The following is a 55,807-nucleotide window of genomic DNA, read 5'->3' as shown; positions in this document are numbered from 1 at the left end:
GGTCGATCATGGGGCGCGGACGGGGCTTGGGGCGGTGGGTGGAGCGCGAACAGGCCCCCGGAAACGGCTGCCTTCTGGTGTCGGTGCCGTCACGGGTCGGTTCGCCGCGGGTGCGCCACGGTTACAGGGGGACGTTAGCCTGTGTGGTTGACCTCGGCCGCTCCGCGGCGAGATAGCGGGTCGACGGACATCGGATGGATCCCATGCAGTACCGCACGCTCGGCCGCTCCGGCCTCAAGGTCTCGCCGATCTGCCTCGGCACGATGATGTTCGGCGGCCCCACCGACGAGGCCACCGCCGGCCGCATCGTCGCCAGCGCCCGGGAGGCGGGGATCAACTTCATCGACACCGCCAACGTCTATACGGACGGGCGCTCGGAGGAGATCACCGGCCGGGCCATCAAGGCGGAGCGCAACGCCTGGATCCTGGCCACGAAGGTCGCCAACCCGACCGGGCAGGGGGTCAACGACCGCGGTCTGTCGCGCGTCCACGTGATGAAGGCCGCCGAGGACAGCCTGCGCCGGCTCGGCACCGAGTTCATCGACATCTACTACCTCCACAAGGAGGACCACGACACGCCGCTCTCCGAGACCGTGCGGGCCATGGCCGACCTCGTGCGGGCGGGCAAGATCCGCCATTTCGGCGTCTCGAACACCCGCTCCTGGCGGGTCGCCGAGATCTGCCGGCTGTGCGACGAATTCGGCATCGACCGGCCGGTGGTGAGCCAGCCCTACTACAATGCGTTCAACCGGATGCCCGAGACCGAGCACCTGCCGGCCTGCGCCCATTTCGGACTCGGCGTCGTGCCCTATTCGCCCCTCGCCCGGGGCGTGCTCACCGGCAAGTACGATCCCGACGCCCCGCCCCCGGCCGAATCGCGCGCCGGGCGGCAGGACACGCGGATGATGCAGACCGAGTGGCGGCCCGAATCCCTGCGCATCGCCCGCACGCTCAAGGAGCACGCCGAGGCGCGCGGCATCACGGCCGGCCAGTTCGCCACCGCCTGGGTGCTGAACAACCGCCTCGTCACCGGCGTGATCGCCGGGCCGCGCACGGAGGCGCAGTGGCAGGAATATCTCGGCGCCCTCGACTACGCCTTCACGTCGGAGGACGAGGCGCTGGTGGACGGGTTCGTGGCGGCTGGGCATCCGACGACGCCGGGCTACAACGATCCGGCCTATCCGCTGGAGGGGCGGGTGCCGCGCAGCGGCTGATCTCGGCCGCATGTTGCACCCGGCCATCCGTTGTGGCGCCGATGCGCCGTGCTACATGTCAGCTGGCAAGAGGACGGGCGACAATGGCCGCTCAGACGAACGAAAAGGTCAGACCTGCGTCCAAGACCAAGTCGGTCCGGGCGCAGGTCGATCCAGGCGTAAAGCTTGAAGCCGAGGCTGTTCTCGGTGCGGTCGGCCTCTCATTATCGGACGCCTTCCGCTTGATGCTGCAACGGGTCGTTGCCGAGGGCCGGTTGCCCTTCGATCCGCTCGTCCCGAACGACGAGACCGTCGCGGCTCTGCGGGCAGACCTCGCCGGCGATGTGATCCAAGTCGGCGATCCGTCGAACCTCCTCGCCGTCCTTGATGCCGAGTGATGACGACAGGCCGGCGGCATCGGCCCCATCCGCGCCGGCAGCTGACCAGGCGACGCGACGCGATGTCGTCATCACGGGCCAATTCAAGAGGGACATGAAACGCGAGCGGAAGGGGCGCTATCGCGCTACGGTCCAGGCGGATCTGCTGAAGGCCGTCACTCTGCTCGCCGCCGATCGTCCCCTTCCTGCCCACATGGTCGACCATCCGCTCGGCGGCGATTGGAAGAACCATCGCGACTGCCACATCAAACCCGATCTGGTTCTGATCTATCGGAAATCCGACCCGCCGCTGGCAAGACCGCAGATGGAGCCAAGTCGACCGAAACTGCACTTGGTCCGCATCGGTTCGCATAGCGAACTCGGCCTTTGAGGCGCGCCGCGGTTCCAACGACGCATGGAGATGGTTCGCGCCTGCCGTATACCGGCTCGCTTGCGAAACGGCAGTTCTGCGAAGGCTTCCGTACGCCGCGATGCTCGTGAGCCGTCACGCCGCGCGTTGATCGACCTTGCGCTCGCGGCCGACCGCGGCTATCTATCGCTCAACAGTTCTGATGGCAGTCGAGAGGCTGCGGTTCGGGAGTGGGCCCCACCGGGTCCGCTCTTTTTTTTCGCCGCACGCCGTGGGCGAGCCACGCAGAACGCCGCGAAGGTTGCGCACCACCACACATGCCGTCCGAAATCGAAGCGGATCTGTCCGAGAAGCGCCTCGTCCGCGAGAGCGGCGTCGCCGCGCGCGTCGCGCAGGTGATCGAGGGGCCGCTCCAGGGCCTCGGCGTCCGGCTGGTCCGGGTGAAGGTGTCCAACATCAACGGCTGCACCGTGCAGATCATGGCCGAGCGGCCGGACGGCAGCTTCACCATCGCCGATTGCGAGGCCGTGAGCCGCACGATCTCGCCGCTCCTCGATGTCGACGATCCGGTCGGCGGCGCCTACAACCTCGAAGTGTCCTCGCCGGGAATCGACCGGCCGCTGGTGCGGGTCTCGGACTTCGCCCGCTGGGAGGGCTACGAGGCCAAGGTCGAACTGAGCCCGCCGCTCGACGGGCGCAAGCGCTTCCGCGGCATCCTCGGCGCGCCGGATCTCGACCGGCAGATCGTCCCGATCGACCTGCCCGACGTGAAGGAAGGGCTGCCGAGCCGGATCGACCTGCCGCTCAAGGACCTCGCCGAGGCTCATCTCGTCCTGACCGACGATCTGATCCGCGAGTCGCTCCGCCGCGGCGGCCCGTCCGCCGGGGACGAGGCGGAGGAGGCCGAGGACGAGGACGACGCGCCGGCCGAGGAGCCGGCTGCGCCCGCGCGCAGTGCCTTCCGCCCGCAGGGGCCGAAGAAGGCGAGCCCCGCGGCCAAACCCAAGAAACCGGCGCGGACCGGTCCCCGGAAGCCGGTGGTGAGCAAAGCCTCCCGGCTCAAGGACCGCGACTCGCTGCACTGACACCCGCGCGTCGGGCGCTCCGCGACCGGCGCGAAGACTTTGACGGAAGAGAAGGACCGAAACCGATGGCCGTCGTCAGCGCCAACAGGCTCGAACTCCTCCAGATCGCCGACGCGGTCGCCCGCGAGAAGGTGATCGACCGCTCCATCGTGATCGACGCGATGGAGGAGGCGATCGCCAAGGCGGCGCGCTCCCGCTACGGCGCCGAGACGGATGTCCATGCCGAGATCGACAACAAGACCGGGGCGCTGCGCCTGTCGCGCCACCTGCTCGTGGTCGACGAGGTCGAGAACGACGCCCGCGAGATCACCCTCGATCAGGCCCGCCGCTACAACCCGGGCGCGCTCGTCGGCGACGTGATCTCCGACACCCTGCCGCCCTTCGATTTCGGGCGCGTCGCCGCCCAGTCGGCCAAGCAGGTCATCGTCCAGAAGGTGCGCGACGCCGAGCGCGCCCGCCAGTTCGACGAGTACAAGGACCGCATCGGCGAGATCCTCAACGGCATCGTGAAGCGGGTCGAGTACGGCAACGTGATCGTGGATCTCGGGCGCGGCGAGGGCATCGTGCGCCGGGACGAGATGATCCCGCGCGAGACCTTCCGCCCGGGCGACCGCATCCGCTCCTACCTGTTCGACGTGCGCTCGGAGGTCCGCGGGCCGCAGATCTTCCTGTCGCGCTCGCATCCCCAGTTCATGGCCAAGCTGTTCGGCCAGGAGGTGCCCGAGATCTACGACGGCATCGTCGAGGTGAAGGCGGTGGCCCGCGATCCGGGCTCCCGCGCCAAGATCGCGGTGATCTCCCGCGACGGCAGCATCGATCCGGTCGGTGCGTGCGTGGGCATGCGCGGATCCCGGGTTCAGGCCGTCGTGGGTGAGCTGCAAGGCGAAAAAATCGACATCATCCCGTGGTCGGAGGACGAGGCGACCTTCATCGTCAACGCCCTCCAGCCCGCCGAGGTGGTGAAGGTGGTGCTCGACGAGGAGGCCGACCGCATCGAGGTGGTGGTACCGGACGACCAGCTGTCGCTGGCGATCGGCCGCCGCGGCCAGAACGTGCGCCTCGCGTCCCAGCTCACCGGCTGGGACATCGACATCCTCACCGAGGCCGAGGAATCGGAGCGCCGCCAGAAGGAGTTCGCCGAGCGGACCCAGGTGTTCATGGAGGCGCTCGACGTCGACGAGACCGTCGGCCAGCTGCTGGCCGCGGAAGGCTTCCGCAACGTCGAGGAGATCGCCTACGTCGATCTCAATGAGCTGTCCGGCATCCAGGGGCTCGACGAGGAGACCGGCGCCGAGATCCAGGCCCGCGCCCAGGATCACCTCGCCCGGATCGAGCAGGCGCACGATGCCCGCCGCACGGAACTCGGCGTCGCCGACGAGCTGCGCGAGATCGAGGGCGTCACCACGCCGATGATGGTCGCCCTCGGCGAGAACGACGTGAAGACGATCGAGGATCTGGCGGGCTGCGCCACCGACGACCTCGTCGGCTACACGGAGGGCCGCGGCCCCGAGGCCGTGCGCCACGCCGGCTACCTCGACGGATTCGACCTGTCCCGCGCCGAGGCCGAGGCCCTGATCATGGCCGCCCGCCTCAAGGCCGGCTGGATCGAGGCCCTGCCGGAGCCGGAGGCCGAGGAGGGTGCCGAGCAGGCTGATGGCGAGGAGACCGCACACGCCCAGGCCGAGGCCTGAGCGGAAAGCCGGCGGCGGAGGCGCGGTGAGCGAGGTCGAGGCGATCCTGCCCGAGGGCGGACCGGAAGCCGGGGGGCTCGATGCCGGCCCCGGCCGCCGCGCGCCCGAGCGGACCTGCATCGTCACCCGTGTCGCCCAGGCGCCGGACGGGATGATCCGGTTCGTGCGCGGGCCGGACGGCCGCGTCGTGCCGGATCTGCGCGCCCGGCTGCCGGGCCGCGGCGCCTGGGTCAGCGCCCGGCGGGACGCGGTCGCCACCGCGGTCCGCAAGAACCTGTTCGCGCGGGCGTTCAAGGGACCGGCCCCGGCCGACCCGGACCTGCCGGACCGGATCGCCGCGGGGCTGCGCGAGGATCTGCGGCAGGCGATCGCGCTCGCCAACAAGGCGGGCTGCCTCGTAGCTGGTTTCTCGAAGGTCGAGGCGGCGATCGGTGGCCAGCCCGGCGCCGTCGCGGTGATCCACGCCGCGGAGGCCAGCCCGGACGGGCGGCGCAAGATCGCGGCGGCCTTGTACCGGCGTCACGGTGAGGCCATGTCGAGGATACCGATCATCGACGACCTGTCCGAAGACGAATTGGACATGGCCTTGGGTCGGGATCATGTGATACACGCTGCGCTCGTCGCAGGAGCCGGAGCCGCCGGCTGCCTGTCGCGTTGGCGTCGGCTACGCTCCTTCGAGGGCGCCGCCGCGGCGACCGGGGAGCCCGATCCAGCCCGAATCGGCGGGATCGACGAAGCCTCACGTTGACGACGCAGGACTATTTTGACCGGCGCCACCGGGCGTCGGTTCACGGGACGATGGAAACCCTCAGGGTTCAGGCTGAATGAGCGATACGAACAACCCGGGCGACAAGACTCTGAATCGGACTTCCCCGAAGCCGCTGTCCCTCAAGCGGCCGATCGAGGCGGGGACCGTGCGTCAGAGCTTCTCCCATGGCCGCTCCAAGCAGGTCGTGGTCGAGACGGTGAAGCGCCGCGTCATCGGCGCGGCGCCGGCCGCCCCTGCCCGTGAGCCCGCCCCCGCACCCCGCCCGGCGGCCCCCGCGCCGACGGCGCCGGCTCCGCGTCCGGCCCAGCGCGCCGCCTCGGGCGTCGTCCTGCGCACCTTGAGCGAGCAGGAGAGCGCCGCCCGCGCGGCAGCGCTCGCCGACGCGCAGCGCCGCGAGGCCGAGGCCCGCCGCAAGGCCGAGATGGAAGCCGAGGCGCGCCGTCGCGAGGCCGAGGAGCAGAGCCGCCGCGAGCGCGAGGCCGCCGAAGCGCGCCGCCGCGAGGAGGAGGAGCGCAAGGCCGCCGCCGCGGAAGCCGCCCGCGCCGCCGAGGAAGCCGACAAGCAGGCCGCCAAGCAGGCGGCTGCGGAGGCCTCGAAGGCCGCCGCTGAGCCCGCCGCGGAGGCTCCGGCCGCCGCTGCGCCGGCCCCCGTGGCCCCGGCGCCCGCCCAGCCTGCACCGACCGCCGCGGCCGCGCCCGCAGCGACCTCCGCGCCGGCCCGCCCGGCCGCCGCTGCTGCACCGGCCCGTCCGGCGCGCCAGCCGGAGGCGGGCCGCCCCGCCGCTTCCCGTCCGGCGGGGGCCCCGGCCCCGGCCGCCGCACCGCGTCCGCCGCTGACGCCGCGCCCGTCCACGGGCGAGCCGCGCAAGACCATCACGGCCGATTCGCGCAAGCCCCGCGATCTCAACTTCATGGCCCGCCCCGCCCCGGCCCCCGATCCGGAGAAGAGCGCGACGCCCGCGACCGCCGCCCGTCCCGCGGGCGCCGGTGCCGCAGCGCGCCCTGCCGGCCGCGCCGCCCAGACCAACGAGGACGAGTCCGAGACCAAGCGGGTGATCCGCCGTCCCGGCATGCCGCTCAAGATCATCGCGCCGCCCAAGACCCCGAAGTCTCCGGGCGGCGACCGCAACCGCGGCCGTCTGACCATCGCGACCGCCACGTCGGGCGAGGAGGAGCGCACGCGCTCGGTCGCCTCGTTCCGCCGCCGCCAGCAACGCATGAGCGGTCGCGGCCATGTGGAGCAGAAGGAGAAGCTGTCCCGCGAGGTGACGATCCCCGAGACGATCACCATCCAGGAACTCGCCAACCGCATGTCGGAGCGGGCCGTGGACGTGATCCGCATGCTGATGAAGCAGGGCCAGATCCACAAGATCACCGACGTGATCGACTCGGACACCGCCCAGCTCATCGCCGAGGAACTGGGCCACACGGTGCGGCGCGTCGCCGAGTCCGATGTCGAGGAGGGCCTGTCCTCCGACGAGCCGGATCTGGAGGAGGATCTCGATCCCCGTCCGCCGGTGGTCACCATCATGGGCCACGTCGATCACGGCAAGACCTCGCTGCTCGACGCGATCCGCAAGGCCAACGTGGTCGAGGGCGAAGCCGGCGGCATCACCCAGCACATCGGCGCCTATCAGGTCGCATCGCCGTCCGGCGACATGATCACCTTCATCGACACGCCCGGCCACGCGGCGTTCACGTCGATGCGCGCCCGCGGCGCCAAGGTCACCGACATCGTGGTGGTCGTGGTCGCGGCCGATGACGGCGTGATGCCCCAGACCATCGAGGCGATCCAGCACGCCAAGGCGGCGGGCGTCCCGATGATCATCGCGGTCAACAAGATCGACAAGCCGGACGCGAAGCCGGAGCGGGTCCGCACGGAGCTGCTGCAGCACGACATTCAGGTCGAGTCGATGGGCGGCGAGACCCTGGAATTCGAGGTCTCGGCGAAGACCGGCGACGGCCTGCCGGAGCTCCTGGAGGGCATCCAGATCCAGGCCGAGATCATGAACCTGCGCGCCAACGAGAAGCGCGACGGCGAGGGCACTGTGATCGAGGCTCAGCTCGACCGCGGCCGCGGCCCCGTGGCCACGGTTCTGGTCCAGCGCGGCACCCTGTTCACCGGCGACATCGTCGTGGCGGGCGCCGAGTGGGGCCGCGTGCGCGCCCTGATCGACGACCTCGGCGAGAACGTGCAGTACGCGGGTCCTTCGGTCCCCGTGGAGGTGCTGGGCTTCAACGGCACGCCGGATGCCGGCGACCGCGTGACCGTGGTGCCGAACGAGGCCCGCGCCCGCGAGGTCACCGAGTACCGCGCCCGCCAGAAGCGCGAGCGCCTGGCTGCGCGGACCGGCGGCGCGAACCGCTCGCTCGTCGACATGATGCGCGACCTCAAGGAAGGCGCCGGTCGCAAGGAACTGCCGGTCGTCATCAAGGGCGACGTTCAGGGCTCGGTCGAGGCGATCTCGGGCGCCTTGGAGAAGCTCGGCAACGACGAGGTCGCGGCCCGCATCCTCCTGTCGGGTGTCGGCGGCATCACCGAGTCGGACATCACCCTGGCGCAGGCCTCGAAGGCCGTGGTCATCGGCTTCAACGTCCGCGCCCTCAAGGAGGCCCGCGAGGCCGCCGAGCGGTCCGGCATCGAGATCCGCTACTACAACATCATCTACGACCTCGTGGACGACATCAAAGCCACGCTGTCGGGGATGCTGCCGCCGACCTTGCGCGAGGAGCGCCTGGGCGAGGCTGTGATCCAGGAGGTCTTCGAGGTCTCCAAGGTCGGCAAGGTCGCGGGTTGCCGCGTCACCGACGGCATCGTCGAGCGCGGGGCCCATGTCCGGCTCATCCGCGACAGCGTGGTGATCCACGAGGGCAAGCTGAAGACGCTCAAGCGGTTCAAGGACGACGCGAAGGAAGTCACCTCCGGCCAGGAGTGCGGCATGGCCTTCGAGAACTTCGAGAACATGCGCGCGGGCGACGTGATCGAGTGCTACCGGGTCGAGGAGATCCGCCGCACCCTCTGAGGCTCCGGACCCGTCCGGACAGGCGGTCGCGGCACCTGCCGCGGCCGTCTTTTCTTTTTCGACGTTTCTTTTTCTTGGACGTGAGCCGGCCGCCTCCGGGCGCCGGTCCGAGACCGAATGGCCCAGAAACCGACCACCACCGGCCCCTCGCAGCGCCAGCAGCGCGTGGCCGAACTCATCCGCCACGCCCTCGCGGAGGTGCTCCAGCGCGGCGACATCCAGGATCCGGTGCTCGGCACGCATGTCGTGACCGTGCCGGAGGTGCGGATGTCGCCCGATCTGAAGCTCGCCACCGCCTACGTGATGCCGCTCGGCGGCCTGGACGAAGCGCCGGTGATCGCCGCCCTGGAGCGCCACCGGAAGGTGCTGCGCCAGGAGGTGGCCCGGCGGGTCAACCTGAAATTCGCGCCCGAGCTGCGCTTCCGCCGCGACGAGACCTTCGACGAGGCGGCGCGCATCGACCGGCTGCTGCGAGACGAGCGCGTGCAGCGCGACCTCGGCCCGGAGCAGGACGGCGACGAACCGGAGACCGGGCCGGGGCATTGATCCCGGACACGAACGAGAAAGGGACGGGGCCACGCCCCCGGGGGACGCGAGGACATGACGGTTTCCATCGAAGACCATCCGCAGGGCGAGCGCCCGGCCATCATCACGGCCGGCGAGCGCCAAGCCCCGGAGGTCCGCCGCCCGCAGCGCGGCCCGCGCCCCGACCGGCCCAAGCGCCGGGACGTGTCCGGCTGGGTGATCCTCGACAAGCATGTCGGCATGACCTCGACCCACGCGGTCGCGGTGGTGAAGCGCGCCTTCAACGCCAAGAAGGCCGGCCATGCCGGCACCCTCGACCCGCTGGCCTCCGGCATCCTGCCGATCGCGCTGGGCGAGGCGACCAAGACGGTCCCCTTCGTGATGGACGGCCGCAAGGCCTATCGGTTCACGGTGCAGTGGGGCGTCGAGACCGACACGGACGATGCCGAGGGCCGCGCCGTCGCCACCAGCGAGGCCCGGCCGGACCGGGCGGCGGTCGAAGCCGCGCTGCCGGCCTTCGTCGGGGCGATCGAGCAGGTGCCGCCACGCTACTCGGCCATCAAGATCCAGGGCGAGCGCGCCTACGACCTCGCCCGGGAGGGGGAGACCGTGGAGCTGGTCGCCCGGCCGGTGCAGATCGACCGGCTCGCCGTGATGGAGCATGACGGCGAACGCACCGTCATCGAAGCCGAATGCGGCAAGGGCACTTACGTGCGCGCACTCGCCCGGGATCTCGGCCGGATGCTCGGCTGCTACGGCCACGTGGCGGCCCTGCGCCGGACCCGCGTCGGGCCGTTCTCGGAGGCGGAGGCCTGCCCGGTCAGCGCCCTGACCGACGGCACCCCCGAGGCCGCGCTCGCCTATCTGCGCCCGGTGGAGACGGCGCTCGACGCGATCCCGGAGGTGGCGGTGTCCCGCGACCTCGGCCTGCGCCTGATGCGCGGTCAACCCGTGATCCTGCGCGGCCGGGACGCCCCGGTGGAGGGCAAGGCCTTTGCGACCTGCGCGGGCATCCTGGTCGCCGTGGGTGACGTGGAGCGCGGCGAGCTGGTGCCGCACCGGGTGTTCCACCTCGGCGGAACGGCGCCGGGCCGCGGGGCATAGGGCGCTCGGATCGCCCTTGAGAGACACGCCCTCTCCCGCACGGGCGACCGGATTCGCACATCGTCTGCCGCACCGAGGATGGCCGCGGAGATCCCCTCTCCCCGCGCGCGGGGAGAGGGGAACCCGCGCTTCGTTCTGATATGTGTGGACATCGTAGCCCACGGGGGGGGGAGGGAGAGCCGCGGAACCGCCTCTTCTCGTCCGTTCATCCGTGCCGCCCGCATCCCCCTCCCGCCCGCATCCCCCTCCCGCCCGCCTGAGGCGCGCGCGCGCAGATGGAACGAACCTCGGCCGTAGAACTTTGGCCCCGGCGGATGATCGGGGGGACGATGCGCGAACTGGCCTGCGATGTGGCAGTGATCGGCGCCGGGACGGCGGGCCTTGCCGCGTATCGCGCCGCCACCGAAGCGGGCGCCCGCGCCGTCCTGATCGAGCGCGGCCCCGGCGGCACGACCTGTGCGCGGGTCGGCTGCATGCCCTCCAAGCTGCTGATCGCGGCCGCGGCCGCCGCCCATGCGGCGCGCAACACCGACCTGTTCGGGGTTCGCGTATCCGGGGTCGCGGTGGACGGACCCGCCGTGCTGACGCGCCTCCGGGCCGAGCGCGACCGCTTCGTCGGCAGCGTCCTAGAGGGCCTGGACGATCTGCCCGCGGAGGCCCGCGTCGATGGGAGCGCCCGGTTCATCGACGGCCGGACGCTCGCGGTCGGGGACGATGTGCGGATCCGGTTCCGGGCCGCGGTCATCGCCACGGGATCGAGCCCGATTGTGCCGAAACCGCTCCGCGGTCTCGGCGACCGTCTCCTCACCACCGATACCCTGTTCGAGATCGCCGATCTGCCGGACTCGCTGGCCATCCTGGGGGCCGGTGCGGTCGGGATCGAGATCGCCCAGGCGATGGCCCGGCTCGGCGTCGCCGTCACCGTGCTCGACGCCGGCGCCACCATCGCGGGTCTGAGCGAGCCGAACCTCACCCGCCAAGCCGCCGGGATCTTCGGCGCGGAACTCGATCTTCATCTCGGCGCCACGCTGGAGCGCGCGGAGCCGGAGGGCGACCGGGTGCGCCTCGACTGGACCGATTGCCATGGGCGGGGACAGGTGACGCGGGCCGCGCGGGTGCTGGCCGCCGCCGGTCGCGCGCCGAACCTGGCCGATCTCGATCTCGCCGGGGCCGGCCTGCGCCTCGACGAGGACGGTATCCCGGAGTTCGACCACGGCACCCTGATCTGCGGGGGGGCGCCGATCCTGATCGCGGGCGATGCCGATGCCTGGCGGCCGGTGCTCCATGAGGCGCGCCGCCAGGGCAAGATCGCGGGTGCCAACGCCGCCCTCCTGGCGGATGGGCAGCCGGTCCGGGCGGTGACGCCCTGGACGAGCCTCGCCATGGTGTTCACTCATCCGCAGGCGGCCGCGATCGGTGCGCCCTACACGCCGGACGCTGACGATCGCGTGATCGGTGCGATGGATTTCTCCGACCAGGGCCGCGCCCGCGTTGAAGGCAACAACCAGGGCGGCATCCGGATCTGGGCCGATCGGGACGGGCGGCTGCTCGGCGGCGAGATGCTCGGCCCCGCCGTGGAGCACCTCGCCCACCTCCTCACCTACGCGGTCGCCGATGGGCTCACGGCCCGGGATGTCCGCGCGCGGCCGATTTACCACCCTACAGTTGAAGAGTCGCTCACGACCGCATTGGCTGGTATTACAGGAACGGAAAACACGTGATGATCTTGTCGCGATCACGAGCATTGCGCTTCGCTCATCTCACCGCCATACCCGTTCGATGAGCTGGTTGGGTTCCTGATGCCGCCGAGTCCGGCCCACGACAGCAATATCGACCTTGATTCGCTTGCGCCCGACGCGATCGACCGCCTGGATCAGGGGGTGATCGGCCTGGACGCGGCGGGCGCGGTCGTGGCCTTCAGCGAGGGTGCGAGCGCGATCTCGGGCTTCGCGCGCGAGGCCGTGCTCGGACGCGACTATTTCCGCGAGGTGATGCCCGGCGCCAACGTCCCAGGTTTCCGCGGGCGCTTCCTCGCCGGTGCCCGCCGGGGCGCCCTGGACGAGCGCTTCGACTACGTGTTCGGCCGGGTGCCGCAGCCGCTGCGGGCCCGGATCCACATGCGCCACGGGACGATGGCGGGCGGCCCGAAGGTGACGTGGCTGACGATCGATCCCATCGAGAGCCTCGGCGCCGGCCTGTCGCGGGAGGCCGTCCTGGCGGCGATCGGGCGCCGCGTCCGGGCCGAACCGGTCGATGCCAGCCTCTGCGAGCGCGAACCGATCCATATCCCGGGCTCGATCCAGCCCAACGCCGTGATGCTGGCGGCCGATGTCGGCACCCTGATGGTTCTCGCCTACTCGGCCAACGTCGAGGAGATCGTCGATCCGGTCGAGCCGCCGCTGGCGGGGCGTCCGCTGGCCGAGGTCCTGCCCGCGGCCTTCGTCGAGACCGTCCGGCGCTGGCTGGCGGACGCGACGCTGAGCGACGGCCGCTCGGTCCGCGCCCGGCTCGCCCTGCCGGGCCGCGACGCGACCTACTATGCGGTCGCCCATGCCCATGCCGGGCGCCTGATCGTCGAGTTGGAACTGGAGCCCGATTCGGCCACCGATTTCGCCACCGCCAGCCAGGTCGACACGGAACTCGCCGTCGGGCGCATGCGGGAGGCCGAGACCCTGGCGGATGCCGCCCGGATCGCGGCCCTGGAGATCCGGGCGCTCACTGGTTTCGAGGCCGTCCTGGTCTACCGCTTCGACGCGGACTGGAACGGCGAGGCGGTGGCCGAGGACAAGACCCGCGACTGGTCGCGCAGCCTGCTCGGCCTGCGCTTCCCCGCCTCCGACATCCCCGCCCAGGCGCGCGCGCTCTACACCAAGGCCAAGAGCCGCTTCGTGATCGACCGCGACAGCGTGCCGGTCGGGCTGGTGGCAGCCTCCGGGGCAGGCAACGGCCCGATCGACCTGACCTTCGCTCAGCACCGGACCCTGTCGCCGATCCACCTGGAGTATCAGCGCAACCTCGGCGTGAACGGCTCCATGTCGATCTCCATCATGGTCGAGGACCGGCTCTGGGGTCTGATGATCGGGCACCACCGCCGCCCCCACTACGTCACGCCGGAGACCCGCTCGGCTGCCACAATCCTCGCCGACGCCTTCGCGATGCGGGTTCAGGAGATCGAGTCCCGCCGGCTCTGGGCCGAGCGGCAGGCGCATCTCGACGTCGAGGGCCGCCTCGTGCGCGGGCTGACCCGCTCCGACGATTTCGTGGCCGCCCTGACCGGCGGCGGGACCACGCTGCTCGACCTGTTCAGCGCCACGGGCGCCGGGATCGTCTCGGGCGAGCGGGTCACGCTGATCGGCCGCACGCCCCCGGCGGATCTGGTGACGGCGATCGCGGACTGGCTGCGGATGCAGGTGCCGACGGGCGAATTCAGCTACAGCAGCAGCAGCTTCACCACCGACTATCCGGACGCCGCGCCACACCGGGAGATCGCCAGCGGGCTGCTCGCCGCCTTCGTCGACCAGTCGCGCGAGAACCTGCTCCTCTGGTTCCGCCCCGAGGTGCCCAGCACGGTCACGTGGGGCGGCGATCCGCGCAAGCCCGTGCTCGCCGGCAGCGGCCCGGTGGCGGTGCTGCCGCGGCGCTCGTTCGAGCGCTGGGTCGAGGAGCGCACCGGCTTCGCGACCCCCTGGGCCGCGTGGCAGGTCCATCTCGCCGGCTCCCTCGCTGAGGCCGTGGAGGGCGTCGTCCTGCGCCAGCGCCGCAAGATCGACGAACTCACCGGCCTCCTCGCCGAGAAGGAGCGGCTGCTGGAGCAGAAGGATCTGCTCACCCGGGAGATCGATCACCGGGTCAAGAACTCGCTGCAGATCGTCTCGGCCTTCCTGCAGATGCAGCGCCGTCAGATTTCCGACGGCGACGCCCGGCAGGCCTTCGCCGACACCTCGGCGCGGGTGATGAGCGTCGCGCGGGTGCACGACAGCCTGTATCAGGCCGAGCGCGTGGACGAGGTCGATCTCGGCCAGACCCTCGAGAGCCTCTGCAACGACCTTGCGGAATTGGCCGGCGCGGGGCACGCGGTCGATCTCACCGCCGAGCCCGGCCTGATGGTGCCCTACCGCAAGGCGGTGGCGCTCTCGCTGATCGCCACGGAACTCGTGACCAACGCGTTCAAGTACGCCGCCAAGCCCGCCGGGGGCGGCCGCGTCGAGGTCAGCGTCTCGGCCTCCGGCCCGGGTGAGGTGCAACTCCGGGTCTGCGACGACGGCGCCGGCCTGCCCGCCGACTGGGCCGACGCCAAGGCCCGCGGCAAGGGTTCGGGGCTCGGCATGAAGCTGATCCGGGCGATGCTCGACCAGATCAACGCCCGGCTCGACGTCGCCAACACGCCCGGCGCCTGTTTCACGATCACCGCGTGAGCCCCGCCGACCCGATCCGGCGCGCTGGCCTTCACGCGCGCCTGCGGGCGGCCACCGACCCGGCCCACCGGGCGCTGGAGGCCGGACTCGACTGGCAGGCGCGCGTGGCGACGCGCGCGGGCTATCGCGACCTGCTGGCGCGGCTCCACGGCTTCCACGCCGCCTGGGAGCCTGCGATCGGCGCGCAGCTTTCCGACGAGCCGTTCCTGGCGCCCCGGCGGCGCCTCGCGCTGCTGGCCGCCGACCTCGATCATCTCGGCCTCGCCCCGGCGGCGGTCGCGGCGCTGCCGCGGCCCGAGGCCCTCGCGCTCGACGGTCCCGCGGCGGCGACCGGGGCGCTCTACGTGCTGGAGGGCTCGACCCTGGGCGGCCAGCTGATCGGCCGCCACATCGCGGGCCTGCACGGTCTCGAAGAGACGGGGCTCGCCTATTATCGCGCCCACGGCCCGCGGACCGGGGCGATGTGGGCCGCCTTCCGGACACGGCTGGAGGATTTCGCCGACGATCCCCAGGCCGAGACCGCCCTGACCGGGGCCGCGGTGGCGACCTTCGCGGCGATGCGGGCTTGGTTGTGCGCGGCGCGCGGCCTGCCGGCCACGGGCTGAGACTGTCTCCGTTGATGACTTCGGCACCGCCGTCTTTGCGTGCGGAGCGAAGCAATCCGGTCGGCGCGACGATGCCCGATGTCGCGCTGCCCTGGGTCACTTCGCTGCGCTCGCGATGACGGCGAGGAATGCATCGATCGAGACGGTCAAACGGACATCGTCTGATCCCGTCTGATCATCCGCCCACCAGCACGTCCCGCTCCGCCTTCAGGTGGACGATCAGCCGTTCGGCGAGGCGGCTCGTCGGCCGACCGGCCGGGCGCAGCAGGAAGGTCTCGATCGGCGCCTCGGGCCGGAACGGCCGCAGCGCGATCGGCAGGCCGGTCAGCTCCCGCGCCGGCACCGGATCGACGATCGCGATGCCGAGACCCTGCGCGACGAGCCCGCAGCGCGCGGCCGTGTACTCGGCCATCAGGGCGAAGCGCGGTGTGATCCCCGCCGCCGCGAAGGCCGCTTCCACGGCGGGCTGCACGGAACCGGCACCGGCCGAGATCAGCGGCAGCCCGTCCAAATCGTGGGCGGTGACGGACCGTTTTCGCGCGAGGGCGTGCCGCCGCGGCAGCACGCAGACGGCCGCCATCGTCAGGAACGGCTCGGCCTGCACGGCCGCATAGCCCGATCGCGGCCGCGCGAGGCCGAGGTCGCACTGGCCCGACGCCGCCCAGGACCAGATCGTGTCCGGGCTCGGCACATGGACCGAGACCCGCAGGCCGGGGCATTCCGCGTCGAGCCGCCGGAGAGCCCGGGGCAGCAGCCGCGAGGCCAGGGCGGGTTGGCAGGCGATCCGCAGCGCACCGGTGCCGCGCTCCCGGATCCGCCGCGCGGCGTGGTGCAGGTGGTCCAGGCCCGCGAAGGTCTGCGCGACCTCGTGGGCGAAGGCCTCGCCCTCCTGGGTCGGGATCGCGCTGCCATGGCCGCGGACGAAGAGCGGGAAGCCGAGATCCGTTTCGAGCTGTGCGATGGCCCGGCTGACATGGGGCTGGCCGATCTCCAGGGCCTGCGCGGCGCGCGTCATGCCGCCGTGCCGGATCACGGCGCGGAACAGGTCGAGATGGGCCGGATTGATCATGCCGATCCTGCATGGACGCGTGGCGATCGGGCATTTGACGGCATGGGCCTGAGCGGCTGTCAATGCCGGCCCGGTTCATCCCCCAGAAGGTCCGTCCATGCTCGTCTTCGCGTTCTCCGCCGTGCTCGCCATCCTCGCGGGCGCCGGCCTCGTCGTGCAGCAGATCCTGAACGCGAACCTGCGCGCCGGGCTCGCCTCGGCGTCCTGGGCCGGGTTCTCCAGCTACTTCGTCGGTCTCGCCTGCATGACGCTCCTGGCCGCCGCCCTGCGCGATCCCGTGCCCGCCGCGAGCGTGGCTGGGCGCATCCCCTGGTGGACCTGGAGCGGCGGGCTGTTCGGCGCGATCTTCATCGGGCTCGCCATCCTGCTCGTTCCGAAGCTCGGCGCCGCGACTTTTTTCGCCCTCCTCGTGACGGGCCAAATGCTCGCCTCGGTGCTGTTCGATCAGATCGGTTTGCTCGGCCTCGCCCAGCGGTCGATCGACCTGCCGCGCCTCGTCGGGGTCGCGCTGCTGGTTGGCGGCGTGGTGCTGATCCGGCGGTAGGAGACGTTGTCGTCCCCCCAATTCACAGCGCGCGCCCTTTCCCGGACAGGTGGAGCGCCAGCGGAACCTGATCCGGGACCCCATGCGCTCGGGCGTGGGGCGCGCCCAGTCCTGCGCGGGCCGCTCCTACGGCGTCTCGGCCAGCAGCCCGTCCACGAAGGCCGCGAGCCCCGTGCGGCGGGCGCGCTTCAGGCGCTCGGCGGCCAGGATCCCCTGCAGGGCCTGGAAGGCGTCCTGCAGATCCCCGTTGATGATGACGTAATCATACTCGACCCAGCGCTGGATCTCGGTCCGGGCATTGGTGAGGCGCTTCTCGATCGTCTCGGCGGAATCCTCGGCCCGACGCTCCAGGCGCTGGCGCAGCTCCGCCAGGCTGGGCGGCAGGATGAAGACCGTCACCACGTCCTGGGCCAGCTTGGAGCGAACCTGCCGCGTGCCCTGGTAGTCGATATCGAAGATCATGTCCCGGCCGGCGCCCAGCACCTTCTCCACCGGGCGGCGCGGCGTCCCATAGTAATTGCCGTGGACCTCGGCCCATTCGAGCAGGTCGTCCCGGGCGCGCAGGTCCTCGAAGGCCTCGCGGTCGATGAAATGGTAGTGCCGCCCATCGATCTCGGAGGGGCGACGCGCCCGGGTTGTGACCGAGATCGACAGGTCGAGCGCCCAGGCGGGGTCCTGCGCCACCGCCCGCGTCAGCGTGGTCTTGCCCGCCCCCGAGGGCGAGGACAGGATCAGGATCAGCCCGCGCCGGGCGATGGTGTCCGAGACGGTCCCGGCCGGTTCGGTCATCGGCGTGGCTCCGCGGCGTTGCGCATCCGTATCCTCACGTCACTCGATGTTCTGAACCTGCTCGCGGAACTGCTCGACCACGGCCTTCAGGTCGAGGCCAATCCGCGACAGGCTGATGTCGTTGGCCTTGGCCGACAGGGTGTTGGCCTCGCGGCCGAATTCCTGGGCCAGGAAGTCGAGGCGCCGGCCGACCGCGCCGCCCGCCGCCAGGAGCTCGCGCGCGCTGGCCACGTGCGCCCGGAGCCGGTCGAGCTCCTCGCGCACGTCCGCCTTTCCGGCGAGCAGCATCGCCTCCTGATGGAGCCGGTCCGGATCGAGCCCGCTGCCGCCGAGCGCCGCGACGGCGGCTTCCAGCCGGGCGCGCACCGCCGCGGGCCGCCGGGCCGGGTTGTCCTCCGCGGCCTGGGTCAGCGCCGCGATCCGCTCGACCTGCCCGGTGACGACCTGCGCCAACTGGCGTCCCTCGGCGCGGCGGGCCTCGACCAGATCCGCCACCAGCCGGGCCGCACCCTCGGTGAGATCCCGGGTGAGGGAATCGGTGTCGGCGGCCTCGTCCTCGACCTCGATGACGCCGCGCAGGCCGAGCAGCCCGTCCATCGTGGCGGGCGCCACGCCCTCGGGGACCGGGACCCGCGCCACCGCCTGGGCGAGGCTCGCCAGCAGCGCCTCGTTGATCCGCACCCGCGCGGCCGCCTCCGGCTTGGTCAGGGTGAGGGTCAGTTGGCACTGGCCGCGGGTGAGGGCCTTCTGGAGGGCGGCGCGGGCGGCCTCACCGGCTCCGTCCTGGCCGGCCGGCACCCGGACGCGCACCTCGAGCCCGCGTCCGTTGACGCTGCGGACCTCCCAGGCCCAATGCACCGGCCCGGTGGTGCCCGCCGCCCGGGCGAAGCCGGTCATGCTCGCGATCTGGGCCATGGCGAACCCCGTTGCGGAGAAGATCGGCGCCTGTAGCACGGATCGTCCCGACGGGAAGAGGCGGCGACCGGGTTCTTCAGCTCAGAGGTCGGCCGAACTAGCCTCAACGCGCGGCAGGCGGCTCATTCTGCGTCGCGGCGGCGGCGTTCATCCACATCAGCTCGATCACGTGGCCGTCGGGATCCTCGATGCAGCGGCCGTACATCAGGCCGTCCACAGCCTGCGGCGGCCGAAGATCGGCGCGGCCCCCGGCGGCGACCGCGCGATCCACGCTAGCATCGACCGCGGCCCGGCTCTCCTCCGAGAGGCAGACCAGCACCTCGGTGGCGGCCCGGGCATCGGCGATCGGCCGCGGCGCGAAGCGCGCGAAGTGGGCGTGGCTGAGGAGCATCACCACGATCGCGTCCGAGAACACCATCGCGGCGGCGGTGCCCGCCTGGGAGAACTGGTCGTTCCGGCTCGCTCCCAGGGCCGTGTAGAACCCCGCGGCGCGCTCCACGTCGGCGACGGGCAGGTTCACGAAGATCATTCTGGGCATGCGGTCCTCCGGTCTGGACGGGCCTTCCCTCACGCCGATCGCCCGCGCCGGACGCGCGGCGTCATCGCCGGCCCTTCGGCGCGGGGGCCGGCGCCGCGAGCGCCGGCACGGTCTTGGGCGAGCCGAGGTCGTAGCTGCGGTTCTTCAGCGGATCGAGACGCGTGCCCTCGGAGGCGTCGAACGCCCGGGTGCCCGGCGTGCCCGTGTCGAGGAAGGCCGCGTTCGTGCTCCCCGCGCCGTCACCCGGCGCATAGGCCGAGGCCCGGCCCGGCATCGCCGGATCGGGACCCGGCTCGACCTTGTCGACGGCGTCCGGCGGCGCCTGCCGGCTCTTCTCCACCGCCCGCCAGCGGGCGACGTTGCGCTGGTGCCCCTCCAGGGAATCCGCGAAGGCGTGGCCGCCGGTGCCGTCCGCCACGAAGTAGAGGTCCTTGGTGCGAGACGGGTTGGCCACCGCCTCCAGGGCGGCCTTGCCTGGATTGGCGATCGGCCCCGGCGGCAGGCCCTCGATCACGTAGGTGTTGTAGGGCGTCGGCCGGTCGATCTCGGAGCGCGTGATTCCGCGGCCCAGGGTGCCGCGCCCGCCCACGAGGCCGTACACGATCGTCGGGTCCGATTGGAGCTTCATCCGCTTGTTCAGGCGGTTGATGAACACGCCCGCCACCCGCGGCCGCTCGTCGGCCCGGCCGGTCTCCTTCTCGACGATGGAGGCCAAGGTGACCATCTCGGCCGGGGTCCGCACCGGCACGTCGGCGCTGCGGCGCAGCCAGATCTGGTTCAGCACCTCGCGCTGCTTGGCCTTCATCAGATCGACGATCTTCTGGCGGGTGGCGCCGCGCTCGAACTTGTAGGTATCGGGCAGGAGCGAGCCCTCCGGCGGGATCTCGTTGATCTCGCCGGTGAGCACGTCGTTCTCGTTGAGCCGCGTCACGATCTGCTCGGAGGTCAGGCCCTCCGGGAAGGTGATCGCGTGCTGGACCTGCCGGCCGGTGGCGATCGTGTCCAGGGCGTCGGCGACGCTGGCATGGGCCTTGAACATGTACTCGCCGGCCCGGAGCGCCGGCCGTCCGCCGAAGCGGGCGGCGAATTCGAACAGACCGGTATGATCGATCACGCCCTCGCGCTTCAGGGCCTCGGCGATCTCCGTGGTGCCGCTCGGCGGGATCACCACGACCTTGTCGGCCGCGAGCGGCCCCGCCTCGCGCACCTGCCGCTGGAACAGCGTGATGCCGATCATCGCCGCGATGGCGATGACCACCGCGAAGGTCAGCGCGCCGCTGACGAGGCCGACGAAACCGCTGCGCTCGCGCTCGGGCCGCTCCGGGGGCGGGGGGGCGACGGTCGGCTTGATCGCCTCGCCGGGCGAGCGCGGCGAGAGCCGCTGCGGCAGGGCGGGCTCGTCCGTCGGATCCTGCGCGATGCGTTCGGGCGCAGGCAACTTTGAGCGGCGGAAGAACATCGGGATCCTGTCTGGGTCCGCGCGGCCCGTCACGGATCGCGGGCCGGGATCGGCTGCCCGCAACCGGGTGCGCACGTCGAGACTCGCGACCCTAGCCGGGTTTGTGGCGAAAATGCCGTTTCGCGGCGCGAAAGGGTGCGGTCAGCCGGCGGGCTGGCAGGTGGCGCAGAGGAAGGTCGAGCGGTTGGCCTGCACGATGCGGCTGATCGCGCCGCCGCAGCCCGGCCGGCTGCAGGCGAGGCCGACCCGGTCGTAGACCCGGAAGGCGTGCTGGAAGGCGCCCGCGCTGCCGTCGGTGTGAGCGTAGTCGCGCAGCGTCGAGCCGCCGGCCTTCACGGCCGCCTCCAGCACCTGCACGATCGCCTTGGCCAGCGCGTTGGCCTTGGGGGTCGGGCGCCCGTCCGGCCGGGCGAGGCTGCCGGCGGGGGTCTCGGGATGCAGCCGCGCCCGGTGCAGGGCCTCGCAGACGTAGATGTTGCCGAGCCCCGCGATCAGGCGCTGATCGAGCAGGGCGGCCTTCAGCGGCGTGATCTTGTGGCGGAACAGCCCCGCGATCACCGCGCCGGTGAGTCCGTCGAGGGGCTCGACGCCCATTCGGGCGAAGTGGCGGCATGCTTCGAGATCCCGGCTCGGGACGAGATCCATGAAGCCGAAGCGGCGGGCGTCGTTGTAGGTGACGGTGGCGCCGGTGCTCATCGCCATCACCACGTGGTCGTGCTTGGGCGTGCCCTGCGCGCCCTCCAGGTAGAAGTCCCCCGGCGAGAGGTTGCTGCCGTCAGGCAACGCCACGTCGAACCGGCCGCTCATGCCGAGATGCATGATCAGGGTCTCGCCGGAATCGAGCGTGGCGGTGAGGTATTTCGCTCTCCGCGCCAGCCCGGTCACGGTGCGGCCCTCCAGGCGGGCGGCGAAGCGCTCGGGGAAGGGGAAGCGCAGGTTCGGCCGGCGCAGGGTAACGCGGCTGAAGCGCGCGCCGACCATGGCGGGCGCCAGCCCCCGCCGCACCGTCTCGACCTCGGGGAGCTCCGGCATGGTGTTCGCTGCTCGCGGCGCATCGTGCGCCGGCTCTCGGATATCGGCGGGATCGGCCGCGGCCGCAACGGCTTAGGCCCCGGGCGGTTTGCCGCTCCTCAGCGCCGCCGCAGCCGCACATAGAGCGCGCCGCCGCCGCCGTGGTGGCGCGCTGCCTCCTCGAAGCCCAGCACGATCCCGCGCAGTTCCGGCCCGCGCAGCCAGTGCGGCACGCTGCGACGGAGCACACCGCGCTCGGCGAACGCCTCCGAAGCGCCCGGGCCGCCCTTGCCGGTGACGACCAGCACGTAGGCATGGCCGGCGGCCCGGGCGCGGAGCAGGAAGCCCGTCAGCGCGGCGTGCGCCTCGGTCTGCACCATGCCGTGCAGATCGATCCGCGCCTCAATGGCGAGCCGCCCCCGGCGCAGGCCGACCTTCGCGGTCCGCTCCAGCCCGGCGCTCGGGGCGTGGCGCTGGGGCGGTGCCTGGTAGGGCGCGGCGGTGGCCGGGTGCGGCGGCTCCGGCGCCGGCTTCGGCGGATGTTTCTTGGCGCGCGGCTTCTTCGCGACCGGCGCCGCGGTCGGCTTCAGGATCGCGGCCGTCAGCGCCGGCATGGTGGCGGCCGGCGCCGGGACCTCGGGGGCGGCCTCGGGAACCGGCGCGGCGCGGCCCGGCAGGGGCGTGACCAGCTGGGCGATCGCGTCCCAGAGCCGGGCTTCCCCGGCGGACAGACGGCGCCCGCGGCGGGGCGGCCTCATCGGGGGCGTCCGCCCGGCGCGGCCTTCGGCAGCAGCACCACGAAGCCGATGGCGTCGCGCAGGTTTCCGGCCGCGATGCCGGCCTGTGTGCCGGTCCCGACGAACAGATCGCCCCGGGCCGGGCCGACGATCGCCGAGCCCGTATCGGCCGCGATCACGAGGCGCCCGGCCTCACCGGGGCCTGCCCCCGGCAGCGGACCTGCGAGCCAGAACGGCAGCCCGTAGCGCCATAGGCCCGCATCGACCGCGAGGCTGCGGCCGGGGCTGAGCGGCGCGTTGGCGGCCCCTGGCGGCCCGAGGGCCGGATCCTCGACCGGGGCGAGGCGGAAGAAGATGTAGGAGGCGTTCGCCCGGATCAGGCGCCGGGCGGTGTCGGGATGATCCCGCAGCCAGCCCGTCCAGCGGGCGAGCGTCAGGCCTTCGAGGGGCAGGTGCCCCTCCTGCACGATCAGCTTGGCCACCGCCGTGTAGGGACGCCCGTTGCGCCCGTCGTACAGCACCCGCACCGCGCGCCCGTCGGGCAGGCGCACGCGTCCGGAGCCCTGGACCTGCAGGACCAGCAGATCGACCGCATCGCGCAGCCACAGGATCGGGCGCGCCCGCATGCCGAGGGCGCCGTCCTCGATGGCGGCGCGGTCGGGGTAGGGGGCGAACCCTTCCGCGGTGGCGCGGGCGGCGCGGAGCGACGGATCGAGGCCGGGACGGGTCTCGCCGGGGCCGAGGGACACAAGGTCGTCCGGCCGGGCCAGAACCGGCGTCGGGTAGTCCGGCCCCGGATCGAGGGAGCCCGTCAGCTCGGGCTCGAAATAGGCGGTGAGGAAGCCCGCTGGCCCGGCATCGGGCCGCTCGATCCGGAAGGCGTCGAAGCGTGCGCGGAAGAACGACGCGGCGTCCGCCACATCCCCTTTCGCCGCCGTGCAGGCCTCGGCCAGGGCGGCTGGATCGCCCGCGACCCCGGCGGGCTGCGGCAGGGCCGGGGCGGGTGCGGCGCAGACCCGGCGGAAGGCCTCCAGGGCCGCTTCGGCGTCCGGGCCGGGAAAACCCGGCAGGGCCTCGAACGGAACGGACGTCAGCGTCGCGCCGCCGACCATGGCCGGTGCGGCGGCCGATGCCCCGGTGGGGGCCGACTCCAGGACGGTGGCCAGGATGGCGGCCGTGACGGCTCCGGGCCAAGTGCGCGGGATCGTCACGGGGCAGCCGTCAGGCGGTCAGGCGCCGGCCTCGGTGGCCACGAGCTGCCAGTTCGGGTCGCGCGAGCCGAGCGTCCGCGCGAAGGTCCAGACGTCGGGCACCTCGACCACGGTCTCGGCGCTGCCATCCACCACCTTGCCCTCGGCGTTGCGGGTGGCGGTGATGAGGTTCGACAGGAACCGCACGGTGACCTGGGCGACGCGGTTGCGCACCTCGACCGCCACGATCTCGGCCTTGTCGATCGAGACGAAGGTCGTCTCCAGCGTCTGGCGGTTGCGCTCGCGCTCGGCGATCGCCCGCTCGAACGCCTCGCCGACCTCCTTGGAAAGGAGGCCGCGCAGGGTCTTCCGGTCGCCCTTGGCGAAGGCGATCATGATCGCCTCGTAGGCCGATTTCGCGCCCTCCAGGAAGGCGCGCGGATCGAAGCTCGGCTCGGCCTGGACGCAGGCCTCCAACCCGCGGGCGATCTCGGAGCCGGGCTCGGCGATCCCGCGCCAGTCGCGCTGCGCCGGGGCGGGCGCCGGGGTCGGGGGTGCCCGGTCGGCGCCCGGCAGGCGGACGACGTTGTCGCCCTCGCTGCGCGCCTGGGGCTCCGTGCGGCTGCGGTCGACCGGCTTGAACGGCGAGCGCTCCGCGCCGGTCTTCTGGCCCAGCACCGAGCGCAGACGCCAGATCACGAAGACCGCGAGCGCGAGGAAGATGATCGTCGTAACGTCGAAACTGTCCTGCATCACCGATCCGATGGTGGCCGCGGCGAGACCCTGTGCCCCTTGCTCAGGTCACGCGCGGTGCGACGCCGGCAAAGCGTGCATAGTCGTGACGACTCATATCCGACCAACGCGTCAGGAGCGAGCCGGTTGTCCCCGCGCGAAAACCGCACCCGGGACCGGTCCGATATGGGTCACCGCCGCCGCCGGCGCCAGCGCCGCACCAGTTCGCTTGTCCAGGCTCGGCGCGCGTGTTAGCGGCCCTGCCATTCGGGGCAGTTCCGCGGCGCGATCCAGCGGCACCCGCTGAGACAACCCGCGCCGGCCGTGTCGCCGGCCGATCGAGAAGGAAGATCCGCATGGCCGATTCCCCGGCAGCGAACGGCAACGGCGGCGGCATGCCGCAGGGCGATATGCCGATGATCAACGCCCTGGCGCAGTACACGAAAGATCTCTCCTTCGAGAATCCGAACGCGCCGCGCTCCCTCCAGCCCAAGGAGGGCCAGGGGCCGCAGATCAACATCCAGGTCAACGTCAACGCGGCGCAGCTCTCGGAGACCGACTTCGAGGTCGAGCTCAAGCTCGACGGCGATGCCAAGGTCCAGACCGACGTGCTGTTCGCCTTCGAGGTGACTTATGCGGGCGTGTTCCGCCTGCAGAACATTCCGGCCGACCAGATCCACCCGGCCGTGATGATCGAATGCCCGCGCCTGCTCTTCCCCTTCGCCCGCCAGATCGTGGCCGAGGCTGTGCGCAACGGCGGCTTCCCGCCCCTCTACATCGATCCGATCGACTTCGTCGGCCTCTACCGGCAGAAGATCATGGAGCAGCAGGGCGCGCAGGGTCCGCTCGCTTCCTGAGCCTCTGTTTGACCCGATTCCGGCTTTCCAAAGGGCGAGCCCTCTGGTGGGTTGTCAGGGCAAAGCCCTGACGGAATCCAAGGCTCTGCCCTGGACCCGCGAAAGGGCTCGCCCTCTCGAAACCAGGACGGGCGGGCCTCAATGGCCGCCGGGATCGCGATAGGCCGCCGCCAGGGCGCGGAACGCGTCGGCGGCCGGCCCGCGCAAGGGGCGTGCCTGCAGCACGGTGTCGGTAAGCGGGAGTTCGGGCAGGATCCCGGCGTGAAGCCCGGCAACGTGTTCGTGAGCCTCGTCGAGGTCGCGCCGGAAAACTGGTCGGTCGGCGACGGGCTCGTGCAGTACGGGCCGCCGGTGTGACGCGAGGCAGGCTTGACCGCACGGGCGCTCCGGCCCAGTTCGTGCGGCTCTCGCAGCTTTGCCGGTCGGAATGTCTCCCACAACGCATCTCGCCCTGATCAACGTCTTCATCGGCGACATCCAAGGCGGCCTCGGCCCGTTCCTCGGGACGTGGCTGGCCGAGGCGGCGTCGTGGAGTCCGGCGCGGGTCGGCTTCGTGATCACGCTCGTCGGGTTCGGCACGCTGTTCCTGAGCGGCCCGTTCGGCGCCCTGGTGGACCGCTATTCCAAGCCCCGCCTGCTGATCGCGCTGGCCTGCGGCGGCATCCTGGCTGGCACGCTGCTGCTGCTGCCGGCGCGCAGCTTCGCCGCGGTGCTGTTCGCGCAGCTCCTGGCCGCAGCGGGCGGCACGCTGCTCCTGCCGGCGGTGGCGGCATTGACGCTCGGGATCGTCGGCAAGGACCGGTTTCCCAGGCAGCAGGGCCGCAACCAGGCCTTCAACCACATCGGCATCCTGGTCGCGGCCGGCGGCATCAGCCTCGGGACAGGTTATTTCGGTCCGGCGATCGCCTTCTGGGTTCTCGGCGGCATGGCGGTGGCGGCGATCATCGCCGCCCTGACGACGCCGGCCGGCGCCTGGAACCGGCGGCGGGCGGTGGGTTGGCAGGAAGATGCGGAGGACGAGCCAGAGCGCGGCGGCCTTCGGCAGGTCTTCGGCAATCGCCGGCTCCTGGTGTTGACCGTGGCGCTGACGCTGTTCAACCTCGGCAACGGCGGCATGCTCTCGCTGCTCGGCCAGAAGCTCGTCGCCACCGCGGCCGACGCCACCACGTGGACGGCGCGTTACGTGATGGTGGCGCAGCTCGTGATGGTGCCGGTGGCTTTGTTCGCCGGCTCGCTCGCGGACAGGCGCGGGCGGCGCCAGCTCCTGATGGTGGCCTTCGCGGTACTGCCCGTGCGGGCGGTCCTGTCCGGCCTGATCGACGATCCGGTCTGGCTCATCGCCGCCGAGGTTCTGGACGGCGTGGCCTCGGGCATCGTCGGGGTGGCGGTGCCGGTGGTGGTCGCGGACCTGACCTGGGGCTCCGGGCGGACCCAGACGGCTTTGGGCAGCGTCAACGCGGTGCAGGGGGTCGGCGGGGCCCTGTCGGGTTGGTACGGGGGGCTGTCCTACAGCCTGTTCGGCTGGACCGGCTCGTTCCTCGCCCTCGGCGTGCCGGCGCTCCTCGCGCTGGCCCTCGTGATCTGGCTCGACGCCACCCCCGAACCCGGCCGCCGCCGTAAACGGCGGGAGCGGCGCAGCGCGGTGATGCAGGGCGCGTAGGCGATCCGCGATCGATCGCAGCACCGGGATGAAGCGTCCGTATGCCGCCGTCTGTGCGAGCGCAGCGAAGCAATCCAGAGTCGCGCCATGCTCACCGATAGCGCGCTGCCCTGGGTCGCTTCGCTCCGCTCGCGATGACGGGTGCGCACTGGATTGGGCGCCCAAACACGAAAGCCCGGCCGATGGCCGGGCTTGTTGCCGCGCGGTTGAGGTCGCTCAGCCGATATGCGGGCTGCCGGTGGCAGCCGGGAACCGGTCGGCGAGCGCCCGGCGAAGCTTCTCCAGAGCCCGGTTCTCGATCTGGCGGACCCGCTCCTTCGAGATGCCAAGCCGCTGGCCCAGCGCCTCGAGGGTCGCCTGATCCTCGGCGAGCCGGCGCTCGCGCAGGATGCGCAGCTCACGCTCGGACAGCACGGTCAGGGCCTGCTGGAGCCAGCTCAGGCGCCGCTCGCCGTCGACGGTGGCGCTCACGGTCTCGTCCGGCAGGTCGGCGCCGTCGACCAGGAAGTCCATCCGCTCCGAGGAGGCCTCGCTGTCCTCGCCCACGGGGGCGTTGAGCGACATGTCCGGCCCCGACAGGCGCGCATCCATCAGCGCCACGTCGTCGCGCGAAACGCCGATCGCGCTGGCGATTCGGCGGTGGATCTCGTCGCCGACATGCTCCTCGGTGGATTGCATCAACCGGGCCCGCAGCCGGCGCAGGTTAAAGAACAGCGCCTTCTGGGCCGAGGACGTGCCGCCGCGCACGATCGACCAGTTGCGCAGGATGTAGTCCTGGATCGAGGCGCGGATCCACCACGTCGCGTAGGTGGAGAAGCGGACATCCCGCTCCGGCTCGAACCGGGCGGCGGCCTCCATCAGGCCGACATGGCCCTCCTGGACGAGGTCGGCCATCGGCAGGCCGTAGTGACGAAAACGCCCCGCCAGGGCGATGACGAGGCGCATATGGGCCGAGATCAGGCGGTGAAGGGCGCGTTCGTCGCGATCGTCCTTCCAGCGGACGGCGAGGCCGCGTTCCTCCTCCCGGGCGAGGAAGGGCGCTTCCATCGCAGTCCGGATGAATTGCCTACGTATTCCCGCGATCTCAGCCATTCCGCCTGCCTCTTGTTGTCGAGTGCTGTTGCGGCGCCAGACCAATGGGCCGGCGCACAGGCGCCGCCGCCAAGCGACCCCAGGCCAGCGACAACGGAAGGCCCGAGGAGAAAGTTCCGCCCGACGACCCGGAATGCGACAAGCGCGCGGGCACGTTTTTGTGTTCCGGCGGGATGACAGACGCGATGCCGGTCCCGCATCAGGATCCGGGCCGCCGGACCGGGCGGGCGCTCGCACCGACCCATGAAAAAACCCGGCCGCAGGGGCCGGGTTCCTCATCGTCGGACCAGAGATGGGCCGCTCAGGCAGCTTCTTCCTGGATGGTGTCGTCGCCCTCGCCCTCGGCGTCGGTCTCGGGCTCCGCCTCGCTCTTGGCCCGGCGGGGGGACTTCGCGAGGCTCTGCTCGATGAGCTTCAGCGCCTCCGTCTCGGTGATGCGGTTCACCGAGGAGATTTCGCGCACGATCCGGTCGAGGGCCGCCTCGTAGAGCTGGCGCTCGGAATAGGATTGCTCGGGCTGCGCCTCGGAGCGGAACAGGTCGCGCACCACCTCGGTGACCGAGAGCAGGTCGCCTGAATTGATCTTCGCCTCGTATTCCTGGGCCCGGCGCGACCACATGGTGCGCTTGATCCGGGCACGCCCGGTCAGCAGGTCGAGGGCCTTCTTCACCAGCTCAGGCTCGGCGAGCTTGCGCATGCCGACGCTGTTGGCCTTCGCGGTGGGCACGCGCAGGACCATCTTGTCCTTCTCGAACGAGACGACGAACAGCTCAAGCTTGTAGCCCGCGATCTCCTGCTCCTCGATCGCGGTGATGCGACCGACGCCGTGGGCCGGATACACGACAGCCTCGCCGGTCTTGAAACCCTGCCGGCCTGCGGTCGTCGTCTTCTTGGCTGTGGTCATGCGAGAAGGGCCTCCACTGGCGCGCAGCGTTCGACGCCGCACGAAACCGTGTTGTTCCGGGCGGGACACCCGGTTTGCCTCGCCGCTCCCGAACCTGTCGCCACGGGCGGAGGTCGAGGAATTCCCCGGCGCGACCGTGCAAAAGCCTGGACCTTCCGCCGAAGCACCTTCGGCGGTCGATCGCGTACCACTCCTAACCCACGATGATCGAAGGTGTTTCAGCCGGAGGAAGCACGTCAGGCGCGAGCGACGGCAGGCAGTCGGTCTACCACAATCCGACGCGCAGAGCAAAGCATCCCTGACGATGCGCATGGGCGCGTGCACGATATCCCTGCACGGCACCATCGTGTTTTACATCGATGCGGCCGGAGAGAAATGAGCCTGCCGCGGATCTGACCTTCGCCTGTTGCAGATCCCGCCGCGCGAGGCGAAGCGGGGGGACCCGCCGCTATCCACAGTCCGGCCCTGTCCCGACCGGGCTGGGCCGGCACCAGATCCTGTGGATCGATGCGCTGGCTCAGTCGCCCGAGCCGGGGTTCGGCGAGAAGTAGGCCTCAAGCTTACCGGACTTGCCGTCCCATTCCTTCGCGTCGGCCGGCGCTTCCTTCTTCTGCGTGATGTTGGGCCAGGTCTTGGCGTAGTCCGCGTTGATCTTCAACCACGCATCGAGATTCGATTCGGTGTCGGGTTTGATCGCCTCGGCCGGGCATTCCGGCTCGCAGACGCCGCAGTCGATGCATTCGTCCGGGTGGATGACGAGCATGTTCTCGCCTTCGTAGAAGCAGTCGACCGGACAGACTTCGACACAGTCCGTGTACTTGCACTTGATGCAATTGTCGGTGACGACATAGGTCATCGGATGTCTTCGTCCTCAAACATCACTTGGCCCGGGCGGAGCCTCGGGACGGCCCGCACGCCCGGGTGGCACTGCGAGGGAATGCCGGTGCAGCCCGGCTCGCGGCCGGACTTCGGAGGCAACGGCCTTAGACGCTGGCTCCCGGGCTGACAAGCGCGCGGGCGCCGCATGCCGGCGGCTGCGTCAGCGGTTGTGGCCCTTCCTCATCACTCGGGACGGTCCGGCGGGGCGGACTGGCCCGATAGGTCGTCGTAGAGCAGCCGCGCCTCCGGGGCCGGTCCCCGCCGCAGGCCGAGGCCGATCACCCGCACCGCCAACGTGGCGTGGGGCGCGGCCACCGTCACCACGTCGCCGATGCCGATGCCCTTGGCGGGGTTCTCGGCCCGGAGCCCGTTCACCCGCACGAAACCGTCCGCGGCGAGCCGCGCCGCGAGCGACCGGGTCCGCGCGAAGCGCGCGAACCACAGCCATTTGTCGAGACGCTGCCGGTCCTCCCGCATGCGCGCGGGTCAGCGCTTTCCGCCGTCGCCCGCCTCGAGCTGCGCCTTGAGCGCCGCCAGCTTGGCGAAGGGCGAATCCGGGTCCGGCGCCCGCTCGCGCCGGGGCGGACGCTGGTCGGGCCGCGGGCCGGAGGCGCGCTGCTCGCCGTGCTGGTCGTTCCGGCGCTGGTCATCCCGACGCTCGGGCCGCCCGGCCGCGAACCGGTCGCGGCGGGGACCGCGATCCCGCCCGTCGCGGGGACCGCCTTCGCCCTCGGCGCGGCGCTGCTCGGGACGGGCGCCCTCCGGACGCCCGGGACCCGGGTGTTGGCCCTGCTGTCCAGCCTCCCGGCCGCGGCCGGCGCCACGCGGGCGGTTCTGCGGGCGCTGATGGGCCGGGCGCTGATGGCGCTGGAGGTGCCAGACTTCGATCTGCGGGATCTCCGCGGTGGGCTCGCCTTCGGTCTCGGCGACCTCCGGGGCCGCCTCTGTCGCAGCGCTCGCCGCGACCGGCTCAGCCTCGACGGAAGCGGGTTCCGGCGTCGCGTCCATGGCGGTCTCGGGCTCGGCTGCCGGCTCCGCCGCGGCTGACGTCTCGACCGTGCCGCGATCCTCGGCCGCAACATCTTCGACCGCCGGGGCCGCTTCGACCGCCGGAGCGTCCACCGCGGTCTCGCCGGCCGCGACGGCTTCCGCGGGGCTCCTGGTCTCGGTGGCGGCCGCGTCACCGACCGCTTCGTCCCCGGAGGCGGCCGGGGCCTCGTGAGGCTCGGCGGCGGCAGCCTCCCCGGGGGCGGGGGCCTCGTCGTCGGTGGGCTGGGCGGCATCGGCCTGCGCGGCGACCGCGGCGTCGGACGAGGCTTCGGCTGCGGCCGTCGCGGCCGGCGTCGTTGCTGCGGCCGGCACCAGCGGCACCGTGATGGCCGGGCCGGGGCGGGTCTCCGCGGTGTAGCCGAGCGACTTCAGGATCGAGGCGAAATCCTCGCCCGAGCAGCCGACCAGCGAGGTCATGCCCACGGTCGCCACGAACCCGTCGCCGTCGGCGGTGCCGTCGGGCGGCGTGCCCGGCGTGGTGCCGGGCCGGTAGGCGATCGACGGCCGGATCAGGTCGGCGAGCCGCTCCAGGATGTCAACGCGCACCGCCCGCTCGCCGCTCACCCGGAAGCCGGCGGCCCGGTAGAGGCCCTTGGCGATCTCGCGGTCGACCTTGATCGAGGTGCGGCCGGAGCCGGCGAGATGCGCGATCTCGTCGAGACCGCGCTGGTCCAGGCCGCCGTTGCGCAGGGCCCAGAGCTGGGCCGCGAGCGTCCGCGGCGCCGGCTTCAGCAGGGCCGGCAGGAAGATGTGGTAGGCGCCGAAGCGCACGCCGTGGCGGCGCAGCGCCCCGCGGCCGTCCTGGTCGAGGCTGCGCATCTCGTGCGCCACCTTCGAGCGCTCCAGCACGCCCAGCGCCTCGACGACCTGATAGCCGATCCCCTTGGCGAGACCGGTGAGGTCGGCGGCGGTCTCGATCTCCATCAGCGGACCGAGCAGCCGCACGATGTGGGCCTTCAACCACGCATCGAGGCGCGCCTCGACCTTCTCGCGGTGCGCGCCGGTCAGGCTGTCGTCGGCGAGCAGCCGGATCTGCGGGGCGAACAGCTTCTCCCCGGGGGTGAGCTTGGCGACGGGGGCCCCGGTCCAGCGGATCGTGCCGTCATGCGCGAGCACGAGGGTCGAATCGGCTGTTGCCGAAAACCGCTCGGCCCGGGACTCGATCTCACCCGCGAGCGCCTTCTCGGCGGCGCTCCTCAGGGTCTTGGCCTCGTGCCCCTCGGCGCTGGCATCGGGAACGAACAGGAATCCGTGAAGGTGGCCGACATGCTGACCCTCGACGGTGACGTCACCGTCGGCGGTAATCTGGGCTTCGAGCATCGTGTTCTCTCTCAGGCGCCGCATCAGGACGCTTGTGCGCCGGTCGACGAAGCGGCTCGCGAGGCGTTCGTGCAGGGCGTCGGACAGCCTGTCCTCTACCCGACGCGTCTCGCCCTGCCAATGTTCAGGGTCGCGCAGCCAGTCGGGTCTGTTGGCAACGAAGGTCCAGGTGCGGCCCTGGGCGATTCGACGGGACAGCGTGTCGATGTCGCCGTCGGTCCGGTCGATCATCGCCACCTGCTCGGCGAACCACGTGTCGGGGATGCGGCCCGCCATGCCCTTCATGAGGAATCGGTAGAGCTGGGCCACGAGGTCGGCGTGCACCTGCGGGTGAACCTTGCGGTAATCCGGCACGCCGCAGACGTCCCACAGGCGACGCACCGTGGCGGCGCTGCGCGCCATGTCGCGGATGTCGTCCTCCTTCATGAGGATCTCGAGGGCCTGCTGGTCCTCGCCCATGGGGGCGCGGGTCAGCCCCGATTCGCGCGGGTGCTCGTCGAGGCTCGCCTGAAGGCCCTCCAGGGTGCCGAAGCTCAGATCCGGGTTGCGCCATTGCAGGATGCGCAGGGGATCGAAATCGTGGCTCTCCAGCCGCTCGACCAGCTCGGCCTCGAAGGGCGGGCAGCGGCCGGTGGAACCGAAGGTCCCGTCCGCGAGGTGGCGCCCGGCCCTGCCGGCGATCTGGCCCATCTCGGCGGGGGTGAGCTTGCGGAAGCGGGTACCGTCGTACTTCCAGTTGGCCGCGAAGGCGACGTGATCCACGTCGAGGTTGAGACCCATGCCGACCGCGTCGGTGGCGACGAGGTAGTCGACGTCCCCCGCCTGGTACATCTCGACCTGGGCGTTGCGGGTCCGGGGCGAGAGGGCGCCGAGCACCACCGCGGCGCCGCCGCGCTGGCGGCGGATCAGCTCGGCGATCGCGTAGACCTCCTCGGCCGAGAACGCGACGATCGCGGTGCGTCGGGGCAGGCGCGACAGCCGCTTCTCCCCCGCGAAGCTGAGCCGCGACAGGCGCGGCCGGGTCGTTGTGTGGACGTTCGGGATCAGGCTCTGGACCAGCGGCAGCACGGTCGAGGAGCCGATCAGCAGGGTCTCCTCCCGGCCGCGCACGTAGAGCAGGCGATCGGTGAAGACGTGGCCGCGGTCCATGTCGGCGGCGAGCTGGATCTCATCGATGGCCACGAACGCCACGTCGAGGTCCCGGGGCATCGCCTCGATGGTGCAGATCCAGTAGCGCGGCCGATCGGGTTTTATCTTCTCCTCGCCGGTGACGAGCGCGACCTTCTCGGGGCCGACCTTCGCGACGACGCGCAGGTAGACTTCCCGGGCGAGCAGCCTCAGGGGCAGCCCGATCATCCCGGTCGGGTGCGCGAGCATCCGCTCGATGGCGAGATGCGTCTTGCCGGTGTTGGTCGGCCCGAGGACCGCCGTGACGCCGCGGGCGCGGACGTCGCGGGGCAGCGAGCGGCTTTGCGGGGGGCGGAGCAGCGCGTCGATGGTCCGCGGTTCCTTCGGATGAAGGCCGTCGCAGCGCCGTCGCGGCGCGGGCGGGGAAGGGAGAGGTGCTATCGGCCGGTCGCGTCAGGGACGATAGGGCCGGGTCTGTCTCCCCCCATATGGGATGCCGGCGCCGCTAGGTCCAACCTGCGGCACGATCTGCGGATAGACGTCGATCTGTGTCGTCGGCGTCCCCGGCTGGGGCGCGAGGTCGGCGCAGAGCGTATCGGGCATCGCCACGAGGGGGCCGCGGCGGTGCTCGACGATCTCGGCCGAGGAGAAGGCGTCGCCGCCGCAGCCCGGTTCCGCGGTGCCGGCGGTCAGCGGCTGCGCGGCGGCCGGGCCGGCGAGGACGATGAGGGCCAGGGCGATTCTGAGGACAGGCCGGCGCATCCGAGCATTATGGCGGGGTCGGTGAAGATTTCGTCCATGGCTGCCGCCTTTGCCGGCCGGGCGATTGCGACAGGGCGACGCTGGTCCATGCGCGCTGACCCGAACCGCCTCGGTACGCGTGATGCGCCTTGGGGATGAATTGGGGCAGGCTTCGACGGAAAGCGCGGTTCAATCCGCCCCCTCGACCAGCACCACCTCGCCGATCCCCGCGGGCCGGCGCTTGGCGATAGCCGCCTGGTACTCGGGAGAGAAATAGTAGGCCCGCGCCGCCTCGTAGGAGTCGAACTCCAGCACGACGTTGCGCGGCCGGGCCTCGCCCTCCAGCGCCTCGTGGCGGCCGCCGCGGACCAGCGGCTTGCAGCCGTACTGGCGCATGGCCTCGGAGGCCATGGCGGCGTAGTCCCTGTAGGTGTCCGGATCGGTGACCGTCATCCGGACGATGATGTAGCCCTTGGGCATTGTCTGGCCTCCCTGGCGCGGGTGCCGCGCCGGGCAGGCGTGCCGGGAAAACCGGCCCCGGTCAAAGGGGTCTACTCCCCGGGCAGGCTCGCCTGGGCGACGCTGGCGGCGTTCGGTTCGGCTCCGGCCGTGCCGGTCGTGCCCGCGGTTCCGCCCTGGCTCCAGCGCGTCGTCTCGATGATGTTGGTGCCGATCGTGGTGAGCACCGAGATGCGCAGGGGAAGCAGAACCCGCGTCCCCTCGACGGGGGCGAGCCAGACCGACATCTCGCGGTTGTCCTCCATGAACTTCACCCCCGGCCGGTCCGGCCGGTGGCCGGCCACCGCCTGGTAACGGGCGGTGCAGACCAGAACCTGGCCCACATAGCCGGGCTTCTGCACGGGCCGCGTCTCGGCGTAGCTGAGCACCACGTTGAAGCGCGTCGCGCCGTCGAAGACCGGGAGCGTGCGGTTGCAATTCTCCGGGTCGAGCGGCTCGCCGCGCCCCTGGATCGGCATCAGCAGCGCGCTCACCGGATCCAGGATGCCGCGCTTGTTGGCGGAAGTGACCGGCACGCGGTCCTGCATGTCGATGAGCGGCGGCGTGATCTCGGCCTGCACGACGTTCCCGTGGGCCAGCGCCATGCGCACCGCGATGCCGGAACTCGCCGTGTGGGTCGCGATCGAGAAGGCACCCGGCTGCGGCGCCGCCGCGAAGGTGCCGGAGGCCCGGGCCGAGCCCTTGCCGCCGGTGATCGCGCCCACGAGGCCGGTGAGCACCGCCGATACGTCCATGACGTAGCGGTCGCGCTCGAAGGAGCCGGCGAGGCGCGCGGTGCCGATCGGCAGGCCGGCGAGGTTGATGCCGTAATCGACCGTCACGGTGGTGGCCGATGCCGCCGCCGCCCGCTTCGACCGGCCGGCGCGTGCGGCGACCTCGGCCGGCGCGACGAGCGCCGCGACCACGAGGGCGCCCGCGACCAGCCGGCCCGCGGCATGCTTCGTCAGCGACTTGATCGTCCGATGGGCAGGCGTTGCGCTCATGATCCGGATCGCATCCCAGGACGAGCGGCCGAGGACATCGTCTTGCGACAGGGTCCTGGGTCCGCCCTCTCGAACACACCCGCCTGCGGCATCCTCGCGATGCCCGGTACCGGGTGAGGCGCCTTCCTGCGGGTGGAAGAAGGCTATATCCCGGCATCGTGGTTAACAGACCGTTGGACCGCCCGGGCCACGGTCGTTCGCTCGATACCTTGACGCGGAGCCCCTGCCTCGCCTATAGGCTCGCGCCTTCAACAGGACTCCGCCGGACCTGGAACCGCATCGGGCACCGCCCGCTGCGACGACGATCGCGCCGGTCGCGATCGGGTCTTCATCGAGCGGAACGAGACGGGATCTAAAGTCATCATGGCGCGCCGCTGCGAACTCACCGGCAAGGCCGTTCAGGTCGGCCACCTCGTGAGCCACTCGAACCGCAAGACCAAGTGCCGGTTCCTGCCGAACCTGTGCAACGTCACCCTCCAGTCGGATGCGCTCGGCAAGCGCGTGCGCCTGCGGGTCACCGCCCACGCCCTGCGCTCGGTGGAGCACCGCGGCGGGCTCGACGCCTTCCTGATCAAGGCCGGCGAGGGCGACCTCTCGCAGACCGCCCGCCTCCTGAAGCGCGAGATCCACAAGAAGCTCGCCGAGGCCCCGGCCGAAGCGGCCTGAGTTTTCGGGCTTTCACCGGATGATGCGAACCGCCGGGGCCGCGAGGGGTCCGGCGGTTTTCGCTTGCGCGCGTTCGACGCGCAGACCGCCAGCCTTCACCGCCGGTCACGGATCCCGGAGGGCCCGGCCATCCGTCAGAGCCCGACAGCAGGGCTCTGCCCTGCACCCGCAAAAGGTCCCGGACCTTTCGAAACCATGACAGGCGCGACGACGACTTGAAGGGTCTGGGCCGCGCATCGAAGCGGCCGCGGCGCGATCAGCGCCGCGCGCCTGCCACCCGCAGCGCTCGACCCACCGGGGCCGCCGCACCGTCCTCCTCGAACAGCTCGGCCAGCTTCTCGGTCATCGCCCCGCCCAGTTCCTCCGCGTCGATGATCGTCACGGCGCGGCGGTAATAGCGCGTCACGTCGTGGCCGATGCCGATGGCCAGCAACTCGACCGGCGAGCGCGTCTCGATCTCCTCGATCATCCAGCGCAGGTGCCGCTCCAGGTAGTTGCCGGCATTGACCGAGAGGGTCGAATCGTCCACCGGCGCGCCGTCGGAGATCACCATCAGGATCTTGCGCTGCTCCGACCGGCCGAGCAGGCGCTTATGCGCCCAGTCCAGGGCCTCGCCGTCGATATTCTCCTTGAGCAGCCCCTCGCGCATCATCAGCCCGAGGTTCTTTCGCGCGCGCCGCCAGGGGGCGTCGGCGGACTTGTAGACGATGTGGCGCAGGTCGTTCAGGCGTCCGGGATTCGGCGGCTTGCCGGCGGCGAGCCACGCTTCGCGGCTCTGGCCGCCCTTCCAGGCCCGGGTGGTGAAGCCCAGGATCTCCACCTTCACGCCACAGCGCTCCAGCGTCCGCGCCAGGATGTCGGCACAGGTCGCCGCCACGGTGATCGGCCGGCCGCGCATCGAGCCCGAATTGTCCAAGAGCAGCGTGACCACCGTATCGCGAAAATTGGTGTCCTTCTCCTGCTTGAAGGAGAGGGGCTGGTACGGGTCGATCACCACGCGCACGAGCCGCGCCGGATCGAGCTGGCCCTCCTCCAGGTCGAAATCCCAGGCCCGGTTCTGCTGCGCGAGGAGCCGCCGCTGCAGCCGGTTGGCGAGCCGGCCGACGACGCCCTGGAGATGCGAGAGCTGCTTGTCGAGATAGGAGCGCAGGCGCGACAGCTCGTCGGCGTCGCACAGCTCCTCGGCGTGGATGACCTCGTCGAACCGGGGGTTGAATACCCGGTACTCGGGCCCGCGCGCCTCGTTCCCCTGGCGCTGGGGCGGGCGCGAGGCCTCGGAAGCCTCTTCCGAGTCCGCGTCCTCGGCCTCCTCGGGCAATTCGCCGGACGGCGCGTCGGCGGATTCCTGGGCGCCCTCCTCGATCTCGTCGGAGGCCTCCTCGGAGGTCTCGATCTCGGCGCGCTCGCCCTGGCTCTTCTCCTCCGAATCGCCCTCGCTCGGGTTCTGCTCGTCGTCCTGGGCGTCGTTCTCGTCGTCGTTCTCGTCGTCCTCGGCGTCGAACGGCGTCTCGTCCGACATGTCGAGGGAGGTGAGGAGATCGCGCACCGAGCGAGCGAACTTGCGCTGGTCCTCGATCGACCCGAGCAGGCCGTCGAGGTTCGGGCCGGCCTTCGCCTCGATATGGGCGCGCCACAGCTCGACGATCTTGGCCGCGGCCTCGGGCGGCTTGTGGCCGGTCAGGCGCTCGCGCACCATCAGGGCGACGGCGTCCTCCATCGGGGCGTCGGCCCGGTCTGTGATGGTCTCGTACTTGCCGCCGCGATGGTAGCGGTCCTCCAGCATCGCCGAGATGTTGCTGGCGACCCCCGCCATTCGACGCGAGCCGATCGCCTCCACGCGGGCCTGCTCGACCGCGTCGTAGACCGCGCGGGCGGCGGCGTTCTCGGGGGCGAACCGGCGGTGCAGGGCGACGTCGTGGCAGCCGAGGCGCAGCGCCATGGCGTCGGCATTGCCGCGCAGCACCGCGACGTCCTGCGCCGAGAGTTTTCGCGGGGGCTCGGGCAGCCGCGCCTTGTCGCCGGTCAGTGCCGGCCGGTCGGTGGCGTAGGTGACCTCGACCTCGGAGCGCCGCGCGATGGCGCGCAGGCACCCGGCCACCGAGCGCTTCAGGGGCTCGGCCACGGGTTCGCGGCGCTCGCCGGGCTTGCGGTTGGAGATGGACATGCGGGGCTACCGGTCGTCGTCGAAATCGAAGGGGCGGTTCAGGATTTCGTCCCAGCTGTAGGGACACTCCGCGGGTAGAGTCTTCGGTGAGCGCTTCATCTGTCGGGCCGCCCCGAGCCGACCGAGCCGGAACCCGTCGCGCCGCACTTCATCGAGGCTCGACTTCAGTCCGGGGCTCTTCCGCAACTGGATCAGGATCCGCTCCCGGTGCTCGGCGATGCTGAGCGCCCAGCTGCGGCTGCGGCGTTCCGGTTGATGATCCCATTTCAGCATGTGAAGCAGGACGATCTCGACCGCACTCGCCAGCCGATAATATTCGCTCAAGCCCACGTCGCTCAGCTCCTCGGCGATATTGTCGAGGTCGAGCGCGTCCACCCGGCCGGCGCGGAGCAGAGCCACCTGCTCCTGAACCCAGGTGTAGAGGTCGTCCGCGTAGCGCGTGCGGGCGGGGGCCGACGCCGTCGGCGCATCCATCGCGTCTGTCTCGACCGGATGCACCATCGCGTCCTCCAGGCGGCCCGAACGCGGAGCTTCGGGCGCTCCGCTGCCGGCCGGTCCCCTCCGAAGCGTGTCGACCATGCGAAACTACCTCTTCGCCGAGTCGAGATCGAAGGGGCGCTCCTGGATGTCCTCCCAGGTATAGGGGCAGACGGACGGAAACTCGTCCGGCATCAGATGGGTCTCGTCGGCAGCCCAATCGCGGGCATCGGGGTAAGCGTCTGCCAGAGCCTCCGCGAGCCGTGCCTTGAGACTGGGGCTCTCCTTCAGAAGGCGGTCGAACCGGCGGCGTTGCTCGCGGATCGAGTAGATCCAACTCGGCGTCCGGTGCTCCGGCTGCTGATCCCATTTCAGCATGTGCATCAGGAGGACCCGCAGGCAGCTGTAGAGCTTGGAGAATTCGCGCTTCGACAAATCCTCCAGCTCCTCCGCGACACGCTCGACATCGACCGCGTCGAACCGGCCAGCGCGGAGCAGGGAGACCTGCTCCTGCACCCAAGCGCAGAGATCCTCCTCGTAGCGCGTGTGGACGGACTTGGACGGAGCGTCCACGTCCATCACATCGGTCTCCGCCGGGCGCGCCACGGGCTCCTCCATCCGGATCAGCTCAGCGCGACGTTCACCGCGCTCTCGGGCAGCTCCTTGCCGAAGGCACGCTGGTAGAACTCGGCCACCAGCGTCCGCTCCAGCTCGTCGCACTTGTTGAGGAAGGTCACCCGGAAGGCGAAGCCGACATCCTTGAAGATGTCGGCGTTCTCGGCCCAGGTGATCACCGTGCGCGGGCTCATGACGGTGGAGAGGTCGCCATTCATGAAGGCGTTGCGGGTGAGATCCGCCACGCGCACCATCCGGTTGACGATGTCGCGGCCCTGGTCGCCCCGGTAATGCACCGCCTTCGAGAGCACGATGTCGACCTCGCGGTCGTGCGGCAGGTAGTTCAGCGTCGTGACGATCGACCAGCGGTCCATCTGGCCCTGGTTGATCTGCTGGGTGCCGTGATAGAGGCCCGACGTGTCGCCCAGCCCCACCGTGTTGGCGGTGGCGAACAGCCGGAAGGCCGCGTGCGGGCGGATCACGCGCTTCTGATCGAGCAGCGTCAGCCGGCCCGAGAGTTCCAGCACGCGCTGGATCACGAACATCACGTCCGGGCGCCCGGCATCGTACTCGTCGAACACCAGCGCCACGTTGTTCTGCAGCGCCCAGGGCAGGATGCCGTCCTGGAAGGCGGTCACCTGCTTGCCGTCCTGCAGCACGATCGCGTCCTTGCCGACGAGGTCGATGCGCGAGACGTGGCTGTCCAGGTTGATGCGGATGCAGGGCCAGTTCAGCCGGGCGGCGACCTGCTCGATATGGGTCGACTTGCCGGTGCCGTGATAGCCGGTGACCATCACGCGGCGGTTGCGCGCGAAGCCGGCCAGGATCGCGAGCGTCGTCTCCCGGTCGAAGATGTAGTCGGGGTCGAGATCCGGGACGTGCTCCTCGGATTCGGCATAGGCCGGGACCTTGAGGTCGAGGTCGATGCCGAACACCTCGCGGACGGAGACGGTGCGGTCGGGGAGCCGGGCGGGCGTGTCGTCAGAGAGCATTCGGAACCTCGTGAGGCGCGGACACTCCACTCCCTAACAGTGAAGCATCCGCGCGGAAGAACGTCGAGCCGGGCCTCCGCGGCGGGGCGGAGTCATTCTTAGACGGCGGCGCGTTCCGGCGCCACCGACCGGCCTGGACCCCTATATAGGGCCGCGCCGCGCGGTTTGCCCTATCGTGGGATCGAGCTCGCGTGCATCCTTCGTGCCGTTCAGCAGAGCCCGGCGGCGCGCAGCACGTCATGGGCGCGGATGATGTCGCGCAGCCGCTCCTCGAACGACCGGTCGCCGCCGTTGGCGTCGGGATGGAAGCGCTTCACCAGCGTCTTGTACTGCGCCTTGATGGCGGCCGTGTCGGCGCCCTCTTCGAGCCCCATCACGTCCAACGCCCGGCGCACCGTCGCCGAGTGCCGGGGCTTCTCCGGCTCGGGCTGGCGGGCGCGCCGGCGTGCGTCGGCGACGCCCTCGCCGCGCAGGATGCCGAGCGGATCGACATAGGCCCAGTCGCGGGCCGGCTCGTCGGCCGGTTTGGCCTGGCCGCTCTTGTTCACGCCCATCGCCCAGGTCGGGCGATGGCCGATGATCGCGTCCTTCTGGTAGGCCTGCACGGCGGCGTCGTTCATGCCGTCGAAGTAATTGTAGGTCGCGTTGTAGGCGCGGACGTGATCAATGCAGAAGCGCCAGTACTGCCCTTCCGCCTTCCGGCCCTTCGGCGCGCGGTACAGGCCCGGCTGCGTGCAGCCCGGGCTCTCGCAGCCGGTCTCGGCCGCGGGCTTCGGCTCGTCGCAGGACGGTTTGATCCGGATGCTGTCGAACAGGCGCGAGTTGAGATCCATGACGGGCCGATTATGAGGGGGCGGACCTGAGACACAAGGGCGTCGGGCCTGATGACGCATGCGCCGGATCGGGCTTGACGGATGGGAGGGACGCGATGGCGGACGGAGCGAACGGGGGCAATACGCTCCGAGACTGGATGGAGGCCCGGCTGCGGGACCAACTCGCGCCGGTGCAACTCGACGTGATCGACGAGTCGCACCTGCATGCCGGCCATTCCGGGGCCCGGCCGGGGGGCGAGACGCATTACCGGCTCGACATCGTCGCCTCCGCGTTCGCGGGCAAGAGCCGCGTCGAGCGGCACCGCTTGGTGAACGCGCTGATGGAGGAGGCGTTCGAGCGCGGGCTCCACGCCCTCGCCCTGCGGACGCGCACCCCGGACGAGGCGGCCTGACGCATCCGCTTGATCGTCCTTGGGGGGCGATCCGGCCGGCGCCACATGGGACGGCGTTGGGCTAAACTGGGTCGCGTCGCTGCGCTCGCGATGACGGGAACGGAGGCGCGGTCATGAACGAGGATATGGTCATGCGGACCTCGGTCTGCATCTGCCGGATCGGCAGGCTCGCACCGGCCCGTGGTGTGTTCGCTACTGTGCCTGAGAGGCCGCCATGTCCCTGCGGGTGACGCCGCGCATCGCCATCGCGGACGACGAGATCGAGCTGTCGTTCCTGCGCGCCTCCGGGGCGGGCGGCCAGAACGTCAACAAGGTCGAGACGGCGGTCCAGCTCCGCTGGCCGGTCCTCGCGTCGCCGTCGATCGACGACCGGGTGAAGGCCAATCTGGTGCGGCTCGCCGGGCGGCGGATGACCAAGGACGGCGTCCTCGTGCTCACCGGGCAGCGGCATCGGACGCAGGAGCGCAACCGCGCGGAGATCCTGCAGCGCCTCGTCGACCTCGTGGCGGAGGCCGCGAAGCCCCCGCCGCCGGTCCGCCGCCCGACGAAGCCCACCCGGGGCTCGCAGGAGCGGCGCATCGGGGCCAAGAAGAACCGCGCCACGATCAAGCAGGGCCGGGGCGGCGTGCGGGATTCGGAGAGCTGACGCCCGGCCTCGATCGCCCTCAATGGATCGCGTCGATCACCGCGGCCTTCGGGTTCGCGTCGGGGGCGGGGGACGAGCCTGCCACCAAGCTGCTGCCCGGCTTGGCGATCGTCAGCACGATCGCGATCAGCGCCAGGAGCGCCGCCAGGGCCGCCGGGAAGAGGAAAGCCGATTCGCCGTAGCGGATGTCGAGCAGCCCGCCGATCACCGCGCCCGTGCTGAGCCCGGCCCAGAGCGGCGCCTGGATCCAGAACGAGGGCGCCACGGTCCCGAGCAGCAGGTTGGCGCAGCCGGTGCCGAAGCGCACCACCGCGCCGGTGACGTAGGTCAGCGCGATGGAGCGGCCGCCCTCGTCCTGGAGCGTCGCGTTCTGGAGCCCCAGCGCCAGCACGATCGGGTAGGCGTGGAGCGGATACGCGAAGGTGCCCCAGGGCATCAGCAGCCCGCCGGCCAGCAGCAGCGCCTGGAGGGTCAGCAGCACGGCGAGGCGCCAGCGTCCGACCCAGGCGGCGATCAGCGTCCCCAGGAAGGCGCCGAAGCAGAAGATGCAGATCGTGCTGGCGACCCGGGTGACATTCTCCCAGTCGCCATTGGCTACCGCCACGCCGAAGCGCGTGGTGTTGCCCGACATGAACGACATGAAGAGCTGCGAGAATTCCAGGAAGCCGATGGAATCCGCGCAGCCCGCCAGCAGGGCCAGCGCGACGGCGAAGGGGATACGGGTCCGCGGATCGGCCGGGAAGGACTTGTCGGCCGGCGGCTCGGGCTTTCGCTCCGGCACGCCGCTACCCGTCCGATTGCCGTAATCCGCCATGCTGTTCCCCGATCCAGCGGCCGCTCCCGCTGCGGCCGACTGCTAATGGACGAATAGCGGAGCGGTTTCATGCCGCGGTGCGGCGCAACACAACGACGCGGCCCGGGACCGGTCGCCCGGCCTCGCGTCTGACATCCGCTGGATGCAGAGTCAGGATCTCGAAGCCGGCTGCGGCCTCCGCGATGTGGGCATCCGCGTGGGCATAGCGCCCGTCGGCGCCCAGGACCGCGCCGGACCCCGCATGGGACTGCACCGTGAAGGCGGCGAACCCGCCCGAACGCAGCACACGGGCCATCCCTGCCAGGACGGGGCCGAGATCGGCCACATAGATCAGCACGTCGGCGGCGAGGCAGAGATCGGCCGAGGCTCGCATCTCGCTGGCCAGGAACGCGCTGAGTTCGCCCTCGGCGAGGCGGTCGTAGAGGGGCCGGTCCTGCCACGTCTTGGCGCGGGACAGGGCCAGCATCCCCGGCGAGAGATCGACGCCCGCGAGGTGCCCGACCCGCTCGCGGATCGCCGCGCCCATCAAGCCGGTGCCGCAGCCGAGATCGAGGGCCGCCGCGAACCGCCCGGGCACGCGGGGGAGGGCGTCCCGGACCAGCTCCGGGCCGATATAGGCAAGGCCCTCGACCAGATGGCGCTCGAAGCGCGGCGCGTAGCCGTCGAACAGGGCCCGCACATAGGCAGGCGAGAGGGCCGGCAGGCCGTCGCCCGCGCCGAGGTGGACGAGCTGGGCCCGCACACCGAGCGTATCGTCCGGGTCGATGTCGAGGGCGCAGGCATAGGCCCGGGCCGCCGCATCCCGCAACGCCGGGTCGGCGCGGGAGCTTGCCAGCCCCTCCCGCGCCCGGCCGAGCAGCAGCCAGGCCGGGGCGTAGCGCGGAGCGATCTCCAGGACCTGCTCGGCGAGGTCCGCGGCGGCCTCGTGGTCGCCGTCCGCCAGACAGGCTTCCGCGTAACGATAGCGGCGGTCGGCGAGGAGGTCGCCGGAACTGTGCTGCGGGGCCATGCGTCTGCCGGGTCGGGGGCGCCACTATACCGGGGCCACCGGCGGACTCCACCGGCAGCACGGACCCGATGCCGATACGCGCCAGCGATCTCCTCACCTTGACCCGCGAGGGCCTCTACTGTCCCCTCGGAGGCTTCCACGTCGATCCGACCTGGCCGGTGGAGCGCGCGCTGATCACCCACGGCCACGCCGACCATGCCCGCTCCGGCCACGGCCACGTGCTGGCGACCCCTGAGACCCTGCGGATCATGGCGGTGCGCTATGGCGCGGATTTTTGCCAAAACCGGCAGGAGGCGCGTCTCGGCGAGCCGATCCGCATCGGCGACGTCACCGTGCGCTTCGCGCCTGCGGGCCACGTCCTCGGTTCGGCGCAGATCGCCATCGAGCGCGAGGGCGCCCGGGTGGTGGTCTCAGGCGATTACAAGCGGGCGCCGGACCCGACCTGCCTGCCCTTCGAGGTGGTGCCCTGCGACGTGTTCATCACCGAGGCGACCTTCGGTCTGCCGGTCTTCACCCATCCCGACACGCGCGGCGAGGTGCGCAAGCTGCTCGACTCGGTGGCGCTGTTTCCGGAGCGCGCCCACATCGTCGGCGCCTACGCGCTCGGCAAGGCGCAGCGGGTGATGGCGCTGCTGCGCGAGGAGGGCTGGGACCGGCCGATTCATTTGCATGGGGCGATGGAAAAGCTTACCGCACTCTACAAGGACGAGGGCCTGCCGCTGGGCGACACGCCGAAGGTTGTGGCGGCCGAGCGCAAGGACCTGCACGGCGCCATCGTGATCTGCCCGCCTTCGGCCATGCAGGACCTATGGTCGCGAAAATTCCCCGATCCGGTGACCTGCTTCGCCTCCGGCTGGATGCGGGTGCGCGCCCGCGCCCGCCAGAAGGGCGTGGAGCTGCCGATGGTGATCTCCGACCATTCCGACTGGCCGGACCTGTGCCGCACCATCCGGGATACCGGCGCCGGGGAGGTCTGGGTGACGCACGGGCAGGAGGACGCGCTGGTCCACTGGTGCGGGACGGAGGGAATCCGGGCGAAGCCGCTGCATCTGCTGGGCTATGGCGACGACGGCGAGGCCGAGCCTGGCCCCGAAGCGCCCGGCCCCGAGACGGAGGCGGCCGCGTGAACGACTTCGCCCACCTCCTCGACCGCCTCGCCTACGAGCCGCGCCGCAATGCCAAGCTGCGGATGCTGCAGGACTATTTTTCACGCACGCCCGACCCGGAGCGCGGCTACGCCCTCGGAGCCATGACGGGGACGCTGAGCTTTCGCGAGGCCAAGCCGGCCCTGATCCGGGGGCTGGTCGAGGAGCGGATCGACCCGGTGCTGTTCCGGCTCTCGCACAATTACGTGGGCGATCTCGCCGAGACCACGGCGCTGATCTGGCCGTCGCCACGGGATCTCCCTCTCCCCACTGCGGGGGAGGGTACCCTGTGCAGCAGGGGGGGAGAGGGGAGCGACGGTTCAGGGACGGGCTCGCCCGATGGGAAGGCCGAGGCGTTTTCTGCACCGTCGCTCCCCTCTCGCGGGACTTCGTCCCGACCCGACCCCCTTCGGGGGCCACCCTCCCCCGCACAGGGGGGAGGGGATGCGCGCGCGGGGATCGGCCACAACAACCCGCCGCCGCATGTCCCGACCCTGGCCGAGGTCGTGGAGACGCTGGCGACCATCCCCAAGCGCGAACTCCCCCGCCACCTCGCCGACTGGCTCGATGCCCTGGACGAGACCGGGCGCTGGGCGCTCCTGAAGCTCGTCACCGGCAACCTTCGCGTCGGCGTCTCGGCACGGCTCGCCAAGACGGCGGTCGGCGCGCTGGGCGGTCACGATGCCGACGCCGTGGAGGAAGTCTGGCACGGGCTGACGCCGCCCTTCGAGACCCTGTTCGCCTGGGTCGAGGGTCGGGCCGCGCGGCCCGAGACCCTGAACCCGGCGCCGTTCCGGCCGCCCATGCTGTCCCACCCGATCGAGGAGGAGGCCGATCTGGAGAAGCTGGAACCGGAGGCGTTCTCGGCCGAGTGGAAATGGGACGGCATCCGCGTCCAGCTCGTCGGCGGTCCGGACCGGACCGGGCAGCAGATCGGAAAGGTCTATTCCCGCACCGGCGAGGACATCACCGGGGCGTTCCCGGATCTCGCCGAGGCGATCACCTTCACCGGCACCCTCGACGGCGAATTGCTGATCCTGCGCGAGCGCCGGGTGCAGAGCTTCAACGTGCTCCAGCAGCGCCTGAACCGGAAGGCCGTCACGCCGAAACTCCTTGAAGAATTCCCCGCCCATGTGCGCGCCTACGACCTGCTGACCCTCGACGGCGGCGACCTGCGGGCCGACCCCTTCATGGAGCGCCGGGAGAAGCTGGAGGCCCTGGTCACGCGGCTCGACCATGCGCGGATCGACATCTCGCCGCTGGTGCCCTTCGCCGACTGGGAGGCGCTCGCCGCCGCCCGGGCCGATCCGGCCTCGGTGGGAGCGGGCGACGATGCCGAGGCGATCGAGGGCATCATGCTCAAGCGCCGCAACAGCCCCTACCTGCCGGGCCGCCCCAAGGGGCCGTGGTGGAAGTGGAAGCGCGAGCCGCACGTCGTCGATGCCGTGATGATGTACGCCCAGCGCGGTCACGGAAAGCGCTCGTCCTTCTACTCGGACTACACGTTCGGGGTCTGGCGCGCCGCCCCCGAGGGCGGCGACGAGCTGGTGCCGGTGGGCAAGGCCTATCACGGCTTCACCGACGCCGAACTCGCCAAGCTCGACCGCTACGTCCGCAACAACACGACCAAGCGGTTCGGTCCGGTCCGCGAGGTCGCGTACGGGCGCGAGGCCGGTCTGGTGCTGGAGATCGCCTTCGAGGGCGTACAGCGCTCGACCCGGCACAAGTCGGGGGTGGCGATGCGCTTCCCCCGGGTCAGCCGGATCCGCTGGGACAAGCCCCCCGCGGAGGCCGACCGGATCGACGTGCTGGAACGCATCCTCGCCCGGGGCGAGCGCGCGGTCGCGCCCGGCGCGACCATGCTGGAGACGGACGCATGAGGCAGGGCAGGGGGCAAGGAAAGATCGGTTCGGTGGAGATGCTGGCCGCCGGTGCGGTGCAGCGCCACGCGAGCGCGCGGCTCACCATCGCGACGGCGGGACAGGGATTCACGGATTTCACCGACGCGGTGGCGGCGTTCGTCCGCGACAGCGGCCTCCGGGACGGGCTGGTGACGGTCTTTTGCCGGCACACCTCGGCCTCGCTGACCATTCAGGAGAACGCCGACCCCGACGTGCAGACCGACCTGATGACCGCGCTCGACGGGTTCGCGCCGCGCAACGCCGGCTACGTCCACGGCGCCGAGGGGCCGGACGACATGCCGGCCCATATCCGCACGCTGGTGACCGATTCGGCCCTGAGCATTCCCCTGGTCGACGGCCGGCTGGCGCTGGGCACCTGGCAGGGGATCTACCTGATCGAGCACCGCGACCGGCCGCACCGGCGGGAGATCGTGATGAGCGTCATCGGCGCGTGATCGGGTGCCGGCTCCGACCGAGCGGCAACAGCCGGCAACACACGGCCTGTTAACCATGCTGCGCGCATATGGTCCTGTCGGATCGATCCTCGCCGCTCCGACGGATGGAGACCCCGATGAGCCTCTTCGACGCGCTCTCGAATTCGATTTCCGGTGCGTCGGCCCAGTCCTTCGCGCTGAACAACATCTCGGGCAACATTGCCAACACGCAGACGGCGGGGTTCAAGACCACCGAGACGAGCTTCGCCGACATGTTGGCGCAGACCGAGGCCGGGACACAGCCGGCGGGCGGCGTGGGCAGCAGCACGCGCGATACGCTGGGCCTCCAGGGCACGATGCAATCCACCGGGGTCTCGACCAACCTCGGCATCCAAGGCAGCGGCTACTTCATCGTCCGGGCCAACACCGGCACCGACCAGAGCCCGACCTTCACCGGCCAGACCGCTTACACGCGGCGCGGCGACTTCACCCCGGATGCCAACGGCTACCTCGTCAACGGCGCCGGCTACTACCTGTTCGCCGGTCCCTCGGCGACCGCACCGGTCACGGTGCCGACCGGCGCCAACACCCTGGCGGACCTGTCGATCTCGTCCGCCGGCGCCATCACCGGCACCGCCGCCAATGGCAGCACCGTGCCGCTCGGTACCCTGACGCTGGCGCAGTTCGGCACGCAGGAGAACCTGACCTCCCTCGACGGTGGCGCCTACGTGGCCAACGGCCAGTCCGAGACGCCGACCTACGGCCTCAACGGCGCGACCCTGGCGGCCGGCTCGGTGGAGCAATCGAATGCCGGCATCGCGGACCAGTTCTCGAAGATGATCGAGACGCAGCAGGCCTACACGGCCAACACCAAGGTCATGAGCACGGCCGACCAGATGCTGCAGGACGCCATCGCGATGTACGCCTGAGGGGTCCGCCTCAGAGGATCTTCAGCGGGTCCTTCTCGGGTGGGGGCGGCGCCACGTCGGCGCGGTTCCACCAGCCGCCGCCGAGCGCCACGAACAAAGCCGCCGTGTCGGCGTACTGCGTCGCCCGCGCGCCCGCCGAGGTGACCAGCGCCGAGAGGTAGCCCTGCTGGGCGATCAGCACCTGCGAGGAGGTGACGGCGCCCGCGGTGTACTGCTTGCGGATCAGCCCGAGGCTCTGGTTGGTGGCGCTCACCGCGGCGTCGGCCGCCGCCACCGCCCTGGCGTCGGCCTGGAGCGCCCGCAGGGCGTCGGCGACGTTCTGGAAGGCGGTGATCACCGTCGCCTTGTACTGCGCCTCCGCCTGCGTCAGCGATTCCTCGGCCGCCCGCTGGCGCCGGAACAGGGTGCCGGCGTCGAAGATCGGCGCCGTGGCCTGCCCGATGATCGTGAAGAAGGCGGCGCCCGGGTTGGTCACCTGCGCGATCCGCGTGGAGCTCGACCCGCCGGTCGCCGTCAGGCTGAACTGCGGCAGGCGGTTCGCCAGCGCGACGCCGACATTTGCGCTCGCCTGCTGGACCAGGGCCTCGGCCGCCTTCACGTCGGGCCGCTGCTGCACGAGGCGCGAGGGCAGGCTCACAGGCAGCTTGGTCGGCAGCCGTAGCCCTGAGAGTTCGAAGGTCTCGCTGACCTCATCTGAGGGCAGGCGGCCGGCCAGCGCGGTCAGCAGGTTGCGCTGCTGGGCCAGCGCCTTCTCCAGCGGCGGCAGGAGCTGCTGCGACAGGGCGAGTGCCGCCTGCTGCTGCACCACGTCGGCGCCTGCGATCTGACCGAGCGAGAGCTGCTTGTTGTAGAGCTGCAGGATCTCGGTCTGCGCCTGGATGACCTTGCGGGTCGCTTCGATCTGCGCCCGCAGGGACGCCTCCTGGACCGCCGCCGCGACCACGTTGCCGGTGAGGCTCAGATAGGCCGCCTCCAGCTGGAAGCGCTGGTTCTCGGTGGTGGCCTCCAGCGACTCGATCTGTCGCCGGTTCCCGCCGAACACGTCCGGATTGTAGGCGACCACGGCCTGCGGGGTGGAGAGGCTGTAGAGGTACTGAGTCTGGTTCTGCAGGGGCGATTGCAGGTCCAGGCCCGGCGCCAGGGCACCCAGGATCTGCGGGGTCGCGGTCAGGCTCGGATAGAGCGTGCCCTTCTGGGCGAGCACGTTCTGCTGCGCCACCCGGAGGGAGGCCTGGGCGGCTTCGAGGTTCGGATTGTTGGCGAGCGCCTGCTCGACGAGGCGGTTCAGTGCCTTGGAGTGGAACAGGGTCCACCACTGGCCGGGAATGTCTGCGCCGGAGGCGAAGCTCTGGTCGGCCGAGCCGCCCTGGCGGGTACGGACGGCATCGGCGGCGGACGGGTTCTTCAGCGGCTCCTTGGTGTAGCGGCTGACCGGCGGCGCTTCGGGCGGCACGAAGTTCGGGCCGACCGCGCAGGCCGATAGCGACAGGGATGCGGCCAGCACGGCCATCGCCCGTCCGCACCGTGTCGGCGCACGCATCACCATTCCGCCCCCGGAAACCCCACACCGGTAGAGCGGCGCAGTGCGCACCCAAGTCAATGCAGCCGTCCCCAGGTGGCGCGCGCCGAGGGCCGGTTGTGGCGCGCCTGCAACGAGCCGCACCCCGAGTGTGAGCCGGCTCACGCGGCGGCCCGATGCTCGGTCCGCGCCCGGGCCTCCGGGTTCGGCCTGCGCCGGGAGAACAGGGAGATCAGCACCGGCACGACCACGAGGATCAGGTTCGGCGCCAGGATGATGCCGCCGACCACCACCAGCGCCAGGGGCTTCTGCACCTGCGAGCCGATGCCGGTGGACACCGCCGCCGGCAGCAGGCCGACGCAGGCGGCGACGCAGGTCATCATCACCGGGCGCATGCGCACCACCGCGGCGTGCCAGACCGCCTCCTGCTTCCTCCAGCCCTCGTCGAGGAGCTGGTTGTAGTAGGCCAGCAGGATCACGCCCTCCATGGTCGAGATGCCGAACAGGGCGATGAAGCCGATCGCCGCCGAGATCGAGAACGGCGTCCCGGTCAACGACAGGGCGAAGATGCCGCCGATCATCGCCATCGGGATCACCGACAGCGTCAGCAGCATGTCGGCCACCGAGGAGAAGTTGATGTAGAGGAGCAGTGCGATCAGCAGCAGCGTGATTGGAACCACGAGGCTCAGCCGGTGCGCCGCCTCCTGCAGGTTGGTGAACTGCCCGACCCATTCCAGCCGGTAGCCCGGCGGCAGGTCCACCGCCTCGGCGACCTTGCGCTGCGCCTCGATCACCGCGCTGCCGAGGTCGCGCCCGCGTACCGAGAACTTCACCGGAATGTAGCGTTCCTGGTCCTCGCGGTAGATGAACGAGGCGCCCGAGACGAGGTCGACATCGGCGATCTCGGAGAGCGGCACCTGGATCACGCCGCCGTTCGGATTCTGGGCGCCGACCGCGATGTTGCGGATGCCGGCGAGCGAGGAGCGGTACTCCTTGGCCAGCCGCACCCGCATCGGGAAGTGCCGGTCCGAGCCGTACTCGTAGAGGTCGCCCGCGGTCTGGCCGCCGATCGCCGCCTGGATCGTGGTGTTGACGTCGCCGATCGACAGGCCGTAGCGGGCCGCCTTGTGGCGGTCGACATCGATCCGCACCGTCGGCTGGCCGAGGGATTCGAACACCGACAGGTCGGTGATGCCCTGGACCGAGCCCAGGGCCGCCTTCACGGCGTTGGCGGTCTTGGTGAGCTGCGCGAGGTCGTTGCCGTAGACCTTGACCGAGTTCTCGCCCTTCACGCCCGAGGCCGCCTCTTGGACGTTGTCCTCGATATACTGGGAGAAGTTGAACTCGATGCCGGGAAACTCGTCCTCGAGCCGCTTGTTCAGGTTCGCGATCAGCGTCTCCTTGTCGAGACCCTTACGCCACTGGTCGATCGGCTTGAGCGGCGCCAGGATCTCGACGTTGAAGAAGCCGGTGGCGTCGGTGCCGTCGTTCGGCCGACCCTGGTGCGACAGGACGGTCGTGACCTCGGGCACGTCCTGGAAGATCTTGCGCATGCGCTGGACGTAGGCGTTGCCGGCCTCCAGCGAGATCGAGGACGGCATGGTGCCGCGCACGTAGAGGTTGCCCTCCTCGAGGCGCGGCAGGAATTCGAGGCCGAGATTGCGCGCCGCCAGCCCCGAGACGAGCAGCACCGCCAGCATCACGCCGAGCGTCAGGACCCGGTTGCGCAGGCCGAAGCGCAACGCCGCCTCGTGGCCCACGCGCACCACCCGCACGATCAGCGTGTCGCGCTCCTCCAGGTTCTTGGGCAGCATCAGGGCCGAGAGCGCGGGCGAGACCGTGAAGGTCGCGAGCAACCCGCCGACCAGCGCGTACGCGTAGGTCTTGGCCATTGGCCCGAAGATGTGGCCCTCGACGCCGGTCATCGTGAACAGCGGCAGGAAGCCGACGATGATGATGGTCGCCGAGAAGAAGATCGCCCGGTTCACCTCGCGCCCGGCGATCGCGATCGTGCCGAGCCGCCCGGTCAGGCCGGTGGGCGGGGCCTCGCCCTTCACGTGGTCGGGCTCGGCGATGTGGCGAAAGACGTTCTCGACCATGATGACGGTCGCGTCGACGATCAGGCCGAAATCGATCGCGCCGAGCGACAGGAGGTTGGCCGAATCGCCGCGCACCACGAGGATCAGGATCGCGAAGCCGAGCGCGAAGGGAATCGTCGCCGCCACGATGATCGCACTGGTCAGCGAGCCGAGGAACAGCCACTGCACCACGAAGACCAGCACCACGCCGAAGATGAGGTTGTGCATCACCGTGTGGGTGGTGGTGTGGATCAGGCCCGAGCGGTCGTAGATCCGCTCGATCTTCACGTCGGGCGGCAGGATCGACGAGCTGTTGATCTTGTCGATCTCGGCCTCGACGCGTTCCAGGGTCGGCAGGCTCTTGCCGCCGCGGCTCATGAGCACGATGCCCTCGACCACGTCGGGCTGGTCGTCGTGGCCGACGATGCCGAGGCGCGGCGCGTTCGACACGCGCACCTCGGCCACGTCCCGCACCAGCACCGGCGTGCCGTTGACGAGGCTGATCATCGTATCCTTGATGTCGTCCATGTCGCGGATCAGGCCGATGCCGCGCACCACCGCCGATTGCTGCCCGACGTTCAGCGTCTGCCCGCCGACGTTGATCGAGGCGTTGTTGAGCGCCGTGGTGAGTTGCACCAGGGTCAGCCCCTGCGCCTGAAGCCGGTTCAGGTCGACCGCGACCTCGTATTCCTTGGCCTTGCCGCCGAAGGCCGTGACGTCGACCACCCCGGGGATCGCCTTGAACCGGCGCTGCAGCACCCAGTCCTGCAGGGTCTTCATGTCCATCGGCGAGTAGCCCGCCGGGCCGACCAGCTTGTAGCGCATGATCTCGCCCACCGGGCTCGTCGGCGAGATCTGCGGCGTGGCGCCGTTCGGCAGAGTCGGCGCCTGCGACAGGCGGTTGAGCACCCGCTGCAGCGCCTCTTCGTACGTGTACTCGTAGTTGAACTGCACCTTCACGTCGGACAGGCCGAACAGCGAGATCGTCCGCACCACCTGGGCGTTCGGGATGCCGGCGAGCGCCACTTCCAGGGGGATGGTGATGTAGCGCTCGATCTCGTCGGCGGATTGGCCCGGATTCTGGGTGATCACGTCGACCAGCGGCGGCACCGGATCGGGATAGGCCTCGATGTTGAGCTGCGTGTAGGCGCCGTAGCCGATGCCCAGCATCACCACGAACAGCAGCACCACCAGCACGCGCTGGCGCAGCGAGAAGGCGATCAGGGCGTTCATCGGACCGGATCCTCGCTCAGGACGCCTTGTCGCCGGTGGCCGCCCGGTCGATGAACAGGGCGCCGCGGGTCACGACCTGCTCGCCCGGTCGCAGCCCGTCGACCACCTGCGCGCTCTCGCCGTTGATCAGCCCGAGCTTGATGTCGCGCGCCTCGACCGCCCCGTCGGGCCGCGCCACCCAGACATGGGTGCGGTCGCCCTCGTAGACGAGCGCGCCGACCGGCACGCTCGGGCTCGGCTCGCCCTTGCCGGTGATGATCGTGAAGGTGGCGAACATCTCCGGGCGCAGCACCCGGTCCGGATTGTCGACCTCGCTGCGCACGGCGAGCCGGCGCGTGGCCGGGTCGAGGCTGGAGGCCATGTAGTTCACCCGGGCCTTGAAGATCCGCGTGCCGAAGCCCGCGACCTTCGCCTCGACCTCCTGGCCGATGCGGATTTTCGGGATCTCGCTCTCGCGCACGTTGGCCACGAGCCAGACCGTGGACAGGTCGCCGATCACGAAGACCGGATCGCTCGAGGCCGAGAGGTATTGCCCGATGCCGACCTTCCGCTGGACGATCGTGCCGGCGATCGGCGCCCGGATCTGCGTCTCCGGACTCATCGTGCCCTTCTTCTCGAAGGCGGCGATCTCGGCGTCGGTCTTGCCGAGCAGGCGCAGGCGGTTCTTCACCGCGTCGAGCGCCGCCTCGGCGGTCTTCAGGTCGCTCTGGGCGGCGATCACGTCGTTCTGAGCAGACTGGTAGTCCTTCAGCGCCGTGGCTTTGGCCTGGAACAGCTCCTGCTGGCGCTGTGCGATGGTCTGGTCGAGCTTGAGCAGCGCCTGCTGCTTCTGGAGGTTGTTCAGCGCCGCCTGATAGTCGTTCTGCGCCTGGACCATGTCGGTGGCTTCGAGGGTCAGCAGCACGTCGCCGGCCTTCACGTCGTCGCCCGCCCGGACCAGCACCTTGGTGACGCGCCCCGCGTAGGGCGAGACCACCGGCACGTTGTCATCGTCGTTCAGCGCGATGCGCCCCTCGGCGGCGCCCTCCGGCCGGAACACCTGCGTGGCCACCGGCAGGATCTCGAAGGCGGCGCGCTGCTCCTTGGAGGGCCGGAACACCCGCTCCACCGGGCCGGCCTTCACGGCATCGATGCCCGGATCGGGGTTGCTGGATCCGCCCAGCAGCCCGCTCACCGAGGCGGCGAGGTGCGAGGCCGTCTCGCGGGCGCGGTCCGGAAAGGCGAAGGCCAGGCCGCCGAGGACCGCCAGGAGCACGATGACGACGAACGGTCCCGACCACCGGCGCCTGCGCGGCGGTGCCAGGGTGGTATCGTCCTGTTCCAGCGGGTTTCGAGCGTCCATGGGCGTGTTCTTCTGCGTCCGGACGAAGAGACCGGGCTGACGGAGGCGGATACGATTCGCGCGGTACGCCGCCCGTATCAATGCGATCGCTGGTGCTTTTCTGTGGCGAACCGCGCGGGTGTTCCGCAACGGCTCCGTGTGCCTAGAGCAAAGCTTGCCGGACGTGCAATCGATTGGCGGCACCGGTCGCGAAACCGTGTGACGCCGTCTTCCTTTGCCGCGATTTGTTACAATATGACAACGGTCGCGGCCGCGCCGCCCCGCCCGAACCCTGAAATCGCACCGAAGAACCCGCCATGACCGATACGAGCCCCGCTCCCGCCCAAGCTGGATCGACCGCCGGCAAGATCCCGGTCACCGTGCTCACCGGCTATCTCGGCGCGGGCAAGACCACGCTGCTCAACCGGATCCTCACCGAGAACCACGGCAAGCGCTACGCCGTGATCGTCAACGAGTTCGGCGAGATCGGCATCGACAACGACCTCGTGGTCGGCGCCGACGAGGAAGTGTTCGAGATGAACAACGGCTGCGTCTGCTGCACGGTGCGCGGCGACCTGATCCGGATCATGGACGGGCTGGTGAAGCGCCGGGGCAAGTTCGACGCGATCATCGTGGAGACCACCGGTCTCGCCGACCCGGCCCCGGTGGCCCAGACCTTCTTCGTCGATCAGGATGTCGGCGAGGCCGCCCGGCTCGACGCCGTGGTGACGGTGGCGGACGCCAAGTGGCTTACCGACCGCCTGAAGGACGCGCCCGAGGCGAAGAACCAGATCGCCTTCGCGGACGTGATCCTGCTCAACAAGAGCGACCTCGTGGCGCCCGCCGACCTCGACCGGGTCGAGGCCGAGATCCGCGCGATCAATCCGCTGGCCAAGCTCCACCGCACGCAGAACTGCGCCGTGCCGCTCGACGCCGTGCTGGAGCGCAACGCCTTCGACCTCGACCGCATCCTCGAGGTGGAGCCCGACTTCCTGGAGGAGGGGCACCACCATCACCACGATTCCGAGATCCGCTCGATCTCGGCGAAGATCGAGGGCGCGGTCGATCCTGACAAGTTCATGCCCTGGATCTCGAACCTGACGCAGGTCCAGGGACCTGACATTTTGCGCTGCAAGGGCATCGTGGCCTTCCCGGACGAGCCGAAGCGCTTCGTCTTCCAGGGCGTCCACATGATCCTCGACGGGGACGTGCAGGGCGATTGGGGGACGGACGAGAGGCGGGTGTCCCGGGTGGTGTTCATCGGCCGGAACTTGGATGAGGCGGCGATCCGGGAGGGATTCGAGGCCTGCCGGGTGTGAGGAGGCTATAGGGCGCCGCGGTTCCCTCCCCCCTCTGCGGGGGAGGG

The 55,807-nt window shown here is 70.8% G+C and carries 52 protein-coding genes (1 of these 52 cut by a window edge); 24 read left to right on the top strand and 28 right to left on the bottom strand.

All coding sequences use genetic code 11. The features are described 5' to 3' along the window. Nucleotides 1-10: the 5' portion of a sulfite oxidase heme-binding subunit YedZ gene (locus MKK75_RS13635; protein ID WP_244043094.1), read on the bottom strand. It extends 926 nt beyond the left edge of the window; the window shows 10 of its 936 coding nt (coding positions 1-10); it begins with the start codon at nt 8-10; its stop codon lies off the left edge, out of view. A 193-nt stretch (nt 11-203) separates the two neighbouring features. Here MKK75_RS13635 and MKK75_RS13630 point away from each other — a divergent pair, with 193 nt between their 5' ends. The 12 genes from MKK75_RS13630 (at nt 204) to MKK75_RS13575 (ending at nt 15,156) form a co-directional block, all read left to right on the top strand. Continuing rightward, nucleotides 204-1,214, top strand: a complete 1,011-nt coding sequence (locus MKK75_RS13630) for an aldo/keto reductase (RefSeq protein ID WP_244043093.1) — start codon at nt 204-206, stop codon at nt 1,212-1,214. 83 nt (nt 1,215-1,297) lie between these two features. Beyond that, on the top strand, nt 1,298-1,591 hold the full coding sequence (locus MKK75_RS13625) for a type II toxin-antitoxin system RelB/DinJ family antitoxin (protein ID WP_244043092.1): 294 nt from the start codon (nt 1,298-1,300) through the stop codon (nt 1,589-1,591). A 70-nt stretch (nt 1,592-1,661) separates the two neighbouring features. Further along, on the top strand, nt 1,662-1,961 hold the full coding sequence (locus tag MKK75_RS13620) for a type II toxin-antitoxin system YafQ family toxin (RefSeq protein ID WP_313901859.1): 300 nt from the start codon (nt 1,662-1,664) through the stop codon (nt 1,959-1,961). A 296-nt stretch (nt 1,962-2,257) separates the two neighbouring features. After that, nucleotides 2,258-3,025: a ribosome maturation factor RimP gene (gene rimP, locus MKK75_RS13615; protein ID WP_244043090.1), complete on the top strand. Its 768-nt coding sequence runs from the start codon at nt 2,258-2,260 to the stop codon at nt 3,023-3,025. A 65-nt stretch (nt 3,026-3,090) separates the two neighbouring features. Further along, nucleotides 3,091-4,716, top strand: coding sequence for a transcription termination factor NusA (nusA, locus tag MKK75_RS13610; protein ID WP_244043089.1), 1,626 nt, complete (start codon nt 3,091-3,093; stop codon nt 4,714-4,716). Between the two features lie 25 nt (nt 4,717-4,741). Beyond that, nucleotides 4,742-5,464: an RNA-binding protein gene (locus tag MKK75_RS13605; RefSeq protein WP_244043088.1), complete on the top strand. Its 723-nt coding sequence runs from the start codon at nt 4,742-4,744 to the stop codon at nt 5,462-5,464. Between the two features lie 76 nt (nt 5,465-5,540). Then, a complete protein-coding gene (infB, locus tag MKK75_RS13600) occupies nt 5,541-8,507 on the top strand; it encodes a translation initiation factor IF-2 (RefSeq protein ID WP_244043087.1) in 2,967 nt (988 codons plus the stop codon). Nucleotides 8,508-8,624: 117 nt separating this feature from the next. Continuing rightward, the gene (gene rbfA, locus MKK75_RS13595; protein WP_244043086.1) at nt 8,625-9,053 is read left to right on the top strand and encodes a 30S ribosome-binding factor RbfA; all 429 of its coding nucleotides are present in this window, start codon (nt 8,625-8,627) and stop codon (nt 9,051-9,053) included. A 54-nt stretch (nt 9,054-9,107) separates the two neighbouring features. Continuing rightward, entirely contained in the window at nt 9,108-10,136 is a 1,029-nt protein-coding gene (gene truB, locus MKK75_RS13590) for a tRNA pseudouridine(55) synthase TruB (protein ID WP_244043085.1), read from the top strand. 329 nt (nt 10,137-10,465) lie between these two features. Beyond that, nucleotides 10,466-11,857 (top strand): dihydrolipoyl dehydrogenase, encoded by a 1,392-nt coding sequence (locus MKK75_RS13585; protein ID WP_244043084.1) that lies wholly within the window; start codon nt 10,466-10,468, stop codon nt 11,855-11,857. A 78-nt stretch (nt 11,858-11,935) separates the two neighbouring features. Beyond that, a complete protein-coding gene (locus MKK75_RS13580; protein ID WP_244043083.1) occupies nt 11,936-14,551 on the top strand; it encodes a histidine kinase dimerization/phosphoacceptor domain -containing protein in 2,616 nt (871 codons plus the stop codon). After that, a complete protein-coding gene (locus MKK75_RS13575) occupies nt 14,548-15,156 on the top strand; it encodes a biliverdin-producing heme oxygenase (protein ID WP_409567562.1) in 609 nt (202 codons plus the stop codon). The genes MKK75_RS13580 and MKK75_RS13575 overlap by 4 nt, the downstream gene beginning before the upstream one ends. Nucleotides 15,157-15,331: 175 nt before the next feature. Here MKK75_RS13575 and MKK75_RS13570 read toward each other — a convergent pair whose 3' ends face one another. Then, a complete protein-coding gene (locus MKK75_RS13570; RefSeq protein ID WP_244043082.1) occupies nt 15,332-16,225 on the bottom strand; it encodes a LysR family transcriptional regulator in 894 nt (297 codons plus the stop codon). A gap of 97 nt (nt 16,226-16,322) precedes the next feature. Here MKK75_RS13570 and MKK75_RS13565 point away from each other — a divergent pair, with 97 nt between their 5' ends. Next, complete coding sequence (locus MKK75_RS13565) at nt 16,323-16,769, top strand: DMT family transporter (RefSeq protein ID WP_244043081.1); 447 nt, start codon at nt 16,323-16,325, stop codon at nt 16,767-16,769. Between the two features lie 126 nt (nt 16,770-16,895). Here MKK75_RS13565 and gmk read toward each other — a convergent pair whose 3' ends face one another. The 8 genes from gmk to MKK75_RS13525 all read right to left on the bottom strand — a co-directional run bounded on the left by gmk (nt 16,896) and on the right by MKK75_RS13525 (nt 24,161). Next, nucleotides 16,896-17,558: a guanylate kinase gene (gene gmk / locus MKK75_RS13560; RefSeq protein WP_244043080.1), complete on the bottom strand. Its 663-nt coding sequence runs from the start codon at nt 17,556-17,558 to the stop codon at nt 16,896-16,898. Between the two features lie 39 nt (nt 17,559-17,597). After that, nucleotides 17,598-18,473, bottom strand: a complete 876-nt coding sequence (locus MKK75_RS13555) for a YicC/YloC family endoribonuclease (protein ID WP_244043079.1) — start codon at nt 18,471-18,473, stop codon at nt 17,598-17,600. A 103-nt stretch (nt 18,474-18,576) separates the two neighbouring features. Continuing rightward, nucleotides 18,577-19,011 carry a VOC family protein gene (locus MKK75_RS13550; RefSeq protein ID WP_244043078.1) on the bottom strand — a complete coding sequence of 145 codons (435 nt, stop codon included), beginning with the start codon at nt 19,009-19,011 and terminating at the stop codon, nt 18,577-18,579. A 61-nt stretch (nt 19,012-19,072) separates the two neighbouring features. Continuing rightward, nucleotides 19,073-20,470 (bottom strand): endolytic transglycosylase MltG, encoded by a 1,398-nt coding sequence (mltG, locus tag MKK75_RS13545; protein ID WP_244043077.1) that lies wholly within the window; start codon nt 20,468-20,470, stop codon nt 19,073-19,075. 141 nt (nt 20,471-20,611) lie between these two features. Further along, nucleotides 20,612-21,502, bottom strand: coding sequence for a bifunctional DNA-formamidopyrimidine glycosylase/DNA-(apurinic or apyrimidinic site) lyase (mutM, locus tag MKK75_RS13540; protein WP_244043076.1), 891 nt, complete (start codon nt 21,500-21,502; stop codon nt 20,612-20,614). A 98-nt stretch (nt 21,503-21,600) separates the two neighbouring features. Then, nucleotides 21,601-22,239 carry a Smr/MutS family protein gene (locus MKK75_RS13535; protein WP_244043075.1) on the bottom strand — a complete coding sequence of 213 codons (639 nt, stop codon included), beginning with the start codon at nt 22,237-22,239 and terminating at the stop codon, nt 21,601-21,603. Then, nucleotides 22,236-23,429, bottom strand: coding sequence for a murein transglycosylase A (locus MKK75_RS13530; RefSeq protein ID WP_409567561.1), 1,194 nt, complete (start codon nt 23,427-23,429; stop codon nt 22,236-22,238). Before MKK75_RS13530 ends, MKK75_RS13535 begins: the two co-directional genes overlap by 4 nt. 18 nt (nt 23,430-23,447) lie before the next feature. Continuing rightward, nucleotides 23,448-24,161: a Tim44/TimA family putative adaptor protein gene (locus MKK75_RS13525; protein ID WP_244043074.1), complete on the bottom strand. Its 714-nt coding sequence runs from the start codon at nt 24,159-24,161 to the stop codon at nt 23,448-23,450. A 335-nt stretch (nt 24,162-24,496) separates the two neighbouring features. Here MKK75_RS13525 and secB point away from each other — a divergent pair, with 335 nt between their 5' ends. From secB to MKK75_RS13510, 3 genes are all read left to right on the top strand, one after another. Beyond that, a complete protein-coding gene (secB, locus tag MKK75_RS13520) occupies nt 24,497-24,997 on the top strand; it encodes a protein-export chaperone SecB (protein ID WP_244043073.1) in 501 nt (166 codons plus the stop codon). A gap of 141 nt (nt 24,998-25,138) precedes the next feature. Further along, complete coding sequence (locus MKK75_RS13515) at nt 25,139-25,354, top strand: tautomerase family protein (RefSeq protein ID WP_244043072.1); 216 nt, start codon at nt 25,139-25,141, stop codon at nt 25,352-25,354. A gap of 70 nt (nt 25,355-25,424) precedes the next feature. Continuing rightward, on the top strand, nt 25,425-26,657 hold the full coding sequence (locus MKK75_RS13510; RefSeq protein WP_244043071.1) for an MFS transporter: 1,233 nt from the start codon (nt 25,425-25,427) through the stop codon (nt 26,655-26,657). A gap of 216 nt (nt 26,658-26,873) precedes the next feature. Here the strand turns inward: MKK75_RS13510 and MKK75_RS13505 are convergent, their stop codons facing one another. The 8 genes from MKK75_RS13505 to MKK75_RS13470 form a co-directional block, all read right to left on the bottom strand. Continuing rightward, nucleotides 26,874-27,749 (bottom strand): RNA polymerase factor sigma-32, encoded by an 876-nt coding sequence (locus MKK75_RS13505; protein ID WP_244043070.1) that lies wholly within the window; start codon nt 27,747-27,749, stop codon nt 26,874-26,876. 301 nt (nt 27,750-28,050) lie between these two features. Further along, complete coding sequence (locus tag MKK75_RS13500) at nt 28,051-28,653, bottom strand: CarD family transcriptional regulator (protein WP_244043069.1); 603 nt, start codon at nt 28,651-28,653, stop codon at nt 28,051-28,053. Nucleotides 28,654-29,170: 517 nt separating this feature from the next. Next, on the bottom strand, nt 29,171-29,509 hold the full coding sequence (gene fdxA, locus MKK75_RS13495) for a ferredoxin FdxA (RefSeq protein WP_244043068.1): 339 nt from the start codon (nt 29,507-29,509) through the stop codon (nt 29,171-29,173). A gap of 206 nt (nt 29,510-29,715) precedes the next feature. Further along, nucleotides 29,716-30,009: an RNA-binding S4 domain-containing protein gene (locus MKK75_RS13490; protein ID WP_244043067.1), complete on the bottom strand. Its 294-nt coding sequence runs from the start codon at nt 30,007-30,009 to the stop codon at nt 29,716-29,718. Nucleotides 30,010-30,018: 9 nt separating this feature from the next. Continuing rightward, entirely contained in the window at nt 30,019-33,390 is a 3,372-nt protein-coding gene (locus tag MKK75_RS13485; protein ID WP_409567563.1) for a helicase-related protein, read from the bottom strand. A gap of 93 nt (nt 33,391-33,483) precedes the next feature. Next, on the bottom strand, nt 33,484-33,792 hold the full coding sequence (locus MKK75_RS13480; protein WP_244043065.1) for a hypothetical protein: 309 nt from the start codon (nt 33,790-33,792) through the stop codon (nt 33,484-33,486). A gap of 168 nt (nt 33,793-33,960) precedes the next feature. Continuing rightward, a complete protein-coding gene (locus MKK75_RS13475; protein WP_244043064.1) occupies nt 33,961-34,251 on the bottom strand; it encodes a DUF1330 domain-containing protein in 291 nt (96 codons plus the stop codon). A 71-nt stretch (nt 34,252-34,322) separates the two neighbouring features. Then, a complete protein-coding gene (locus MKK75_RS13470; RefSeq protein ID WP_244043063.1) occupies nt 34,323-35,273 on the bottom strand; it encodes a DUF3108 domain-containing protein in 951 nt (316 codons plus the stop codon). 363 nt (nt 35,274-35,636) lie between these two features. Between MKK75_RS13470 and rpmB the strand changes: the two genes are divergently transcribed. Then, a complete protein-coding gene (rpmB, locus tag MKK75_RS13465; protein ID WP_091718626.1) occupies nt 35,637-35,939 on the top strand; it encodes a 50S ribosomal protein L28 in 303 nt (100 codons plus the stop codon). Between the two features lie 256 nt (nt 35,940-36,195). On the opposite strand, the gene cobT is transcribed toward rpmB, so the two are convergent. From cobT to MKK75_RS13440, 5 genes are all read right to left on the bottom strand, one after another. Then, nucleotides 36,196-38,103, bottom strand: coding sequence for a cobaltochelatase subunit CobT (cobT, locus tag MKK75_RS13460; RefSeq protein ID WP_244043062.1), 1,908 nt, complete (start codon nt 38,101-38,103; stop codon nt 36,196-36,198). A 6-nt stretch (nt 38,104-38,109) separates the two neighbouring features. Beyond that, nucleotides 38,110-38,682, bottom strand: a complete 573-nt coding sequence (locus MKK75_RS13455; protein WP_313901858.1) for a DUF29 domain-containing protein — start codon at nt 38,680-38,682, stop codon at nt 38,110-38,112. Between the two features lie 6 nt (nt 38,683-38,688). Continuing rightward, nucleotides 38,689-39,186 (bottom strand): DUF29 domain-containing protein, encoded by a 498-nt coding sequence (locus MKK75_RS13450; protein WP_244043061.1) that lies wholly within the window; start codon nt 39,184-39,186, stop codon nt 38,689-38,691. A 17-nt stretch (nt 39,187-39,203) separates the two neighbouring features. Further along, a complete protein-coding gene (gene cobS, locus MKK75_RS13445) occupies nt 39,204-40,187 on the bottom strand; it encodes a cobaltochelatase subunit CobS (RefSeq protein ID WP_244043060.1) in 984 nt (327 codons plus the stop codon). Nucleotides 40,188-40,396: 209 nt separating this feature from the next. Continuing rightward, nucleotides 40,397-41,020, bottom strand: coding sequence for a J domain-containing protein (locus MKK75_RS13440; RefSeq protein WP_244043059.1), 624 nt, complete (start codon nt 41,018-41,020; stop codon nt 40,397-40,399). Nucleotides 41,021-41,115: 95 nt separating this feature from the next. On the opposite strand from MKK75_RS13440, the gene MKK75_RS13435 reads away from it, so the two are divergent. Together MKK75_RS13435 and arfB are read left to right on the top strand one after the other, a co-directional pair. Then, nucleotides 41,116-41,412 carry a BolA family protein gene (locus MKK75_RS13435; RefSeq protein ID WP_244043058.1) on the top strand — a complete coding sequence of 99 codons (297 nt, stop codon included), beginning with the start codon at nt 41,116-41,118 and terminating at the stop codon, nt 41,410-41,412. A gap of 214 nt (nt 41,413-41,626) precedes the next feature. Further along, entirely contained in the window at nt 41,627-42,058 is a 432-nt protein-coding gene (gene arfB, locus MKK75_RS13430; protein ID WP_244043057.1) for an alternative ribosome rescue aminoacyl-tRNA hydrolase ArfB, read from the top strand. A gap of 19 nt (nt 42,059-42,077) precedes the next feature. On the opposite strand, the gene MKK75_RS13425 is transcribed toward arfB, so the two are convergent. Next, nucleotides 42,078-42,872 carry a YoaK family protein gene (locus tag MKK75_RS13425; protein WP_244043056.1) on the bottom strand — a complete coding sequence of 265 codons (795 nt, stop codon included), beginning with the start codon at nt 42,870-42,872 and terminating at the stop codon, nt 42,078-42,080. A gap of 67 nt (nt 42,873-42,939) precedes the next feature. Beyond that, nucleotides 42,940-43,881, bottom strand: a complete 942-nt coding sequence (locus MKK75_RS13420; protein WP_244043055.1) for a methyltransferase domain-containing protein — start codon at nt 43,879-43,881, stop codon at nt 42,940-42,942. Between the two features lie 68 nt (nt 43,882-43,949). Here MKK75_RS13420 and MKK75_RS13415 point away from each other — a divergent pair, with 68 nt between their 5' ends. The 4 genes from MKK75_RS13415 (at nt 43,950) to MKK75_RS13400 (ending at nt 48,290) form a co-directional block, all read left to right on the top strand. Next, nucleotides 43,950-45,008 (top strand): ligase-associated DNA damage response exonuclease, encoded by a 1,059-nt coding sequence (locus MKK75_RS13415; protein ID WP_244043054.1) that lies wholly within the window; start codon nt 43,950-43,952, stop codon nt 45,006-45,008. Further along, nucleotides 45,005-46,906, top strand: coding sequence for a cisplatin damage response ATP-dependent DNA ligase (locus tag MKK75_RS13410; protein WP_244043053.1), 1,902 nt, complete (start codon nt 45,005-45,007; stop codon nt 46,904-46,906). The genes MKK75_RS13415 and MKK75_RS13410 overlap by 4 nt, the downstream gene beginning before the upstream one ends. Next, complete coding sequence (locus MKK75_RS13405; RefSeq protein WP_244043052.1) at nt 46,903-47,382, top strand: secondary thiamine-phosphate synthase enzyme YjbQ; 480 nt, start codon at nt 46,903-46,905, stop codon at nt 47,380-47,382. Before MKK75_RS13410 ends, MKK75_RS13405 begins: the two co-directional genes overlap by 4 nt. A gap of 116 nt (nt 47,383-47,498) precedes the next feature. Beyond that, the gene (locus tag MKK75_RS13400) at nt 47,499-48,290 is read left to right on the top strand and encodes a flagellar hook basal-body protein (protein WP_244043051.1); all 792 of its coding nucleotides are present in this window, start codon (nt 47,499-47,501) and stop codon (nt 48,288-48,290) included. Between the two features lie 10 nt (nt 48,291-48,300). On the opposite strand, the gene MKK75_RS13395 is transcribed toward MKK75_RS13400, so the two are convergent. The 3 genes from MKK75_RS13395 to MKK75_RS13385 form a co-directional block, all read right to left on the bottom strand. After that, a complete protein-coding gene (locus tag MKK75_RS13395) occupies nt 48,301-49,836 on the bottom strand; it encodes an efflux transporter outer membrane subunit (protein WP_313901857.1) in 1,536 nt (511 codons plus the stop codon). Nucleotides 49,837-49,970: 134 nt separating this feature from the next. Continuing rightward, nucleotides 49,971-53,120, bottom strand: coding sequence for an efflux RND transporter permease subunit (locus MKK75_RS13390; protein WP_244043049.1), 3,150 nt, complete (start codon nt 53,118-53,120; stop codon nt 49,971-49,973). Nucleotides 53,121-53,136: 16 nt separating this feature from the next. Beyond that, on the bottom strand, nt 53,137-54,462 hold the full coding sequence (locus tag MKK75_RS13385; protein WP_244043048.1) for an efflux RND transporter periplasmic adaptor subunit: 1,326 nt from the start codon (nt 54,460-54,462) through the stop codon (nt 53,137-53,139). A gap of 296 nt (nt 54,463-54,758) precedes the next feature. Here MKK75_RS13385 and MKK75_RS13380 point away from each other — a divergent pair, with 296 nt between their 5' ends. Continuing rightward, nucleotides 54,759-55,760 (top strand): CobW family GTP-binding protein, encoded by a 1,002-nt coding sequence (locus tag MKK75_RS13380; RefSeq protein WP_244043047.1) that lies wholly within the window; start codon nt 54,759-54,761, stop codon nt 55,758-55,760. Nucleotides 55,761-55,807: the final 47 nt, after the last annotated feature.

This window comes from Methylobacterium sp. J-030, assembly GCF_022829545.1.
In the GTDB taxonomy this organism is placed as follows: domain Bacteria; phylum Pseudomonadota; class Alphaproteobacteria; order Rhizobiales; family Beijerinckiaceae; genus Methylobacterium.
Note: the sequence above shows the minus strand (reverse complement) of the source record. Positions and strands in the feature narration are given on the sequence as shown.

What these genes read in the sequence shown, in the direction of transcription:
- MKK75_RS13630 (WP_244043093.1), top strand. Translation starts at nt 204, where the DNA reads ATGCAGTACCGCACGCTCGGCCGCTCCGGCCTCAAGGTCTCGCCGATC.
- MKK75_RS13625 (WP_244043092.1), top strand. Translation starts at nt 1,298, where the DNA reads ATGGCCGCTCAGACGAACGAAAAGGTCAGACCTGCGTCCAAGACCAAG.
- rimP (WP_244043090.1), top strand. Translation starts at nt 2,258, where the DNA reads ATGCCGTCCGAAATCGAAGCGGATCTGTCCGAGAAGCGCCTCGTCCGC.
- nusA (WP_244043089.1), top strand. Translation starts at nt 3,091, where the DNA reads ATGGCCGTCGTCAGCGCCAACAGGCTCGAACTCCTCCAGATCGCCGAC.
- infB (WP_244043087.1), top strand. Translation starts at nt 5,541, where the DNA reads ATGAGCGATACGAACAACCCGGGCGACAAGACTCTGAATCGGACTTCC.
- rbfA (WP_244043086.1), top strand. Translation starts at nt 8,625, where the DNA reads ATGGCCCAGAAACCGACCACCACCGGCCCCTCGCAGCGCCAGCAGCGC.
- truB (WP_244043085.1), top strand. Translation starts at nt 9,108, where the DNA reads ATGACGGTTTCCATCGAAGACCATCCGCAGGGCGAGCGCCCGGCCATC.
- MKK75_RS13585 (WP_244043084.1), top strand. Translation starts at nt 10,466, where the DNA reads ATGCGCGAACTGGCCTGCGATGTGGCAGTGATCGGCGCCGGGACGGCG.
- MKK75_RS13580 (WP_244043083.1), top strand. Translation starts at nt 11,936, where the DNA reads ATGCCGCCGAGTCCGGCCCACGACAGCAATATCGACCTTGATTCGCTT.
- MKK75_RS13570 (WP_244043082.1), bottom strand. Translation starts at nt 16,225, where the DNA reads ATGATCAATCCGGCCCATCTCGACCTGTTCCGCGCCGTGATCCGGCAC.
- MKK75_RS13565 (WP_244043081.1), top strand. Translation starts at nt 16,323, where the DNA reads ATGCTCGTCTTCGCGTTCTCCGCCGTGCTCGCCATCCTCGCGGGCGCC.
- gmk (WP_244043080.1), bottom strand. Translation starts at nt 17,558, where the DNA reads ATGACCGAACCGGCCGGGACCGTCTCGGACACCATCGCCCGGCGCGGG.
- MKK75_RS13555 (WP_244043079.1), bottom strand. Translation starts at nt 18,473, where the DNA reads ATGGCCCAGATCGCGAGCATGACCGGCTTCGCCCGGGCGGCGGGCACC.
- MKK75_RS13550 (WP_244043078.1), bottom strand. Translation starts at nt 19,011, where the DNA reads ATGCCCAGAATGATCTTCGTGAACCTGCCCGTCGCCGACGTGGAGCGC.
- mltG (WP_244043077.1), bottom strand. Translation starts at nt 20,470, where the DNA reads ATGTTCTTCCGCCGCTCAAAGTTGCCTGCGCCCGAACGCATCGCGCAG.
- mutM (WP_244043076.1), bottom strand. Translation starts at nt 21,502, where the DNA reads ATGCCGGAGCTCCCCGAGGTCGAGACGGTGCGGCGGGGGCTGGCGCCC.
- MKK75_RS13535 (WP_244043075.1), bottom strand. Translation starts at nt 22,239, where the DNA reads ATGAGGCCGCCCCGCCGCGGGCGCCGTCTGTCCGCCGGGGAAGCCCGG.
- MKK75_RS13525 (WP_244043074.1), bottom strand. Translation starts at nt 24,161, where the DNA reads ATGCAGGACAGTTTCGACGTTACGACGATCATCTTCCTCGCGCTCGCG.
- secB (WP_244043073.1), top strand. Translation starts at nt 24,497, where the DNA reads ATGGCCGATTCCCCGGCAGCGAACGGCAACGGCGGCGGCATGCCGCAG.
- MKK75_RS13515 (WP_244043072.1), top strand. Translation starts at nt 25,139, where the DNA reads ATGGCCGCCGGGATCGCGATAGGCCGCCGCCAGGGCGCGGAACGCGTC.
- MKK75_RS13510 (WP_244043071.1), top strand. Translation starts at nt 25,425, where the DNA reads ATGTCTCCCACAACGCATCTCGCCCTGATCAACGTCTTCATCGGCGAC.
- MKK75_RS13505 (WP_244043070.1), bottom strand. Translation starts at nt 27,749, where the DNA reads ATGGCTGAGATCGCGGGAATACGTAGGCAATTCATCCGGACTGCGATG.
- MKK75_RS13500 (WP_244043069.1), bottom strand. Translation starts at nt 28,653, where the DNA reads ATGACCACAGCCAAGAAGACGACGACCGCAGGCCGGCAGGGTTTCAAG.
- fdxA (WP_244043068.1), bottom strand. Translation starts at nt 29,509, where the DNA reads ATGACCTATGTCGTCACCGACAATTGCATCAAGTGCAAGTACACGGAC.
- MKK75_RS13490 (WP_244043067.1), bottom strand. Translation starts at nt 30,009, where the DNA reads ATGCGGGAGGACCGGCAGCGTCTCGACAAATGGCTGTGGTTCGCGCGC.
- MKK75_RS13480 (WP_244043065.1), bottom strand. Translation starts at nt 33,792, where the DNA reads ATGCGCCGGCCTGTCCTCAGAATCGCCCTGGCCCTCATCGTCCTCGCC.
- MKK75_RS13475 (WP_244043064.1), bottom strand. Translation starts at nt 34,251, where the DNA reads ATGCCCAAGGGCTACATCATCGTCCGGATGACGGTCACCGATCCGGAC.
- MKK75_RS13470 (WP_244043063.1), bottom strand. Translation starts at nt 35,273, where the DNA reads ATGAGCGCAACGCCTGCCCATCGGACGATCAAGTCGCTGACGAAGCAT.
- rpmB (WP_091718626.1), top strand. Translation starts at nt 35,637, where the DNA reads ATGGCGCGCCGCTGCGAACTCACCGGCAAGGCCGTTCAGGTCGGCCAC.
- cobT (WP_244043062.1), bottom strand. Translation starts at nt 38,103, where the DNA reads ATGTCCATCTCCAACCGCAAGCCCGGCGAGCGCCGCGAACCCGTGGCC.
- MKK75_RS13455 (WP_313901858.1), bottom strand. Translation starts at nt 38,682, where the DNA reads ATGGTCGACACGCTTCGGAGGGGACCGGCCGGCAGCGGAGCGCCCGAA.
- cobS (WP_244043060.1), bottom strand. Translation starts at nt 40,187, where the DNA reads ATGCTCTCTGACGACACGCCCGCCCGGCTCCCCGACCGCACCGTCTCC.
- MKK75_RS13440 (WP_244043059.1), bottom strand. Translation starts at nt 41,020, where the DNA reads ATGGATCTCAACTCGCGCCTGTTCGACAGCATCCGGATCAAACCGTCC.
- MKK75_RS13435 (WP_244043058.1), top strand. Translation starts at nt 41,116, where the DNA reads ATGGCGGACGGAGCGAACGGGGGCAATACGCTCCGAGACTGGATGGAG.
- arfB (WP_244043057.1), top strand. Translation starts at nt 41,627, where the DNA reads ATGTCCCTGCGGGTGACGCCGCGCATCGCCATCGCGGACGACGAGATC.
- MKK75_RS13425 (WP_244043056.1), bottom strand. Translation starts at nt 42,872, where the DNA reads ATGGCGGATTACGGCAATCGGACGGGTAGCGGCGTGCCGGAGCGAAAG.
- MKK75_RS13420 (WP_244043055.1), bottom strand. Translation starts at nt 43,881, where the DNA reads ATGGCCCCGCAGCACAGTTCCGGCGACCTCCTCGCCGACCGCCGCTAT.
- MKK75_RS13415 (WP_244043054.1), top strand. Translation starts at nt 43,950, where the DNA reads ATGCCGATACGCGCCAGCGATCTCCTCACCTTGACCCGCGAGGGCCTC.
- MKK75_RS13405 (WP_244043052.1), top strand. Translation starts at nt 46,903, where the DNA reads ATGAGGCAGGGCAGGGGGCAAGGAAAGATCGGTTCGGTGGAGATGCTG.
- MKK75_RS13400 (WP_244043051.1), top strand. Translation starts at nt 47,499, where the DNA reads ATGAGCCTCTTCGACGCGCTCTCGAATTCGATTTCCGGTGCGTCGGCC.
- MKK75_RS13395 (WP_313901857.1), bottom strand. Translation starts at nt 49,836, where the DNA reads ATGGTGATGCGTGCGCCGACACGGTGCGGACGGGCGATGGCCGTGCTG.
- MKK75_RS13390 (WP_244043049.1), bottom strand. Translation starts at nt 53,120, where the DNA reads ATGAACGCCCTGATCGCCTTCTCGCTGCGCCAGCGCGTGCTGGTGGTG.
- MKK75_RS13385 (WP_244043048.1), bottom strand. Translation starts at nt 54,462, where the DNA reads ATGGACGCTCGAAACCCGCTGGAACAGGACGATACCACCCTGGCACCG.
- MKK75_RS13380 (WP_244043047.1), top strand. Translation starts at nt 54,759, where the DNA reads ATGACCGATACGAGCCCCGCTCCCGCCCAAGCTGGATCGACCGCCGGC.